We start from the raw sequence: 57,671 nt of genomic DNA, 5'->3' as shown, positions 1-57,671 counted from the left end.
AGCGGCGACCCCACCGCCCCCTGCGCCCGCAGGTGCAGCGTCCAACGGCCCTCCCGCAGCGGCACCTCCCCGGCCAACGACGGCAACGCGGCCAGCGGCAGCGCACAGTGGAACCGCCCACTGTCGTGGACGGCCGGGAAGACCACCTCGGTGGCGTGCGCGGTGTGCTTGAGGACCAGCTCCGGGGCGGGCGGCGCGGCATCCGGCAGCGCCCCCGCCAGCAGCAGCGTCCCGTCCGTCCGCCACACCACCCGGTCCAGGTACGCCTGCGGGACCCGGTCCTGCAGCACCAGCTCCCCGGCCGGCGACGCCGTCGCCACCACCTCCCGGCCGTGCGGCAGCGGATGGGCCACCGGCGCCGTCCCCGGCGGGCAGACGACCGGGTCGGTGCCGCCGCCGGGCCGCACCAGCTCCGGCAGCCAGCTCTCGGTGTGCGGCGGCGGGACCGCGGCCGGCTCACCGTCCCGCGCAGGCCGGGCCGCGGCCAGCACGTCCAACCGCACCCGGACCACACACCGCGCGCCACCGGCCACGACGAGCCCGGCCCCGCGCCCGCTCTCGTGCCCGCTCTCCTGCTCGTACTCGGTCGCCTTCTCGTGCCCGTCCGGGCCCGCGTCGCCCACTGCGCCCGCGTCGCCCACTGCGCCCGCGCCGGCCGCACCCTCCGCACCCTCCGTGCCCTCCGGGACCACCCGGTCCACCCGGTCCACCCGGTCCACCGGGACCGACCCGCCGTCCCCGTCCGCCGCCCCCTCCACCGGGAACGACACCACCGTCCCCGTCCCCCGGTGCGTCAACCGCAGTGCCACCGGCGCCGGCCCGGGCGCCGTCACCGCCAACTCCAGCGCACCACCCACCACCCGCGGCGGCACCGCCAACCGCCGCACCCCACGGGACACCACGATCCGCAGCCGCCCGTCCACATACCGCGGCGTCACCCGCACCCCGTCCACGCCCTCGTACGCACCCGGCGCCGCCCCCGACCCACCGTCCGGCGCCGCCAACCCCCCGGACCGCACCACCCCCGCCGACGCCAGCAGCACCTCCACCCGCCACTCGCCGTCCGCCAACCGCCCGCCCCGGCGCAGCCGCGCCGGATCCAGCCGCAGCTCGAACCCCGACCAGTCGTAACAGTGCAGCTCCTGCCCGGACGCCGCGGTCGCCTCCGGCATCGCCACCGTCCGCAGCGGCAACACGATCCGCCGCCGCCCACACGACAGCACCACCGTCCGCAGCACACCGTGCCGCGACCTGGCCGGCAGATTCCGCACATAGGCCCACCCCCGCAGCAGCAGCACCCCGCCCCGCCACACCGCCTCCCGGACCTCCGCCCGCACCGGGAAGTCCGCCCGCTCCAGCCGCACCACCCCCGCCGGCAACGCGACCGGCGGCGCCAACGGCAGTACCGCCCGCCGCCGCAGCGGCGGCCCGACCACCGCGAAACCCCCCGGACTGCGCGCCTCGTGCGCCAACAGCGTCCCCAAATCCACCAACCGCCCGGCCCGCACCAGATACCAGCGCATCCGCAACTCCACCGGCAACGCCCGCAAAAGCCGCGGATCGGTCCGCGCCAAGAAGTCCCGCGCACAATCCAGGAACGCCGTCCGCACCTCCGGCGCCGCCCCCGGCACCGCCGCCACCAGGTCCACCAACCCCACGGTCAACTGCGCCCGGTCGTAGTCCGCCCGCAGCCGCCCACCCATCGGGCGCACCGGATCGGCCAGCAGCGCCCGCATCCGCGCCACCGCCGCGAACCGGTCCCGCACCCCCTGCGCACTCGGCCACCGGTGCCGCCCCGCACCCTCCGGCAGCCGCCAGTAACAGACGTGCTCATGCAGCACGTCCACCGCCTCCGCCAGGACGTGCGCGGGCAACGCCACCGCCGCACCGTCGCACCACTCCCCCTCGGGGAAGACGAAGTGGTGCCGGTCCCAGAAGGAGCGACGGAACACCTTGTTCCGCACGAAGTGGTCGCCGAGCAGCGCCGGATCCTCCCCGACGTGGGTGCGCAGCACCGTCTCCCGGGCCGCCGGATGGTCCGCCGACTGGCTCCGCCCCGCCGCCCCCAACCGGTAGACGTTCCCGGTCGCCAGGTCCGCCCCCGACTTGTCCAACAGCCCGATCAGATCCTCGTACGCCCGCGGCAGCAGCACGTCGTCCGGCGCCAGGAACGCCACATACTCCGTATGCGGAAAGACATGCCGGGCACCGGCGTTCCACCCCCCGCCCCGGCCCCCGCCACCCTGGTGCACCACCCGGAACCGCGGATCCCGCTCCACCCACCGCCGCCACCGACCCGGCGGCGCCCCCTCCGCCGGCCCGTCATCCACCAGCACCACATCCAGTTCCGCCAGCGTCTGGGCCGCCACCGACTCCAGACACTCCTCCACATGGCGCGCGGACCCCGCACCACGTGGGACCGGGACGACGACGGTGAGCCGAGGCTTCATGGGCTTGACGAGCCTTTCCGGACTGGCGGACCACGGGACCAACCCCGGGGCACACACAGGACAATGCGGCCAACTCGTCCCTCAACTCGTCCATCGGCGACCCGGTCACCGGCGCTGCGCTGAAAGGGTGAGGCGAAGGTGCGGCGGATCGGCCCGGACCGCGCGATGGCGTAGACCGTGGGACAGCGTGCCCGGCGCCCCACGCACCGGACACCGGCAACCGTCCGCCGCCCAGGAAGGTGACCGCCCGCGATGCCCGGCCGAACCGACAGCTCCGCCGCCACCGACCGCCCCGACACCGCGGCCCCCGCCCCCGACACCCCCGCCGCCCGCGCCCCGCACCCCGCCGGCACCGCCCCGGCCGCCTCCACCGTCCGCCTCCCCGCCCTCCACGAACGCGGCGGCCTGGCCCGGCTGCTGCCCGCCCGCCCCCCGTTCGCCCGGCAACTGCGCCGGATCGGCCCCGGCCGCGTCCTGGAGATCGGCTGCGGCGACGGCGAAACCCTCGCCGCCTGCGCCCCCGGCAGCGTCGGCATCGACCACGACCCGCGGTCCGTCGCCCACTGCCGCACCCGCGGCCTCACCGCCTACACCGCCGACGCCTTCCTGGCCGGCCCGCACGCCCGCCCCGGCGCCTTCGACGCGCTCATCACCGCCCACGTCCTGGAACACCTCGACGACCAACAGGTCGAGGACCTGCTGCACGCCTACGTCCCCTACGTCCGGCCCGGCGGCGGCGTCCTGCTGATCACCGCCCAGGAGGCCGGCCACCGCGCCGGCCCCGAACCCGTCCGCTTCACCGACTTCACCCTGCTGCGGGCCTTCGCCGAAGCCGCCGGACTCGCCGTCCGACGCACCTACTCCCACCCGCTGCCCCGGACCGCCGGACGGGTCCTGCGCGCGAACTCCTTCGTCCTGGTCGGCCAGGTGCCCCGGGGCTGAACCGGACGGGCCCGGCACACCCCGCCGACCGACCCGCCCGACAGATCAGTCCCCCAGCTACCGCTGGGAGGTGCCCCCACCCCCCGACCGCCCCCGCGCCCGCACGAGCGCCCGGGTCACGATCGGCGGCAGAACATCCCGCGCGACCCGCCGCAGCACACCCCGCGGCGGCCGCGACACCGGACCCGCGGCGGCCGGCCGGGCCACCCCCGCCGCCTTCACCGCCGCCCGCACCGCCGGCCGCTCCGGCGCCTCGTGGCGGGACACCGGATGCGCCGGCTCCTTCGCCCCCTTGGCACTCAACCGCACCAGCGGCGCCCCGTTGACCTCCTGCACCTCGTGCCACACGTCACCGCGGCCGGCCAGCCACCCCAGCAGCGCGGTCCGGTACGGCTCCGGGTCCCCCCACGTGCCGTAGAACTTGGTGCCGCTGACACAGATCGGCCGCAGCCCGTGGTCCGTCACCGCCTGCCACGTGGCGGCGGCCACCCCCGGGCAGTGCTCGGCCCGGTAGTCGTCCATCACCACCACCCCCCGGTCGGTCAACAGCTCCCGCACCGCCAGGATGTCGCCGTGCACGTGCTCGTACAGATGCGACGCGTCGATGTGCGCGAACCGCACGCTGCCCGCCGCGACGTGCTCGCTCACCGAGGAGCTCAGCCCCTGCACGATGACCGGCAACTCCTCATGGAACGAAAGGTAGTTGGCCTCGAACGCGCGCCGCGTCAAGGTCGCGTACGACTTCGCCATCTCCCGGGAGTTCGAGGCGTCCTCGGCCGGCGAGTCGAACAGGTCGCAGACCGTGAAGCGCTCCTCCGGACGCAGCCGCGCACCCAGGAAGATCGCGCTCTTCCCCAGGTACGCGCCCAGCTCCAGCAGGTCACCCGCCACCGCACCGTCCTGCTGATGCCGCAGGAACCAGTCGAAGAGCAGCTGATCGGCGGTGAAGAACCACCCCTTGACCTCGGACAACCGGGTCGGGCGCGGCAGGTGGTCGGCACTCTGGTCTGCGGTCACGGCAGTCATGTGCGGTGCGTCTCCAGACGGTCGGGAATCGAGGGCGATGTACGACACGGGGGCGCGGCGCGGCACCGGAATCCGGCCGCTCGCGCGCAGGACCCCGGTCGCACCATGCGTTTCACGGAGCGGCGCCATCGTGGGGCAGCAACATGAACGGAAGGTGAGCGACGCCCCCGGCTCCGGTCATCTCCGCCACCCGACCGCGGACGGCCGCGGGGACGGCCGCGGCGGTCACCCCCGACCACAGCGGACACGCCCGACCACGGCGGACACGCCCGACCACGGCGACCACGGCGGTCACGGCGGGCGCGGTGCTCACTTCACCGCGCCCGCCATCACCCCCGACACGAACTGCCGCTGGAAGGCGAAGAACACGATCAACGGCACCACCATCGACAGGAACGCCCCCGGCGCCAACACATCGATGTTGTTGCCGAACTGCCGCACCTCCTGCTGCAACGCCACCGTGATCGGCGGATGCCCACTGTCCGCGAAGATCAACGCGATCAGCATGTCGTTCCACACCCACAAGAACTGGAAGATCCCCAACGACGCGATCGCCGGCCCGCCCAACGGCATCACCACCCGCGTGAACAACCGCAGCTCACCCGCCCCGTCCAGGCGCGCCGCCTCCAGCAACTCCCGCGGAATCTCCGCGAAGAAGTTCCGCAACAGGAACACCGCGAACGGCAACCCGAACGCCGTGTGGAACAGCACCACCCCGGCCGTCGTCTCGAACAACCCCACCGCACCGAACAGCTTCGCCACCGGAATCAGCGCCACCTGCACCGGCACCACCAACAGCCCCACCACCACCATGAACCAGGCATCCCGCCCCGGGAACTCCAACCACGCGAAGGCATAACCCGCCAGCGACCCGATCACCACCACCAACACCGTCGCCGGCACCGTGATCGCCGCCGTCGTCACCAGCGACCCCATCACCTTCCCGTTCGACAACAACTGGCTGTAGTTGTCGAACGTCAACTGCGCGGGCCGGGTGAACACCTGCCACCACCCCGACTCGGCGATCTGCGCCGGACTGCGCAACGACGACAGCAGCAAACCCACCGACGGCATCAACCAGAACAACGCCACCAACACCAGGAACACCCGCACCGCACCACCCCCGGTGCGCGCCGCGAACCGCGCGACCACCGACGGCCCACCACCAGCCCGCCGCCCCCGCGCACGGACCCCACGACCGGCCGGCCCCGCGGCCCCGTCCACGGCCGACATCGACGACGTCATCGACGGCGCTCCTTCCGTATCCGGCGCAGATTCACGTACATCACCGGCGCCACCAGCACCAGCAAGAACACCGCAATCGCACTGCCCAGCCCCTCGTCCACATCCGTCCCGAACGACGACTGGAACAACTGCAACGCCAACACATTCGCCGACCGCAGACTGGAGCCCGGCGCGATGATGTACACCAGGTCGAAGATCTTCAGCACATTGATCATCAGCGTGACCAGCACCACCACCAGCACCGGCGCCAACAACGGCACCGTGATCCGACGGAACACCTGCCACTCACCGGCCCCGTCCACCCGCGCCGCCTCCAACAACTCCCGCGGCACCCCCGCCAACCCCGCCGCGATCAACACCATCGCGAAACCAGCCCACATCCACACATAACTGCCGATGATCGCCGGCGTCACCAACGCCGGACCCAGCCAGTCCACCCCGTGGTACGCCGCCGCGAAATTCGCCGCCGGCAACCGCAACCGCGCCCCGACCGCCTCCGCCGCCGGCAACGCATACGTCCCGTCCGCCGCCGTCACCGCCGACGCCACCACCCGGCCGCCCTTCACCGCCTCCACCGTCAGACCGGCCAGCGCCTTCTCACCCGGATCGATGACGTTCGGCCGCCCCCCACCCCCACGGGTGAAATCCAGCCACGCCGTACCCGTCACCTGCCCCGGCCGCGACCGCGCCACCACCGCCGACCTCGCACCCCGCAGGTCCGACGACTGCACCGCAACCAACGGCAGATCCACCGGCGACCCCGCCCGCACCACCGACCGCGTGGTGAACGCCCCACCCCCCGACGGCCGAAGCTCCGCGTTCGGCCGCGGCTTGGCCCCCGGGAACGGCGCCGGCTCCGCGAACGTGTCATGCACCGACACCCACACCGCATTGGCCACCCCACGCTGCGGATCCTGGTCGTAGACCAACCGGAAAATGATCCCGGCCGCCAGCATCGAAATCGCCATCGGCATGAAGACGACCAACTTGAACGCTGTACCCCAACGCACCCGCTCGGTCAGCACCGCGAAGATCAACCCCAGCGCGGTGGACACCGTCGGGGCCACCACCACCCACACCACATTGTTCTTCAACGCCGTCCGGATGCCCTCGTCCGAGAACATCGCCCCGTAATTCCCCAACCCCACAAAACCGTTGCCGGACGCATCAAAAAAACTCCGGTACACCGAGAACCCGATGGGATACACCACCAACGCCCCCAACAGCACCAACGCCGGCAACAGAAACACCGCCGCGACCCACCACCGCGTCCCCGCCACCGCACGCCGCCGCCGCGCCCCGCCCCCCGCCGGCGGGCCCACCTCCGCCGCGACCACCGCCGCGTCCGCCCCTGCACCCGTGCCCGCATCGCTCATCGTCGACGAACCCCCGCTCCCGATCGAGGTACTTCACGCATCGAGGTGGCACACATACGGAGCCGGCTCACGTAACGGAGGCGACCCACGGGGGGAGGCGACCCACGGAGGGAGGCGACCCACTGAGGGAGGCGGCGCGCACCGCTCCACTGGCGCCCGCCCGCGCCCCGTCCCCGCGCCTCAGTGCCCGAACGACTTGGTCGCGTCCTGCTCCAACCGCTGCTGGGTACCCGCCACGTCCTTGGGGTTCTTCAGGAAGTCCTGCAAGTCCTTCCACTCGCCCTGCCCCGGCTTGCCACCGAACGAAGCGGGCGCCTGGTCGGACATGTCGAACCGGAAGCCGTCACCCGCCGCGATCAACGCCTTGGAGATCTTCCGCATCACGTCATCCCCGTACGCCGCCTGATCCAGCTCCTTGTTGGGCGAGAGGAAACCGCCCGCCCGCGCCCAGATCCCGGCCGCGTCCGTCGACGCCAGGAACGTCAGCAACGCCTGCGCCGCCTTGCCGTCCTTGAGCGCCACCGCCACGTCCCCACCGGTCACCACCGGCGACTTGGCACCCACCGCCGGGAACGGGAACACCTTCGCATCCGTCCCGATCTTCGCCTTCGTCTGCGCGATGTTCGCCGCCGCGAAATCCGCCGACGACACCATCGCCGCCTTCGGCGCGTCACCACCGGTGAACGTCTGCGTCACCGACGTCGGAAAGTCCGTCTGCAACGCCCCCGCATTGCCCCCCGACAACAACTCCTTACGACCGAACAACTGCCCCAACGTGGTCAGCGCCTGCTTGACCGAGGGGTCGGTCCACTTCAGGTCGTGCTTCGCCAACCGGTCGTACTTCTCCGGCCCGGCCTGCGAGAGATAGACGTTCTCGAACCAGTCGGTCAGCGTCCAACCGTCCGACCCACCCACCGACACCGGCTCCACACCCGACTCGGAAACCGTCTGCGCCACCTTCAAGAACTCCGGCCACGTCTTCGGCTCGGAAACCCCGGCATTCTCGAAAACCTTGGCGTTGTACCACACCAACGACTTGTTACTGGCCTTGAAATACACCCCGTACTCGGTGCCCTTGTGAGCCCCCAGATCCCGCCAGCCCTTGCCGAAGTTCTTCGCCAACTGCGCCTTGGCATCCGCCCCGAGCGGCTTGAGCCACCCCTTCTCCGCGAACTCGTTCAACACCCCGACCTGTTGGAGCAGCGCCACGTCCGGCGGCCCACCACCCGCGATCTTGGACCCGATGAAACCGGCCATGTCATCGCCGCTGGGCACGAAGTCGACCTTCGCCCCGGTGCGCTTCTCGAACTCCGCCAACACCTTGGTGAAGTTGTCCCGCTCGGCCCCCGTCCAGACCGCCGTCACCTGAAGCCGCTGCCCACTCAGCTTGGGCAACGCCACCGTAGGCGCCGCACCCCCACCCCCTTTCCCCGCCCCCTTCCCACCACTCCCACTCCCACTTCCACACCCAGCCACCCCAAGCGCCAACACCGCCACGGCCGCCACCACCCGCACAGCCCGCCCCCGCACCCCGCGCCCCCCAGCGTCAACACCACCCCGTCCTTCCCCCCGCCCACCCACCATCCGGCCGCTCGCCTTCCCACCGGTCACCATCCGGCCGCCCACCTTCTGGCCGCTCGCCGTCTCGCCGGCCGCCACCTGGCCGCTCGCCTTCCCACTGCTCGCCGTCTGGCCGCTCCCGGTGCCCGTCCCCGTACGGTCGACTCGTCTGCGCATCCCCGTAGCCTCTCCGTAGCCCCTTGACCCAGCGCCCGCGAACGGCCCCGCCCAGTGCAGTCGGGCCCCGCACGCTCACGCCGGCGCCGTGCCGCCGAACCGTTCCGCCTACGCCAGTGCCGTGATCACCGTGCCGTCGCGCCGTACCATCCAGCTGCGTGCTGCGTGCTGCGTGCTGCGTGCTGCGTGCTGCGTGCTGCCGCGCCGTCTGGGCGAGCGCCCGTGGTGCTGTGGTGCCGTGGTGCTGAGGCGCCGTGGTTGAGGCGCCGATGCAGTCGTACTGTGCGCGCTGCCGCTCCGTACGTGGCGCCTCACCGTGGCTTGCCGCTCGCTACCGCCCTTGTTGCCCTACCGGCCTTACCAGCTCTACCGGCTCTACCGCCCCGACCAGAGCCTGCCGGTCCCGCCGGAGTCGCATCCGCCCCACTCGCACCGGCGCTCACCCCAGCCGCGTCCGTGCTCACCCTGAGACTGAGACCGAGGCACGTGCGACAGTCCTACGCCCCCGCCACCGGCTCCGCAATACCGCCACCCACGCCAACTCCCCTTTCGTGATGGGCCTGTTACGGGCCATACCCTCCCGCCGACTCCGCCACCACCCAGCCCTCACCACCGGCTCGGGAACCACGCTTCGGCCCGTCTCCCGACCCCGCCACCACCCCACGGCCCCGCCCACCCGCCCGCGCAACAGCCCCACAACCCACGGCCCCCTCAGCCCACCGCAAGGCACACCGGCCACTGCGGCGCACACCGCCCGCCATGAAGCACACACCCGCAGTGGCGCCGTCACCGCAGGAACATCCGGCCCCCGGCCCCGAAGCGACCTCCAGCCTTGAACTGGCCCCAGCCTCGAACCGCTCCCCGGCATCGAACCGCCCCCGAAGCCGCCCCCCGAAGCCGCCCCCCGAAGCCGAACTGACCCCCGAAGAAGCCGAGCTGGCCCCCCAGCCCCGAACCGCCCCCCGAAGCCCTCCCACATCAGCCCGCAGCAGATCCCACACCGACGACCACCCAGGCCGCTAACCCCCACTGGCCCACCGAGGCCCCCTGGCCACCGAGGCCCCCTGGCCACCGAGGCCGCCCCAGCATCAATCGAATCGCCCTCAACGCCCCTCAGGAACGCCCCGACAGCCCGCAAGCACCCACAACGGCCTCAAGCTGCAACAACCGCCTTCAAGCACCCTCCGCCGCCCTCAAGCGCTCGCAATCGCCCTTAAGTGCCCACAGCCGCCCTCAAGTGCCCGCAACCGTCGTCAAACCAACGACCGCCCCGACGGCGCGCCCTAGGACTGTGCGGCCCGCTGCAGCGCGCTGGCCAGCAGGGCCAGGTCCGTCGGGCCGTTGCCCAGTTCCCGGAGCGGGCGCCGAGCCGGCGGGTCACCCATCCGCTGCCATTCCAAGGGCACGACGGTCGGCCGCAGCGTGGACGTACGGGGTATCCGCCCGGTCACCCGCCCCGCCTGGAACGGCGTGGACGTGCCGTCCGCCGCACGGTGCAGCCGCCCGCGGCCGGGCGGTACCGGCTCGGAGCCGGGTGGCGTCGGCTCGGACGGGTCGGTGGCGCCGCCCAACTGGATCAGCAGGGCGGCCCGTTCGGCGGTCGCGGTGCCTTCCGTGCGGTCCGGGTGGCCGGTGGCGGCTATCAGGTGCACGCCCAGTGCCGCGCCGTCCCGGGCCACCGCCTCCAGGGCGCGCACCACGGAACCGGCGGCCGGGCGGCCCGTACTGCCCAGCGCCGGGGAGACCAAAGCGTCGAAGTCGTCGACCAGGATGAAGAGCCGGGGCATGGGAGCGGCCGGTGGGGCGGCCGACTGAGCTGCCGCCTGCGATGCCGTCCGGCCAGGAGTGGCCGAGGCTGCCGAGGCTGCGGACGCCGCCGTGCCGGCCGCGCCTGCCAGGCCCGGCGCGCCGGTCGAGCCTGCGCTGCCCATCGGGCCCGCGGCGCCGGACATCCGATGGGTCGGCGCATCGCCGAGGGCGCCGGAGGGGCCGGGGGAACCGTGGTGGTTCGGGTGGTCGGGGTCCTGGCCCGGGGTGCCGGGGCGGGTGCGGAGGCGAAGGGTGCCTGTACGGGAGGGGTCCGCGGGGTCGGCCGGGGCGCCGCTGCGGTCTTCCTTGTTTCGGCAACGATTACGGAGAGTGATTTGTTCCTGGGATTCGTTACTCGTTGTGAATGCGAGGGGTGGGGTGGAGGGGGCGGGGGTGGCAGGTGAATCGGGTGAGGCGGGCGAGCCAGGTGTGGCAGGCGAGCCGGATGAGTTGGACGAGCCGGGCGAGCCGAATGGTCCCGATGAGGTGTGAGGGGCGGGAGGGGTGTGACGGGCCGGCGTGGCCGCGGAAGCGCCGGCAGTCGAACCACTCGCCGTGGAGGCGTTGGCCGCGGAGGCGTTTGCCACCGGGGCGCTCGATGTGCGGGCGCTCGATGTGCGGGTGGTCGAAGTACGGGCGCTCGTTGTGGCGGGGTTGGGAGTGAAGGTGCCGGGTGTGGAGGCGCTTTCGGTGGAGCGGCGAGGGGCGATGATGCGGGGGGCCGGGAGGTGCTTGGCGCGCCACTCGGAGAAGGGGGTGCCGGCCAGTATTTCGGCGCGCCGCTTCAGTTCGGAGGAGAGCGCCTGGGCGAACTCCCGCATCCGCACCGGGTCCGAGGCGGCCAGGTGCGTCGTGACGTGCGGCAGTTCCGTACAGACCCGCAGGCCCTCGCCGCGTTCGGTGCCGGCGCCGTCCACCAGTACCAGCGACAGTCGGTCCGGGCGGTCCGCGGCGGCCAGCGACGCGGCGAGGGACCGCAGCAGCTCGGTCTTGCCGGTGGCCGCCGCGCCCTCGACGAGCAGATGCGCGCCGTCGGCCGCGAGGTCGGCGACCACGGGGCCGTGCGGCCCGGCGCCCAGCACCGCGGCGGCGCTGGGCCGGTCGGTGTCCTGGGCCGCCGCCCAACGGGCCATCAGGGACGCGGGGGTGGCGCGGGCCAGGCCCAGCTCGTCCAGCAGGCGTGCCGAATCCGGCAGCGGTACCGCGGCGCGCGGCGCGGTCGGTCCGCCCGGGCCGCCGCCCGCTTCGGCCTCGCGCAGCGGCGCCAGCGCCCGGGCGAACCGCTCCGCCCAGGCGACCGAGACCGCGTCCACGGTCGCGACCGTGCCGTTCGGTCCCGAGCCCGGCTGGACCACCCGCAGGGCCGTCGCGACGTCGCCGCTGAGCACCGCCACCGCCCCGCACTCGCCGAACGCGGGTGACGCGTCGCGCGCCGCCTCGTACGTCGCGGCCAGCGGGAAGGCGGGGGAGGCGGCCGGGGTCTCGGCCAGGCACAGCACGTGGATGCCGGCCGCCGGGCCGCCGGCGGCCAGTCGTGCGGTGGTTTCGCGCAGCGTCGACGAGCCGGGGTCGCCGTCCACGATCAGCAGGGTGTACGGCCCCTGGTGGCGGGCGGCGGCGGAGGCCACCTCGGCGCGGTCGGCGCTGGGCCAGCCGGGGCCCAGTGGGCCGTCGTCCAGCCGGCGCACCAGTTCGGCGGTGCGGGCCGCGGCCTGCTCCTTGTCGTAGGCGAGCAGCAGGCGGCAGTCCTGGCCGCGGGCCGGGCGGACGTGCGGCAACCAGCCCAGCCAGGACCAGTCGGCCACCCGCTCCTCGACGGCGTGTGCCCGGTCGGTGCTGATCAGGACGATCTCCAGCGCCCCGGGGGAGTGCAGCGCGGCCAGCTGCGCGGCGGCGGACCGGGCCAGGCCGACGAGCCGTCCCCGCGGCCCGGCCAGCCCGAGGGCGCCGGCCCGGCGCAGTTCGACGGTGACGGGTGTGACGGTGCGGCCGCCGTCCCGCTCGGCCGTCCCCAGGCGGACGGTGAGTGCGTCCGGGTGTTCCGGGCCGCGCTCCCAGAGCCGGGGGCCGGGGCCGAGCGCGGTGAGCAGGACGGCGGCGGCGTCCGGCCAGCGTTCGTGGGCGGCCGGGCCGGCGGGGGCGGGGGTGCTGCCGGCGGCCGTGCGGGACGGCTCGTCGGTGGGTGCCGGCCCGTCGCCGTACGCCGTCTCGGGGGCCGGGTCGTGCGGCTCCTCCACTACGGGGCGTCCGCCGGCGAGTCGGCGTGCCCAGGCGCCGATGCCGCCGCGTCGGCCGGCCTTGCGGGTCACCGGGTCGGCCGGGACCAGGGATTGCTGTCCGCCGTGGGTCTGCCCGCCCGTGGGCGCGGCGCCGTGGCCGGCCACCGCCTCGTGGCCGGTGGGCGCCCCGTATTCCGCCGCGGGATGGCCCGGGCCGTTCCCGTAGGCGGCGTGCGTCGGGGCGTGGGGTGCGTCCGGTGCCCGTTCGGGGCCCGGTGCCGCGGAGCCGGGCGCCGTGGGGTCGTGCGGGCCCGGCCCGTATGCGGCGGGGTCGGGGGTGGGCTCCTGGTGGGGCGTGGCGGGTGCGGCGGGCGGGAACAGGCCGCCCTCCGCCGAGCCGCCCGGCCCCGGGGCGTGGGCCCCGGTCGCACCGAGGGGCCCGTCGGTGCCGAACGGGGCCCGGGCCGCCGGGGCGGGAACGCCGCGCAGCGGGGTGTCCCGGCGCCCGGATCCGGCGGCGGGCCAGTCCTCGGGGGTGAGGGTCGGCGGGGCGGTCATCGGTGGGGTGGCGCCGGCCGGGGTGGCGTGCTCGTGGCCGGGGGCTACCGGGCCGTTGCCACTGGCGTCGGCCCCCGGGTGGGCAGCGGCGCCCGTGGTGGTGCCGTACGGGTCGGCTGGGGCGGTGCGGGTGCCGTGCGCGCCGCCGTGCGTCGAGGGGTGGCCGGGGTGGGCGTACAAGGCGCCCGACGTGGTTGCTCCGGTGGCCGTCGCGCCGGGGCTCACCCGGCCGGGGGCGACCCGGAGGTGGCCCTCGCCGTCGGGAGTGGCGTTCAGGGCCGGGTCCGGGGTGTGGGGCGGGGACTGGAGGCGGAGCGCCGATTCGCCGATGCGGAGCAGGGCGCCGGGCGGCAGGGGGACGGCGAGGTCGTGGAGTTCGGTGCCGTCGACGGCGGTGCCGTTGGTGGAGCGCAGGTCGGCGACGTACACCGCGCCGTCGGGCTCGACCGTGACGGCGCAGTGCAGACGGGAGACGTCCGGGTCGTCCAGGGGGACGTCGGCGTCGGCGGAGCGGCCGATGCGGATCTGGCCGCCGTGCAGGAGGTGGACGCCGCCGGCGTCGGGGCCGGAGACGACGCGGAGTCGGGCGGAGCCGTGCGGCAGGCCGTGTGCGGGGGCGGGGCCGGGGCCCTGGAGGGAGAGCACCGCGCCGTCGATCAGGGGTGGCTCGCCGAGGGCGGCGCGCTGCGGGTCGAGCCGCTCGGCGCCGGCGTAGAGGACGACCGGGGCGCCGCTGCTGGTGCTGCCGACGTCCGCGCCGGTGCCCGCCACGGCCGCCGCGAGGGAGCCGGCCACCGTCGCCAGGGCGGTCCCGGCGGGGGCCGTCACGAGGACGTCGCAGGCCCGCGTGGTGTGGCCGCTGCGCGGCCCGAGGACGGTCAGCCGGATCTGCATCGCCGTCAACGGTCCCTTCTGCCGGGAATCCGGCAGGGGCTCCGCTCGCTCCCCCACCGCACCCCGGGCACGTCGGCACGGACATGTCCCATGCACGTCGCGACAGTGACCGCGCGCCCCCACCGCGTGCGTGCTGGGATGCATCCTCGCACCTGCCGCTGACAACACGCCCGCCGACCGCCCATTAATGATCTTGATTGGTCGGCGGCCGGCGGAAAACTGCCTGCTTACGCGCATCGAACCGGCCGATTTCGATCATCGGTTGCCAGGGAAGCGGTCGGTGGCGGACGGCACCCGGAGCGCTGAAGCGGGTTCCGGCCGTGTTGACGCGGACCCGGGAACACCGCGTACCGGCCGGGCCGGGAGGCGTTCCGAATCCGGGCAACCAACGACCCGGAACCGGCGTCTTCCCGAGGAGCCCTGCCCTGTCCGGCGCGCCGAAATCTTTGTGCGACGGCACTACAGTGGGGCGGACGGGCCGCGAGCTGACCCAGCGGGCCAGGCAAGGATCCCCACCACGACCAGGGAGCGCATGACGTGCGGCCGGTAGGCAGCAAGTACCTGCTTGAGGAGCCGCTGGGACGCGGCGCCACGGGCACCGTCTGGCGTGCCCGCCAGAGGGAGGCGGCGGGTGCCGAGGCCGCCGTCCCGGGGGAGCCCGGCGAAACGGTCGCGATCAAGGTCCTCAAGGAGGAGCTGGCGTCCGACGCCGACGTGGTGATGCGCTTTCTACGGGAGCGCTCGGTCCTGCTGCGGCTCACCCACCCCAACATCGTCCGGACCCGCGACCTGGTCGTCGAGGGCGACCTGCTGGCGCTCGTCATGGACCTGGTCGACGGCCCCGACCTGCACCGCTATCTGCGCGACAACGGCCCGTTCAGCCCGGTGGCGGCCGCCCTGCTCACCGCGCAGATCGCCGACGCACTGGCCGCCAGCCACGCCGACGGCGTCGTCCACCGCGACCTCAAGCCCGCCAACGTCCTGCTCGCCGGCTCGGACGGCAGCGGCGAGATGCACCCGATGCTGACCGACTTCGGCATCGCCCGGCTGGCCGATTCCCCGGGGCTGACCCGTACGCACGAGTTCGTCGGCACCCCCGCCTACGTGGCGCCGGAGTCCGCCGAGGGCCGCCCGCAGACCTCCGCCGTGGACATCTACGGCGCCGGCATCCTGCTCTACGAACTGCTCACCGGCCGTCCGCCGTTCGCCGGGGCGACCGCCCTGGAGGTGCTGCACAAGCACCTCGCCGAGGAGCCGCAGCGCCCCGCCTCGCTCCCCGAGCCGATGTGGACGCTCATCGAGCGCTGCCTGCGCAAGCGGCCCGAGGAGCGCCCCAGCGCCGAGAACCTGGCGCGCGGACTGCGCACCGTCGCGGCCGGCATCGGCGCGCAGGCCACCCCGGAGCAGGCCCAGGCGGCGCTGGGCGTCGCCGCACTGCTCGCCCCCGACCCGGACCCGGCCACGGTCCCCGGCACCGGTGACGGCTCCCAGGGGGCGGACGCCGCCGCGCCGACCCAGGTGCTGCCGACCAACGCGTCCTCCTACGACCCGGGCGCACCGACCAGCGTGCTGCCGTCCACCGGCGGCCTCGGTGGTCCCGGGGGGCAGGGCCCGGCGCCGACGCGTGCGATGCCGCCGGTGCCCCCGATGCCGGTGGGCGCGCCCGCCGCCGGTCCGCCGGAGCCCGAGGGCCCGCACCCGTGGGAGTCCCAGCTGCGGGCCGCCCGCGACCGCAACGACCAGACCCAGGTGCAGTACCTGGATCCGCAGGACGACCCGCTGCGCCGCCGTCCGCAACGCCGCTCGGCACCGCAGCAGCCGCCCCAGTACGGCGGGCAGCAGGCCGGGTACGCCCAGCAGCAGCAGCGGCCGCCGGCCCCGCAGCGGCGTCAGGAGCCGCCGCCGCAGCGCTACGAGCCGGCTCCGCCGCCCGCCCGGGAGCCGCGGCCCCGGCGCGAGCCGCGGCCGCGCAGCGCCAACCCGATGCGGATCCCCGGTCTGGGCTGTCTGAAGGGCTGCCTGTTCACGGTGCTGCTGTTGTTCGTGGCGGCCTGGCTGATCTGGGAGTTCACCCCGCTCCAGGAGTGGATCGGGACGACCAAGGGCTTCTTCCAGCAGCTCGGCGACATCTTCACCAGCGTGCGGGACTTCGTACAGAAAATCGGTGGCTGACGGCCCGTACGGACGGAGCGGCGGCGGCATCGTCTCTTTGTCGACTTCCGGCCGATGAATTCCCGGACAGAAGTGACGGTTGCCGCCATTGGGGGCACTGAACCCTCTGGCGCCCGCGTAGCTTTGACGCCAACCTCAGCCCCCGCAGGACGCTCGGGGGCCCGACACGTCGGAGCAGTCTTGGCACGGAAGATCGGCAGCCGGTACACCGCCCACCAGATCCTGGGGCGCGGCAGTGCGGGCACGGTATGGCTGGGCGAGGGTCCCGAAGGGGCCGTGGCCATCAAGCTGTTGCGTGAGGATCTCGCCTCCGACCAGGAGCTCGTCGGCCGCTTCGTGCAGGAGCGGGCGGCGCTGCTGAGCCTGGAACACCCGCGTGTCGTCGGCGTCCGCGACCTCGTCGTCGACGGCGCCGACCTCGCGCTCGTCATGGACCTCGTCCGCGGGACCGACCTGCGCACCCGCCTGGAGCGCGAGCGGCGGCTGGCCCCGGAGGCCGCCGTGGCCATCGTCGCCGACGTCGCCGACGGCCTCGCCGCCGCGCACGCCGCCCGGATCGTGCACCGCGACGTCAAACCGGAGAACGTCCTACTGGACATGCAAGGGCCGCTCGGCCCCGGTGGCGCGCACCCCGCGCTGCTCACCGACTTCGGCATCGCGCGCCTGGTCGACTCCCCGCGCAGGACCCTCCCCCAGCCTCCGACCGGGGGGACCACCCTCCCGCTCCGCTCGACCAAGGTCATCGGCACCCCCGACTACCTCGCTCCGGAGATCATCGAGGGGCTGCCGCCGCGCGCCTCGGTGGACGTCTACGCGCTGGCCACCGTCCTGTACGAGATGCTCGCCGGCTTCACGCCCTTCGGGGGCGGCCACTCCGGCGCGGTGCTGCGCCGCCACGTCACCGAGAGCGTCGCCCCGCTGCCCGGCATCCCGGACGAACTGTGGCAACTGCTGCTCCAGTGCCTGGCCAAAGCGCCCGCCTCCCGGCTGCGGGCCCCGGAACTCGCCGCCCGACTGCGGGAGATCCTGCCCGGTCTGGCCGGCATCCCGCCGCTGGACATCGACGAGCCCGGTGACGAGCAGCCGGCGGACGACCCGGAGGGCGTTCCCGCCGGCTCCCGCCAGGAGGCCCACTACTCGACGGCGGCGCCCGAAGGGCCGCCGCGCGGCGCGGTCCCCCTCGTCCAGGGGGCGAAACCGGACTCCAACCGGGAGACGCACACCAGCATGCGAGTCCCCGAGCCGGACGAACTGGCCGGCGGCGCGCACGGCACCGCCCGCGCCCCGCGGGCCGCGGGGGAGCGTCGGGCGGGCTCGGCCCGGCACCGTTCGTCGCCGGAGGCGGTGCGGCGCCGGCGGATCAAGGTGGGCGTGGCGGCCGCCCTGGTCGTCGTGGCGGCCGTGGTCGGCGGTCTGCTGGCCTCGGGCGGCGACGAGGGGGGCGACGCCACGCCTGGTGTGCACCAGCCGCACCGGGCCCGGTGACCTGGGGCCGACGCCGCCGGGGCGCCGGCGCGGGAACCGCGTGCGAGGCGGGCGGTGGGCCCGCGCGCCCCGGTCCGGCCCCGGCCGGGTAGCCGGGGCCGGGGCACATTGTCGGTGGCAGCCGTTAGGCTGGGTGCGTGGCAGTCGTCGATGTATCCGAAGAGCTGAAGTCCCTCTCCTCGACCATGGAGTCGATCGAGGCCGTCCTGGACCTCGACAAGATGAGGGCCGATGTCGCCGTGCTCGAGGAGCAGGCAGCGGCGCCGTCCCTGTGGGACGACCCGGCGAACGCGCAGAAGATCACCAGCCAGCTGTCCTACCTCCAGGGCCAGCTGCGCCGGGCCGAGGAGCTGCGCGGCCGCGTCGACGACCTTGAGGTGCTCTTCGAGCTCGCCGAGGCCGAGGGCGACGAGGAGACCCGCGCCGAGGCCGAGCGCGAGCTGATCGACGTCCGCAAGGCGGTGGACGAGCTGGAGGTCCGCACGCTGCTGTCCGGCGAGTACGACGCCCGCGAGGCCGTGGTGAGCATCCGCGCCGAGGCCGGCGGGGTGGACGCCGCGGACTTCGCCGAGAAGCTCCAGCGGATGTACCTGCGCTGGGCCGAGCGCCACGGCTACAAGACCGAGCTGTACGAGACCTCGTACGCCGAAGAGGCCGGCATCAAGTCGACCACCTTCGCCGTCCAGGTGCCCTACGCCTACGGCACGCTCTCCGTGGAGCAGGGCACGCACCGCCTGGTGCGGATCTCGCCGTTCGACAACCAGGGCCGCCGCCAGACCTCCTTCGCGGGCGTCGAGGTGCTGCCGGTCGTCGAGCAGACCGACCACATCGAGATCGACGAGAGCGATCTGCGGGTGGACGTCTACCGCTCCTCCGGCCCCGGCGGCCAGGGCGTCAACACCACGGACTCCGCGGTCCGGCTGACGCACATCCCCACCGGCATCGTCGTCTCCTGCCAGAACGAGCGCTCGCAGATCCAGAACAAGGCCACCGCCATGAACGTCCTCCAGGCGAAGCTGCTGGAGCGGCGCCGCCAGGAGGAGCGGGCCAAGATGGACGCCCTCAAGGGCGACGGCGGCAACTCCTGGGGAAACCAGATGCGTTCGTACGTCCTGCACCCGTACCAGATGGTCAAGGACCTGCGGACGGAGTGCGAGGTCGGTAACCCGCAGGGCGTGCTGGACGGCGACATCGACGGCTTCCTGGAGGCCGGCATCCGCTGGCGCAAGCAGCAGGAGCAGCAGGCGAAGTAACCGCAGACGCAAGCGGACAAAAGCCCGCGGAACGTCCCGACAACTGCCTCCCTGAGGGGGGCAGTTGTTTTTTGCGGTGGCGGTTAGGTCACAGTCGTACGTCCATGTATCGCCCACCTCCGGGCAATTCGGGCATCAAGCCTTTATTCGGCCTTGACGATGTTCCGAGAACTGGGAAGGCTGAGCGCGGCATGCGTGTGTCATGGGGCGCGTGCAAGAACGGGGAGGCGAATGGCCCGCAGTCAATGCGAGGTCGTGGCGTGCGTACCCCCATCGGTCGTTGCCCCGTGAGGCGGTGCTCCAATGACGAGTTCAGCTACTGGGGGTAGCAGTACATGACGAAGAAGACGCGGCTGCGCGTTGCGCGCATTGCGGCCGGTGCGGTGATCGCGGCCGGTGCGTCGCTCACCGCGGCCGGCGCGGCATCGGCAGCCGAGACGGGCCAGGGCCAGGGCGGCGGCACAGTCTGCAAGCCGTGGGACGTGCTCAGGCTGTTCTGCCACGAGACGGGCGGCGGTAGCTCCACCGGCGGCGAGTCCACGGGTGGCGAGTCCACCGGTGGTAGCTCCTCCGGCGGCGAGATCGGCAGCCAGGACTCCGGCGGTCAGACCACGGGTGGCGAGTCCACCGGTGGCCAGAACTCCGGCGGTCAGACCACCGGTGGCGAGACCACGGGTGGCGAGACCACCGGCGGCCAGACCACTGGCGGTCAGACCACGGGCGGCGAGACCACGGGCGGTGAGACGACCGGCGGCGAGACCACCGGTGGCCAGACCTCCGGCGGTCAGACCACGGGTGGCGAGACGACCGGCGGCCAGACCACCGGTGGCCAGACCTCCGGCGGCGAGACCACCGGTGGCCACACCGGCGGTCAGACCTCCGGCGGCCAGACCGGCGGCAGCAGCACCGGTGGTCACTCCGGTGGCAGCAGCACCGGTGGCGGCAGCACGGGTGGCAGCCACTCCGGTGGTAGCAGCACCGGCGGCAGCAGCACCGGCGGCGACAGCACCGGTACCGGCACCGACAACGAGGGCTCCAAGCCGATCGAGCAGCCCGGTCAGGGCAAGGAGCAGGTCGTCGACACCCCCGGCCAGGCCAAGCAGCAGGCCAAGGGTGGTCAGCAGCTGGCGGAAACCGGTTCGTCCGGCACCACCTTCCTGCTGATCGGTGCGGCCACGATGATCGCCGGCGGTGTGGGCTTCCGGGTCCTGCCCCGTCTGATCAACAAGAACGGCGGCGGCGCGGCGGCTGCCTGACGCTGACGCGGCACACGACGAGGGGCCCGGGACGCTGTGCGTCCCGGGCCCCTCGGGCGTATCTGGATGAGGCGGAGCACTCTTCGGACACGCTGCGCGGCGGCACCTTCACCCTGCGGCACCGCGGTCGGGTGCGGGCCCTTAGACGGCCTGGCGGAGCAGCACCGCGACCGCGATCACGGCGATCAGCAGGGCAGCCAGCACCACGGGATTGAGCTGGCCGAAAATGCCTGCTTGCTGCTGGAGTCGTTCCCTGTTGGCCCGGCACACGGGGCAGCGGCCCTCGCTCACAGGGGCCGCGCAATTGGCGCACACCAATCGGTCGTACGTCATGCGACCTCCTTACTCACTGCACCAACGCACCGGGAGGCGCGTCGGTTCCCTTACCACTGTGCCAGCTCCGTCGCCGTACGGCGCGCCCCGCGGATCTCTCCCTACCGCCCGCACGGGTCTCTCCCTCCCCCGCGCACGGGTCTCACCCGCCCGCCCGCACGGCTTTCTCCTGCCCATCCGCGCAGCCTTCTCCCACCCATCCGTGCGGCTCTCTCCCGCCCGCCGCACAGCTTCCTCCCGCCCGCCGTCCGGAATTGTGCGCCTTTTGTCCCATAGGTGTCGTGAAGAAACCCACCAACCCCCCACGACGACTTCGCCCCCACTCGAGGTTCGCGTAGGGTCACGCTCACCGACGGGAGCCTCGACCGGCAACCCGTGCCCCTACCCAGGTCGACCGTGGTGCATCTGTGATCCGATTCGACAACGTCTCCAAGACCTACCCGAAGCAGAACCGCCCCGCCCTCAGGGACGTCTCCCTGGAGATCGAGCGCGGCGAGTTCGTCTTCCTGGTGGGCTCCTCGGGCTCCGGTAAGTCCACCTTCCTGCGACTGCTCCTGCGCGAGGAGCGCGCCAGCCATGGCGCCGTCCACGTACTGGGGAAGGATCTGGCCAAGCTCTCCAACTGGAAGGTGCCGCAGATGCGCCGCCAGGTGGGCACGGTCTTCCAGGACTTCCGGCTGCTCCCCAACAAGACGGTGGGACAGAACGTCGCCTTCGCCCTGGAAGTGATCGGCAAACCGCGCGGACAGATCCGCAAGACGGTGCCCGAAGTCCTCGAACTCGTCGGCCTCGGCGGCAAGGAGGACCGCATGCCGGGTGAGCTGTCCGGCGGTGAGCAGCAGCGCGTCGCCATCGCGCGGGCCTTCGTCAACCGCCCGTTGCTGCTCATCGCCGACGAGCCCACCGGCAACCTCGACCCGCAGACCTCCGTCGGCATCATGAAGCTGCTGGACCGGATCAACCGCACCGGGACGACGGTGGTCATGGCCACCCACGACCAGCAGATCGTCGACCAGATGCGCAAGCGGGTCATGGAACTCGAGAAGGGCCGGCTCGTACGCGACCAGTCGCGCGGCGTGTACGGCTACCAGCACTGAAAGGACGCCATGCGCGCCCAGTTCGTCCTGTCGGAGATTGGCGTCGGTCTCCGCCGAAATCTCACGATGACCTTCGCCGTCATCGTCTCCGTAGCCCTCTCGCTCGGCCTGTTCGGCGCCTCGCTGCTGATGCGCGACCAGGTCAGCACGATGAAGGGCTACTGGTACGACAAGGTCAACGTCTCCATCTTCTTCTGCAACAAGAACGACGCCGAGACGGCCGCCAACTGCGCCAAGGGCGCGGCGACCGAGCAGCAGAAGAACGACATCCTGGCCGAGCTGCACCGGCTGCCGCTGGTGCAGAACGTGGAGCACGAGACCAGCGACCAGGCGTACACGCACTACAAGGAGCAGTTCGGCGACACGCCCGTGGCCGGGCTGGTGACGCCCGACCAACTGCCCGAGTCCTTCCGGGTCAAGCTCAAGGACCCGACGAAGTTCGACGTCATCAAGTCGGCGTTCTCCGAACGGCCCGGCGTCGAGCAGGTGCAGGACCAACGGGACACCGTCGAGCCGCTGTTCCGCCTCCTGGACGGCATGCGGTACGCGGCCCTGGGCGTCATGGGTCTGATGCTGGTGGTGGCGCTGATGCTGATCGTCAACACCGTGCGGGTGTCGGCGTTCAGTCGCCGCCGGGAGACCGGCATCATGCGGCTGGTCGGCGCGTCCAGCTTCTACATCCAGATGCCGTTCATCATGGAGGCCGCGATCGCCGGCCTCATCGGCGCCGTGTTCGCCTGCGTCCTGCTCGTCGGCGGCAAGTACTTCATGATCAACCAGTGGTTGGCCAAGCAGATCCAGGTGGTCAACTTCATCGGCTGGGACTCCGTCCTGGCGGTGCTCCCGCTGGTCCTCCTCATCGGCCTGCTGATGCCCGCGCTCGCCGCGTTCTTCGCGCTGCGCAAGTACCTCAAGGTGTGAGCTTCGCCAAGGGCGCCGTACGGTCAACTCACCGTACGGCGCCCTTTCGTCGCCTAGACTCACCGGCATGTCGGGCCCGTGTTCGTACGACCGGCCCCGCCGCATCCGCCGCGGGGCGGCCCTGACGTTGTTCCTCACCGGGGTGCTCGCCGCGGGCGCGGCCACCGGCACCTGGGACGACGCCGCGGACGTCGCCGAGCCCGCCGCCCGCAGCCGCCCCGCCGACGGCACGGTCGCCGACCGGGCATCCGTCGGATGGGCGGCGCGGGCCGCACGGGCCGCGGCGCAGGCCGCCGCGGACGGCAAGTCCGGTGCGCAGGCCGCCGACGACGTCGTCAGCCGCAGCGGCGACCGCTGGTCGACGGTCTACACCCCCGGCGAATTCGAGGACTTCCAGGCCCAGTTGGGCGGCACTTACGTGGGCGTCGGACTGTGGGTGCGGCAGCAGGAAGGTGGCCGGATCACGGTGTCCCGGGTCCAGCCCGGCGGCCCCGCGGCGCGCGCGGGCATCGCCGTCGGCGACCGCCTCGACGCCGTCGACGGCAGCCCCGCCCAGGGCCGGCCGGTCACCGAGACCGTCGCCCGGCTGCGCGGCGACGGCCCCGAGGGTTCCGGCGCCGCCGCCGGTACGCCCGTCCGGCTGGACCTCCGGCGCGCTGCCCGCCAGTGGAGCGTGACCCTGCACCGCACCCGCCTGCACACCCAGAACGTCACCGTGGACCGCCCGGTCGGCGCCGACGGCCCGACCCGCATCAAGATCACCGCGTTCGCCAAGGGCACCGGGACCGCCGTCCGCCGTGCGGTGCGCACCGCCGATCCGCGCGAGGGCCTGCTGCTGGACCTGCGCGGCAACACCGGCGGCCTGGTCGGCGAGGCCGTCGCCACCGCCTCGGTCTTCCTCGACGGCGGCCTGGTCGCCACCTACGACGTGCACGGCAGCCAACGCGCCCTGTACGCCGCGGGCACCGGCGACACCCGGACCCCCCTGGTCGTGCTGGTGGACGGCGGCACGATGAGCGCCGCCGAGCTGCTGTCCGGAGCCCTCCAGGACCGCGGTCGGGCGGTCGTGGTGGGCTCCCCGACGTTCGGCAAGGGCTCGATCCAGATGCCGAGCGAGCTCCCGGACGGTTCGGTCGCGGAGCTGACCGTCGGCCATTACCGGACCCCGGCCGGCCGGGCGGTGGACGGCGCCGGCATCACCCCGGACCTGATCGTCGAGGATCATGCCGAGAAACGGGCCCGCACAGTATTGAGTGGCCTCGGCACCGGTACGTAGTGCGAAAATGGCCGCACTATGGCTACCAAGGGCAAAGAGAAGAACGACGGGCGCAAGCTCGTCGCGCAGCACAAGAAGGCGCGGCACGACTACCACATTCTGGACACCTATGAGTGTGGTCTGGTGCTGACCGGCACCGAGGTGAAGTCGCTGCGTCAGGGCCGGGCGTCGCTCGTGGACGGATTTGTCCAGATCGACAGCGGCGAAGCCTGGCTGCACAACGTACATATCCCGGAATACGCGCAGGGCACCTGGACGAATCACAGTGCCCGGCGGAAGCGGAAGCTGCTGATGCACCGCGCCGAGATCGACAAGCTGGAGGTCAAGGCCCAGGACTCGGGCCACACGATCGTGCCGCTGTCCCTGTATTTCAAGGACGGCCGGGCCAAGGTCGAGATCGCACTGGCCAAGGGCAAGAAGGAGTACGACAAGCGGCAGACGCTGCGCGAGCAGCAGGACCGTCGCGAGACGGACCGGGCGATCTCGGCGGTCCGGCGCCGGCAGCGGGCCTGATGTTCCCGGCGGCCGGACCGGGTCCGCAGCGGTCGCCGGGAATATGCTGGCACCCTCGTGCGTTGGTCACGTACGATGGGGGCACACCCCGCGAGGGTGTGGCACCACCTTGAAAAGAAAACATGGGGATGATCGGTTTCGACAGCGGATGTCGAAGCAGGGGAAGCGAGTCGAGGAAGCGGCAATGATCTCGTAAACCATATGTCGCAACCAATAATCGCCAACACCAAGCGCGATTCCTTCGCCCTCGCTGCCTAAGTAGCGACTTGCGAAGTGTCAGCCCGGGGCTGTTCCCGACCCGGATCCTGGCATCAGCTAGGGGACTTCACTTCTGAACCCGGTCACGGGGTGCAGTAAGGACAACTAACAGTGACTGAGCCCGTCGGAGACTTGTCTGCGTGATCTCCGGGGCTGAGAAAATCGCAGCAGACTGCACTCGGAGAAGCCCTGATTCTGCACCGTTGGACGCGGGTTCGATTCCCGCCATCTCCACAATTCCCATGTGAATGAGAGCCCCGCTGTTCCGGAACGGAACGGCGGGGCTTTCGTTTGCCCGCCCGGCCCCGGCCCGTTCGGTGCCGGGCCGGATGCCCGTCCGCTGGCCATCAGGACCGCCGGGCCGGGGCCCCCGCGGCCGTCGCGGTGATCGCCAGGGCCAGGGCCGCCGCCGCGGTCGGTACGGCGTACCCGGCGGTGGGCGACGGGAGGTGGTCCGCGGCCCAGCCGGCGGCCGCGGAGCCGGTCGCGATGCCGGTCAGCAGTGCGGTCACCGCCAGCGTCATCCCCTCGTTCAGCCGGCCCGCCGGGGTGCGGGACTGGACCAGGCCCATGCCGGTGACCATGGTCGGGGCGGTGGCCGTCCCGGCCGTCAGCAGGGCGGCCGCGAGCAGCGCCGGCGCGCCCGTGGAGGCGGCCAGCAGCGGCAGGGTCAGCAGCGCGGCCATCGCGGCGACGCAGCCCAGGAAGCGCCGGGCGGGTCGGGCCGCCGGTGGCAGCAGGCCGAGCAGCAGTCCGGTCGCGCCGGAACCGGCCGCCTGGAGGGCGAGCAGTGCGCCGGCCGCCGGGCGGAAGCCGTGTGCGTCCGCGTAGGCGATCGTGGCCACTTCCAGGGAGCCGAAGACCGCGCCGGTGGCCAGGAAGGTGAGCAGTAGTGGTGGCAGGCCGCGGGTGCGGAGTGGGGTGGGGGTCCCCCCGAGGGTGCGGCCGGGCGGGCGCGGGACGGCGGGCGGTTCGGTGCGGCGTTGGGCCGCGAAGAGCAGGACGCCGGTGAGCAGCAGGGCGGCCGCGACGGCGGTGCCGGCCTCCGGGGCGACGGTGGTGCACAGCAGTGTGGCGAGGACCGGGCCGAGCAGGAAGCACAGTTCGTCGGCGGCCTGCTCGAAGGAGTTGGCGGTGTGCCGGGCGGCCGGGTCGTCGCGGAAGAGGTGTGCCCAGCGGGCGCGGGACATGCCGCCTGTGTTGGGGGTGGTGGCGGTGGCGGCGTAGGAGGCGAAGAGGGTCCAGTCCGGGGCGCCGGCGCGGACGCACAGGAGCAGGGAGAGCGAGCCGAGGGCGGCGACGGCGGTGGCCGGGACGGCGATCCGGGCCTGGCCGTGGCGGTCGACGAGCCGGGCGGTCCAGGGGCCGACCAGTGCGGTGGCGGCCAGGCCGGTGGCGGTGACCGCCCCGGCGAGGGCGTAGGAGCCGCGGCTGCCGGCGATCATCAGGACCGCGCTGACGCTGAGCATCCCCATCGGCAGTCGGGCGAGGAGGCCCGCGGCGGTGAAGGCGCGGGTGCCGGGGACGGTGAAGAGCCGGGCGTAGGGGGAGCGTCGGCGGGCGGGGCGGGGGCGTACGGTCCGGGGTGCCACGGGGCGGGCGGCCAGGAAGAGGATCATGTCTGCAACGGTCGCGGTGGGACCCGGTGATCGTCCAACACCTGGCCGGGGCGATTGACGCAGTTGTGTTGTGAGTGTCCGGGTGGGGGCGTCTGAGGTGCGGGAACTCGGTGTGCGGGGCCGGTGTCCGGTGTGAGGATGGGGCGGTGCCGTACGACATCGACCCCCGGCTGCTGCGGGCGTTCATCGCCGTCGCCGAAGAGTTGCACTTCACCCGGGCCGCCGCCCGGCTCTACGTCGCCCAGCAGGCGCTCAGCCGCGATGTCCGGCGGCTGGAGCGGGAGTTGGCGGCCCAGCTGTTCGTCCGGAGCACCCGGCAGGTGACGCTGACCGCGGAGGGCGAGCGGCTGTTGCCGTACGCGCGGCGGGTGTTGGCGGCCCACGAGGAGTTGGCGGCGGCCTTCCGGGCGGAGACCGCGCGGCCGTTGGTGGTGGACGTGGGGGCGCCGGTCGGGACCGCGTACCGGGTGTTGGCGGAGGCCCGGCGGCGGGTGCCGGACAGTTGCGAACTGGTCGCGCGGTTCCACGGCGGGCTGACCGGTGCCGCCGCGGCGTTGGCGGCCGGGCGGCTGGACGTCTCCTTCGGGCGGTTCGCGGGACTGTCGGCCCCGGCCCGGGCCGGGCTCGGCCACCAGCCGGTCCGGTTGGAGCCGATGGCGGTGCTGCTGCGCGCGGACCATCCGCTGGCCGGTGCCGCCGCCGTACCGTTGGGCCGGCTGGCCGGTGAGACGCTCTACGCGGCTGCCGGGAACCCGCACACCGTGGAGTGGACGGATCTGGCGGCGCGGCTCTTCGCGGGGCGGGGGATCGCGATGGCGGAGCCGTTCCCGGAGATCGAGGGGGCGGAGGAGTCCGTCCGGGTGGTGCGCAAGCACGGCTGGTCGGTGCTGGCGAGTACGGAGTTCATCGAGGTGCCGGGGATGGTGCTGCGGCCGGTGGTGGATCCGGTGCCACTGTCGCCGGTGGGGATGGTGTGGCGGCGGGGGTTGCGGCATCCCGGGCTGGACGCGCTGCGTGCCACGGCCCGGGAACTGGGCGCCCGGGAGGGTTGGTTGACGCTCCCCGGCGACGACTGGTGGCTGCCGGCGGCGGATGCCACGGCGATGGGGGTGGCCGCGGCGGGAGTCGAGGGGCCGTAGGATCCCGCCGGGCGCCCCGGTGACGGGGAGCGCGCGACCGCGACGTGATCGATGTCTCTTTACGGGATGCGTATCCGTCCCCGCGCGCAGGCAACCAACCGCACCGAAATTCCTTCCTTACGGAAGGAAATCGCGTGCGAACGATGTGTGTGAACAGGACAAACGGATGGAACAAGGGGGAGTCGTGCAGCGACGTTCCGTGCTCGCGACGGCGGTGGCCGCACTCGCCTTGACCGTTACCGCCGGGCTGGGTCTGACCGGTTGCGGCTCGGGGCGGATGGCGGCACTGCACGCCAACTGCAAGACCAAGGGCCTGAGCTGGAAGGTCACCGTCCTCAAGGAGACGCCGCACAGCACCCATCGGGAGGCCCGGCTCTCGGGCGTGAACAAGGGCTCGCAGCCGTGCGTCTTCGACGGCTTCCCCACGTTCGCGGTCCACGTCGGCAAGGGGCCGGAGTCGGACGGCAAGGGGCAGGGCCGCACCATGCCGATAGACCTCGGGCGCGGTGGCACGGTGACGACCAGCCTGCGCTACAAGGACCACGGGCCCGGTATGACGCCCGCCGACTGCCTGGTCAGCAATGACGAGGCGGTGGTGGGCGCGCCCCGCGACCACCACCAGAAGTCGATAAAGGTCCGGGACGAAAAGGGCAAGAAGACCCGGATGAACATCTGCGACCAGACGATCTGGATGGGTCCGCCCGTCGAACTGACCGGCTGAGAACGATCGGCTGGAACTGACCGCCGAGCCGGCCGCCCGGCGGACTTCCAGCGGGCGCGGTTCAGCCGCCCTCGCCGGTCGGGGCGGGCAGCCGGGCGGTGGGTGCCGGGACGGCGTCGCAGGCCGGCGGGGTCGGGCGGCTCCGTAACCAGAACTCGGCGGCCAGGGTCGGGTCCAGCGGCCGCAGCGCAGCGGTGTCCGGTTGCAGGGACGTCAGGACCGGACGCAGTGCCTCCGGGCGGATCAGGCCCAGCGCCGCCAGCCGGGAGTCCGCACACAGCGCGGCCAGCGCCCGGCGGTTCCGGCGCAGCCCGGCGTGCAGCTCCGCGCTGTGTGCGCGCCGGCCGCCGCGGCCCAGGACCGGGCCGGGCACGGTGCCGCGCATCGCCGCGACCAGCACGGGTTTGCCGCCGTCGCCCGGCACCCGGTCCGCGAGCCGGACCGCCAACGCCGCCTCGATCACCGCGTCGTCCAGGAACGGCGCCTCGTACGCCACGCCGTGCGCCGAGGTCAGCGCGTCGACGCCGCGCACCCGCTCGCCGGCCCGGACCGCGGCGGCGGCCAGTTCGTGCTGGGCGCGCAGCGGGTCGAACGGCTCCGGTGCCGCGGCGGCGGCCGCGCGCAGCAGCCGGCGGACCGTGGCGACCGCGTCCGGATGCGCCCAGGGCGGCATCGCCGGGAGCTCCTCCCAGTCCGCCCCGTCGGGCCGGTGACGGGCGCCGGGGGCGATCCGGTCGGCGCCGGCGGCCAGCCACCGGGGGTAGCAGCGGCCGCCGAGCAGGGTGCGCACGGTGGCCGGCAGCGTCCAGGGGGCGAGCCGCCGGGCCCGGCGGGCCAGCCGGAGGGCTTCGCGGAGGTCGCCGCGGGCCAGGGAGTTGAGCGCCACCGGCCGGAGCGCGAACAACTCGTCGCCGCCGACGCCGGCCAGGTGCATCCGGGAGCCGAACTTCGCGACCAGCCGCGCCTGGTGGACCAGCCGGGCGGCCTCCCGGACGGCGGCCAGCGGCCCGGCGGGGTCGGTGTGCGCGGGCTGGGCGGGCGGGGTGTACCAGGTGGGGGCGTCGGTGTACGGGAGGGGGAGGTGGCGGCCCTCGCGGCGGACCTGGCTGAGGCGGTAGGCGCTGTGGGCGCTCCACAGGGGGTCGTCGTCGGCCGGGTCGCGGCCCTCCCAGGCGGTGGTGATCAGCTCGGTCCCGTCGCGGGCGGCCAGGAAGCACAGGCTGGTGGAGTCCAGGCCGCCGGAGAGGTCGGCGCTGAGGGTGGCCCGGTGCGTCCGGGCGTGCACGGCGGCGCTGAGGGCCTCCCGTACGGCCTCGGCGGCGTCCGGAAGCGGGAGGTCCGGCTCCGGCGGGTGCCACCAGCGGTCCTCGCGGTAGCGGCCGGCCGGGTCGTGGGTGGCGCAGTGGCCGGGTGGTACGGCGTGCACCGCGCGCCAGGGGGTGCGCAGCGCGAGCGGCAGCGGGGTGCCGGGCGCGAGCAGGCGGGTGGCCAGGGCCTCCTCGTCGACCGTGCCGGTCCGCGGGGCGCCGGGCAGGCCGGCGGCGGCCGCCGCGTCGGCCAGCGCGGCCAGGTCCTGCGGGCGGCTGCCCAGGACGGTGAGGCCGGCGAGGTCGGTGCGGTGCAGTTGGCGGACCGCGGAGAGGCTGCCCTGGGCGCGGACCTCGGCGCCCATGCAGGCCAACAGGAAGAAGCTGCCGGGGAGTTCGTGGCGGAGCCCGGCGAGGTCGCCGAGGCCGCGCAGTCGGCGCAGCAGCCGGGCCAGCGCGTCCGGGGTGGCCGAGGTCGTGCCGAGCAGCACCGCGCAGCGCGGGCCGACCCGTGCGGTGACCACTTCCTCGCGCCGCCAGTGGCCGACGATCCAGGGGCGGCCGGAGAGGTGGGTGACGGTGTGGGTGGCCGGGGTCCGGGGCAGGCGGGCGGCGAGCCGGTCGGCGACGGGGTGGTCGGGGAACACCAGGAAGTCCACGGGGGTACCGCTCCTTGGCCTCGGGGCGAGACGGCGGGTGGCGCCGGGTAGCGGCGTCGTTGAGGGGATCGGGGTCTCCCCTGCGCGTGGGGGTCCCCCCTGCTCGAACGAAGTTGAGAGCTCGGGGGAGGAGTCGAGAGCTCGGGGAAGGGCGGGGCCCGGGGCGGTCCGGTCGCGACCTGCCGGACCGGCCCTCGGTGGTGCCGGGGCGGGGAGGTGCCCCGGCGGGGGGATCGCGCGGCGGCCGGGGGGTGTCAGGAGCCGTACCGTCCGCCGGTGATCCGCTGCGGTGATCGGTGCATCGCATCCCTTTCCTTCCGGTGTCCGAGGGTGCCCGGCATCCCTGCGGGGGTGGGTGTGGCGCCCTGGCAGGGGGGAACGGCCGCCGCCGGACGGGAGGCGCCTCCGCGTCGGCGACGGAGTGTGGTGGGCTGGTCACTCCGTGCGTCGGAGGAAAAGGCTGGCAGTGTCCGCGGCACGTGCCATTACCCCGTTCGGGTGAACGCGGGGGCGCGTGGTGCACGGTGGCGCACCGCCCGGGCTCCGTACGCCGCGGGTGTGCCGCGGTGGCTCACCGCATGCATCCGCACCGCGTGAGCGCAAGGTTTCGCGCTGGTCACGTGCTGCCACAGGGCGGTAACCCGTCGTCCCTAGCGTCGGGGACGGACCCGGTCCGCGGACCGAACCGACCCTTGGGAGGCGCGATGACGGCCGAGAGCGCGACGGAGACCGCCGGCACCCGGACTGCGGGTGGCCGGCCCAGGAAGGGGCGGCGCTGGATCGAGCGCTGGGACCCCGAGGACGAGGTGTTCTGGCGGGAGTCCGGGGAGCGGATCGCCCGGCGCAATCTGGTCTTCTCGGTGCTGACCGAGCACATCGGCTTCTCGGTGTGGAGCCTGTGGTCGGTGCTGGTGCTGTTCATGGGCCCGGAGTACGGGATCGACCCGGCCGCGAAGTTCTTCCTGGTGGCCGTGCCGACGCTGGTGGGGGCGGTGCTGCGGGTGCCGTACACCTTCGCCGTGGCGCGGTTCGGCGGGCGCAACTGGACGGTCTTCAGCGCGCTGCTGCTGGTGCTGCCGGCGATCGCGGCGGCGGTGGTGATGCGGCCGGGGACGTCGTACGGGGTGTTCCTGGCGGTGGCCGCGCTGGCCGGGGTCGGCGGTGGGAACTTCGCCTCGTCCATGACCAACATCAACTCCTTCTACCCGCTGCGGAAGAAGGGCTGGGCGCTGGGGCTGAACGCCGGCGGCGGCAACCTCGGGGTGCCGGTGGTGCAACTGCTGGGGCTGCTGGTCATCGGGACGGTGGGGGCCGCGCAGCCGCGGCTCGTGCTGGCCGTGTACCTGCCGCTGATCGTGCTCGCGGCGGTACTGGCCGCGCTGCGCATGGACAACCTCGCGACGGTGACCAACGACACCGGCGCGGTCGTCGAGGCGGCCCGGGACCGGCACACCTGGGTGATGGCGCTGCTCTACGTCGGGACCTTCGGGTCGTTCATCGGCTACAGCTTCGCCTTCGGGCTCGTCCTGCAGACCCAGTTCGCGCGTACGCCCCTCCAGGCGGCGTCGCTGACCTTCATCGGGCCGCTGCTGGGGTCGCTGGCCCGACCGGCCGGCGGATGGCTGGCGGACCGGTACGGCGGCGCGCGGATCGCCCTGGGGAACTTCGCGGCGATGGGCCTGGCCACCGGGGTGGTGCTGATCGCCTCGGCGATGCGCTCGCTGCCGCTCTTCCTCGTCGGTTTCACCGCGCTGTTCCTGCTGACCGGCCTGGGCAACGGCGCCACGTACAAGATGATCCCGGGCATCTTCCTGGCCCGGGCGCACCGCCGTGGGCTGACCGGCGAGGCGGCCGCGGCGTCCGGGCGGCGGCTCTCGGGGGCCGCGATGGGGCTGATCGGGGCGGTGGGCGCGCTCGGCGGGCTGGGCATCAACCTCGCCTTCCGGGAGGCGTTCGCCGCCACCGGCTCCGGGGTGCCGGCGTGCGCCGCGTTCCTGGCGTACTACGCGGTGTGCGGGGTGGTCACCTGGGCGGTGTACCTGCGCCGCCCGGAGCGCGGGCCGGCCGTCGCGGACGCGGACGGGGCGGCGCGCCGTCCCGCGTACGCCGACGTCTGAAAACCGCGCCCCAAGAGGCGCGGCCGTAACAGGAGGGAAATACTGACGCACCGGGCCTGTCATGTGCCGTTGGCAGGCTCGACACCTTGCGAGGGTGTGCCGGAGCCGCGGCGACACCCGGGCGTACGACGGACGGGAGCGCCCCGCGACACCGGGACGTACGGCGCAGCAGACCACTTGGGCGGAGCGGGACGGACGGACCGATGCACGATCAGCAGGAGGCAGCCGGGCAGGAGCCCGCCGGGCCGGAGCGGGCGGTGCGCCCGCTGGACGGCTTCACCGTCGGGGTGACCGCGGCCCGCCGGGCGGAGGAGTTGGGCGCGCTGCTGGAGCGCCGCGGCGCCCAGGTGGTGCACGCCCCGGCGCTGCGCATCGTGCCGCTGCCGGACGACGCCGAACTGCTCGCCGTCACCCGCGCGCTGGCCGACGATCCACCGGACGTGGTGGTGGCGACCACCGCCATCGGGTTCCGCGGCTGGATCGAGGCGGCGGAGGGCTGGGGCCTGGGCGAGGCGCTGTTGGGCCGGCTGGCCGGGGTGGAGCTGTTGGCCCGCGGCCCGAAGGTGCGCGGCGCGATCCGGGCCGCCGGGCTGACCGAGAAGTGGTCGCCGGCCTCGGAGTCGATGGCCGAGGTGCTCGACCGGTTGCTGGCGGAGGGCGTCGCCGGGCGGCGGATCGCCCTCCAACTGCACGGGGAGCCGCTGCCGGGGTTCGTCGAGGCGCTGCGGGCCGGCGGTGCGGAGGTGGTCGCGGTGCCGGTGTACCGGTGGATGCCGCCGGCCGACCTCGGGCCGGTGGACCGGCTGCTGGACGCGGTCCTGGTGCGCGGTGTGGACGCGGTGACCTTCACCAGCGCCCCGGCCGCCGCCTCGCTGCTGCGCCGGGCCGCCGACCGCGGCATCCAGCCGGAGCTGCTGGCCGCGCTGCGACAGGACGTGCTGGTGGCGTGCGTGGGGCCGGTGACCGCGCTTCCGCTGGAGGCGCTGGACGTGCCCACCCGGCAGCCGGAGCGGTTCCGGCTGGGGCCGCTGGTGCAGTTGCTGTGCCGGGAACTCCCGGGTCGGGTACCGCCGTTGCCGGTCGCCGGGCGGCGGCTGGAGATCCGCGGCCGAGCCGCCGTAGTGGACGGCGCGTTGCGCCCGGTGCCGCCCGCCGGGATGGCGCTGCTGCGCGCCCTGGTCCGCCGCCCCGGCTGGGTGGTGGCCCGCGCCGAACTGCTGCGGGTGCTGCCGGGCGCCGGCCGGGACGAGCACGCGGTGGAGACCGCGATGGCGCGCCTGCGGACGGCCCTGGGGGAGCCGCGGCTGATCCAGACGGTGGTCAAACGCGGCTACCGGCTGGCGCTGGACGCACCGGTGGACACCGACAAGTACGGCGCTCACTAGGGCCGGCCCGGTGGATCAGGAGTCGGCCCCGGCCGTGATCCGCCGGACCGGCCCCGTCCGGCGTCCTCAGGTCGGGTTGCTCACCCGGATCTTGGACTGGCCGTGCGGCCGGGACTCCCAGTCCTCCATGAACCGCGCCTCCAGCCCGTGCTTGCGGGCCAGCCGCAGCAGGGTCTCGGTCCGGTAGTAGAAGTCCTCCCGCAGTACCTGGTGTTCGGCGCCCTCGGTGCGGTCGAAGGTGAAGTCGAAGAACCCGCCCGGGGCCAGGATCCGGCCGACGTGTGCCAGGCACTCGTCGATGACGTTGATCGGCGAGTGCGAGAAGACGCTGTGCGCGTGGACGACGTCGAAGTGCGCGGACGGCAGGAACTCCAGCTTCAGGTCCTGGGTGATCGTCAGGTGCGGGAGTTTGTCCTGGAGCTCGTAGGACGTCAGGGTCCGCTTGGCGGCTATCAGGATGTCCGGCGAGATGTCGATGCCGTAGTAGTTGCCGGCGTCCAGGTGGGCGATGAAGCGCCAGCCGGCGCGCAGGTTGCCGCAGCCGATGTCCAACATCCGGTGCTCGGGCCGCAGTCCGTGCTCCGTCAGGTAGGCGAACTGCATCTCGCCCAGCGCCAGCCAGCGTTCGTGGCTGCGGCTGCCGACCGCGGCCTCCGGGTTGCGGCCGGTGTCCGAGGCCATCACCGCGCGGTAGTACGCGACGTGGTCGGGGTGCTTGAGGCGCAGCCAGGTGTCGCGGGCGGTGCGCTTGACGTAGGGGGCGATCCGGGCCGGGTTGCGGACCGCGTAGCCGAGCTTGTGGGTCAGGCTGGCGCGGTTCTTGAGCAGCGGGGAGGACATGTCGCCGGACTATACAACACATGTATACGCAGTGTGTCTACATAGAGGGTCTACATAGAGGGTCTACATGGAGGGTCTACACGGGCTGTCTACATGGGTTGTCCAGAAGATGTTCGGAGGGGTGTCCGGAGGGGTGCCGGGAGGAGGCGTCCGGTGCGGCCTGCCCGCGGGGTTCCGGCGGGCGGCGCGGGCGGGCACCCTGGGAACGCTCCCGTACGCCCCCTCCGCCCCCTTCCCTGCGTCCCACTGCCCCTTTCGCCTCCCGCTCCCGCTCCGTTCCTGCGCCCGTTCCCGTTACCGTCCCCGTTCCCCGTGCCCGTTCCCGAGGAGTGACAGGCAGATGGCAGCCCCCTACGGCCTCCGGTTCGACTGCGGGCGGATCTGCCTGGACCTGATGGCCACCGCCGGCGGCGCCCCGATCGCCGTCGAACGGCTCACCGGCCCCGCGCCGCTGGCCGCCTGGCTGGCCGGCGCGGGCGTGGTGCCGCCCGGCGCCCCGCTCGACGCCGTCGACGCCCGCTGGGTCGCCCGCTTCCGGGCGCTGCGCGACCTGCTGGCCCGGATCGTCCGCGCCGAACTGCTCGGCCGGGCCGCCGCATCCGACCTCGCGCTGCTGAACGCCGCGGCCGGGTCCGCCCCACCGCCCGCCGTACGGGCCGTCCGCGGCCCGGACGGTGCGCTGGCCGGCGTCCTGCCCGATCCGCCCGACTGCGCCGCGCTGCTGGCGGCGGTGGCCCGGGACGCCGTCGCGCTGCTCACCGACCCCGCGGTGCGCGGCCAGTTGCGCCAATGCGCCGGCGACGGCTGTGCCCTGGTCTACCTGGACGCCTCGCGCGGCCGGCGCCGCCGCTGGTGCTCCAGCGAGGTCTGCGGCAACCGCGCCCGGGTGGCCCGGCACCGGCGGCGGACCGCACGGACCCTGTGATCGGACCTCATGACCGGACCCCGCGACTTGACCCCGCGACTTGACCCCGTGACCGCTCCCCAAACCCGGCCCGCATGGCCGTACCTACGTGACGACGTGCCCGAACCGCGTCCTGAGGCAACATCCGACCGACAACGTCCGGCTTTGTCCGTACCTCCAGGTGCGCACCGTGCCGGGTTCGCGTACGGTTGACGGCTGCCCTACGCACAGCAGAAGGGGGCCTGGGTGGCCGCGCACAACGCCACGCACGCACCGGACCACGCACCGGACCACGCACCGGATTCCGTTCGGGACCGCGAGATCGAGGCCGAGCAGACACATCTCGACCGCGTCTACCGACGCCTTGAGGAGAAGATCCACGAGGCCGAATTCCTGATGGACGACGCCGCCAAGCGCGGCCAGGTCGGCACGCCCGGCGCGCTCGCTGAACGCGACGCCCAGGTGTTCCAGGCCGGTGTCCACCTCCACCGGCTCAACTCCGAGTACGAGGACTTCCTCTTCGGCCGGATCGACCTGCTCCTGGGCGAGGACGGGAAGAAGGGGCCGGACGGCGCGTACACCTCCGTGGAGCCCGCCGACGGCGCGATCCGGGACGGCCGCGCCGCCATCGCCGAGACGCTGCACATCGGCCGCCTCGGGGTCCTGGACGCGGACTACTCGCCGCTGGTCATCGACTGGCGGGCGCCGGCCGCCGCGCCCTTCTACCGGGCCACGCCGGTCGCCCCCGGCCGGGTCGTCCGCCGCCGGGTGATCCGCTCCAAGGGCCGCAAGGTGCTGGGCGTCGAGGACGACCTGATGCGCCCGGAGGTCACCGCGACGTTGGACGGCGCGGAGCTGCCGGCGGTCGGCGACGGCGCGCTGATGGCCGCGCTGGGCAGGGCCCGCAGCCACACCATGCGGGACATCGTCGCCTCCATCCAGGCCGAGCAGGACATGGTGATCCGGGCCCCCGCCGCCTCCGTCACCGAGGTCGAGGGCGGGCCGGGCACCGGCAAGACCGCGGTCGCCCTGCACCGCGCCGCCTACCTCCTCTACCAGGACCGCCGCCGCTACTCCGGCGGCATCCTGATCGTCTCCCCGACCCCGCTGCTGGTCGCCTACACCGAGGGCGTACTGCCGTCGCTCGGCGAGGAGGGGCAGGTCGCCATCCGGGCGCTCGGCTCGCTCGTCGACGGCGCCGAGGCGACCGCCTACGACCCGCCGGCGATCTCCCGGGTCAAGGGCTCGGCGCGGATGCTGAAGCTGCTGCGCAGAGCGGCCCGCGGGGCGCTGGAGGGAGCGGTCCCGCCCGCGCCGCGGCGCGCCCGCGCCGCACAGGACGCCCAGCTGTCCCTGGAGGACCTCGCCGCGGGGACGGACGCCCCGGCCCCGCCGACCCGCCTCCGGGTCGTCGCGTTCGGCGCCCGGCTCGAACTCGACGAGGCCGAGCTGCGCGCCATCCGGCAGTCCGCCCTGGGCGGCACCGCCCCGGTCAACCTGCTGCGCCCGCGCGCCCGCCGGCTGATCCTGGACGCCCTGTGGACCAAGTCCGGCGCCGCCCGCCGCTTCCCGGACCCGGAGCTGGCCGCCGAGGCCCGCCAGGGCTTCGACGAGGACCTCACCACCGAGCCCGGGTTCCAGGAGTTCCTGGACGCCTGGTGGCCCGAGCTCACCCCGCGCGGCGTACTCGCCGCGATGGCCGACGAGCGCCGCCTCGGCCGCTGGGGACGCCGCCTCCTCAACCCCCGAGAGGTCCGTCAACTCGCCCGCTCGCTGCGCCGGTTGGGCGACGACGGCCGGGGCCCGCTGTCGGTGCACGACATCGCGCTGCTGGACGAGCTCCAGCAGATCCTGGGCGCCCCGGCCCGGCCGGCCCGCCCGCGCGAGGCCGACCCGCTGGACCAGCTGACCGGCCTGGACGAGCTGACCACGTACGCGGACCGGTTCTCGGCCGGCCGCAGCCGCCGGGAGCGGCTGGAGGAGGAGCGCACCGACTACGCCCACGTCATCGTCGACGAGGCCCAGGACCTGACGCCGATGCAGTGGCGGATGGTCGGCCGCCGCGGGCGGCACGCCACCTGGACCGTGGTCGGCGACCCGGCGCAGTCCTCCTGGTCGGACCCGGACGAGGCCGCCGAGGCCCGCGACGAGGCACTCGGCACCCGCCCCCGCCGCCGCTTCACGCTCACCGTGAACTACCGCAACCCGGCCGAGATCGCGGAGCTGGCGTCCAAGGTGCTGGCCCTGGCCATGCCCGGCGCCCCGGCACCGAGGGCGGTCCGCTCGACCGGCCTGGAACCACGCTTCGCCGTCGTGGACGGCACGGGTGGCGCCAAGAGGGCCGCTGACGAGGCGCTGGCCCGGGCCACCGTCGCCGAGGCCGAGCGACTGCTGGCCGAGGTCGAGGGCACGGTCGGCGTCGTGGTGGCGATGCACCGCCGCGCGCAGGCCCGCACCTGGCTGGCCGGGCTCGGCGACCGCGTGGTGGCGCTGGGCTCCCTGGAGGCCAAGGGCCTGGAGTACGACGCCACCCTGGTGGTCTCGCCCGCCGAGATCGCCGACGAGTCCCCGGCCGGGCTGCGGGTGCTCTACGTCGCCCTGACCCGTGCCACCCAGCAGCTGACCGTGCTCTCAGCCGCCCCGGACGACCCGGACGGGGACGGCGTGCCGGACCTGCTGCGCGACTAGGGCCGCCGGTCCGGTCTCCCAGGGCGGACAGGCCCTGGGAGCCGGCCGCGGTGCGCCCCGTGCGCGGGCGCACCGCGGTACGGGCGGTGGTGCTGCCATCCGAGGGGTTGTGAAATCAGCCGCGCGGGACGGGATTCGCTTGCCGGGATGGTTTGTTAGCCTTGGTGGCGGCACCGGCTCGATCCAAGCCCCCGGGCCCAACCATCGTCGCTACGAGCGACCACTTGCCGCGAGGCGAGCATGGCGGGTCGGTGTCATAAGCCACAAAGGCGCGGGCGTCTCTCCTTCGGGAGGGGCGCCCGCGGTCGTTTCCGGCCCGCGCCGGTGCGGGGGCGCGCCGTGGCTGGTTCGCGTTGCCGAGGGGGGTTCCGCTCGACGGGCCAACTCTCGTATGGTGGAAGAGTCTTTCCGAAACTTGTAGCTGGTTACCGTGTACCGGCTGGTAGGTGGGACGATCGAACAACGCGCTCCGGCTCGGGCACCCCTGAGTCCCGGAGCCGCTTAGAGCCAAACCAGGGAAAGCAGAGGAAGTCGGCCATGGCAACGGCGCCTAGCGTCTCGTATTCGATGACGGTGCGACTGGAAGTTCCCGCAAGCGGCACCGCCGTCAGCCAGCTCACCACGGCCGTGGAGTCCTCCGGCGGGTCGGTCACCGGCCTTGACGTGACCGCATCCGGCCACGAAAAGCTCCGGATCGACGTCACGATCGCCGCGACCTCCACCGCGCACGCCCAGGAGATCGTCTCCAAGCTGCGCACCATCGAGGGCGTCTCGCTCGGCAGGGTCTCCGACCGGACCTTCCTGATGCACCTCGGCGGCAAGATCGAGATGTCGTCCAAGCACCCCATCCGGAACCGCGACGACCTGTCCATGATCTACACCCCCGGCGTGGCCCGGGTCTGTCAGGCGATCGCCGACAACCCCGAGGACGCCCGCCGGCTCACCATCAAGCGCAACAGCGTCGCGGTGGTCACCGACGGCTCCGCGGTCCTCGGCCTGGGCAACATCGGCCCCAAGGCCGCGCTGCCCGTCATGGAGGGCAAGGCGGCCCTCTTCAAGCGCTTCGCCGGCATCGACGCCTGGCCGATCTGCCTGGACACCCAGGACAGCGATGCGATCGTCGAGATCGTCAAGGCCATCGCCCCCGGCTTCGCGGGCATCAACCTGGAGGACATCTCCGCGCCCCGCTGCTTCGAGATCGAGGCCCGGCTGCGCGAGGCCCTGGACATCCCGGTCTTCCACGACGACCAGCACGGCACCGCCATCGTGGTGCTCGCCGCGCTCACCAACGCGCTGCGGGTGGTCGGCAAGAAGATCGAGGACGTCCGGGTCGTGATGTCCGGCGCCGGCGCGGCCGGTACCGCCATCCTCAAGCTGCTGCTGGCCGCCGGCGTCCACCACGCCGTGGTCGCCGACATCCACGGCGTGGTCCACGCCGGCCGCCCCGACCTGGTCGACGCCGACCCCGACTCGGCGCTGCGCTGGATCGCCGACAACACCAACCCCGAGGGCGTCACCGGCACCCTCAAGGAGGCCGTGGTCGGCGCCGACGTCTTCATCGGCGTCTCGGCCCCCAACGTCCTCGACGGCGACGACGTGGCCCAGATGGCCGACGGCGCGATCGTGTTCGCACTCGCCAACCCGGACCCCGAGGTCGACCCGGCCATCGCCCGGCAGACCGCCGCCGTGGTCGCCACCGGCCGCTCCGACTTCCCCAACCAGATCAACAACGTCCTGGTGTTCCCCGGCGTCTTCCGCGGCCTGCTCGACGCCGCCTCGCGTACGGTGAACACCGAGATGATGCTGGCCGCCGCCGGCGCTCTCGCCGCCGTCGTGCTGGACGACGAGCTCAACGCGAACTACATCATCCCCAGCGTCTTCAACGAGAAGGTCGCGGGAGCGGTGGCCGGCGCGGTGCGCGACGCGGCGAAGGCCGCGGGCGACGCTGTGACGACTGCCACGGAGATCTGAGACGGCGCGTCGCAGGACCCGCCCTCAGCAGGCCCCCCATAGGGTGTCGAGTGACCCTCCAGGGTGCCGGATTGGCTTTACCGCCGCAGGTGGGGGCAGGATGCTCTCCCAAGGACAATGTCCAGGGGGACCTCAGGCGCGAGGGAGCTGGAGGACGGACCCGGTTCGGTGGGCCGTCCGAGGGCCCTGGCAGCATCGGCTTCGATCTCACGCCGCATTGGCAAGAAGAACACGGGAGTACATACATGAACCGCAGTGAGCTGGTGGCCGCTCTGGCCGATCGCGCCGAGGTGACCCGCAAGGACGCCGACGCCGTTCTGGCCGCGCTCGCCGAGACCGTCGGCGAGGTCGTCGCCAAGGGTGACGAGAAGGTCACCATCCCCGGCTTCCTGACCTTCGAGCGCACCCACCGTGCCGCTCGCACCGCCCGGAACCCGCAGACCGGTGAGCCGATCCAGATCGCGGCCGGCTACAGCGTGAAGGTCTCCGCGGGCTCCAAGCTCAAGGAAGCCGCCAAGGGCAAGTAAGGCCCTTCCGACGGCACCGAAGGCGGCCACCCCTCCCGGGGGTGGCCGCCTTCGCGTATGCCCGCGTACGCGGGGCTCAGGGGCCTTGGAGGGGGTCGGCCGGGCCGGGGTGCCGTCCCCGGATCCTCCCGGCGTCGTTGCTGCTCGGCCCCTCGGTGGCCCCTGGCGGCTCCCTGGTGGCCCTCGGTGGGGCAATGGCAAAGGCGCCGCACGGTCGTCGCAGTCGCGACCGTGCGGCGCCTTTGGGGGCCTTGGGCGGGGGCGTCAGCCCTGTAGGGCGCCGTTCGGCAGCTCCACCTTCGCGCCCAGTTCCACGAGCTTCTCCATGAAGTTCTCGTAGCCGCGGTTGATCAGGTCGATGCCGTGCACCCGGGAGGTGCCCTGCGCCGCCAGCGCCGCGATCAGGTACGAGAAGCCGCCGCGCAGGTCGGGGATGACCAGGTCGGCGCCCTGGAGCTTGGTGGGGCCGGAGACGACCGCGGAGTGCAGGAAGTTGCGCTGGCCGAAGCGGCAGGCGGAGCCGCCCAGGCACTCGCGGTAGAGCTGGATGTGCGCGCCCATCTGGTTGAGCGCCTCGGTGAAGCCCAGCCGGGACTCGTAGACCGTCTCGTGCACGATCGACAGGCCCGACGCCTGGGTCAGCGCGACCACCAGGGGCTGCTGCCAGTCGGTCTGGAAACCGGGGTGGACGTCGGTCTCCAGGGCGATGGCGTCGAGCGAGCCGCCCGGGTGCCAGAAGCGGATGCCCTCGTCGTCGATCTCGAAGGCGCCGCCGACCTTACGGAAGGTGTTCAGGAACGTCATCATCGAGCGCTGGTGCGCGCCCCGGACGTAGATGTTGCCCTCGGTGGCCAGCGCCGCGGACGCCCAGGAGGCGGCCTCCAGGCGGTCCGGGAGGGCGCGGTGGGTGTAGCCGTCGAGCTTGTCGACACCGGTGATCCGGATCGTCCGGTCGGTGTCCATGGAGATGATCGCGCCCATTTTCTGCAGGACGCAGATCAGGTCCTCGATCTCGGGCTCCACGGCGGCGTTCGACAGCTCGGTGACGCCCTCGGCCAGGACGGCCGTCAGCAGCACCTGCTCGGTCGAGCCGACCGACGGGTACGGCAGCCGGATCTTGCAGCCGCGCAGCCGCTGCGGGGCCTCCAGGTACTGCCCGTCCGCGCGCTTCTCGATCTTGGCGCCGAACTGGCGCAGCACGTCGAAGTGGAAGTCGACCGGCCGGCCGCCGATGTCGCAGCCGCCCAGGCCCGGGATGAAGGCGTGGCCCAGTCGGTGCAGCAGCGGGCCGCAGAACAGGATCGGGATCCGCGAGGAGCCGGCGTGCGCGTCGATGTCCGCGACGTTGGCGCTCTCCACATGCGACGGGTCGAGGACCAGCTCGCCGGGCTCGTCACCCGGGCGCACCGTGACGCCGTGCAACTGGAGGAGCCCACGCACCACGCGGACGTCCCGGATGTCGGGAACGTTGCGCAGCCGGCTCGGACTGCTGCCCAGCAGGGCGGCGACCATGGCCTTGGGCACAAGGTTCTTCGCACCGCGAACCCGGATCTCGCCCTCCAGCGGGGTGCCGCCGTGGACAAGCAGTACGTCGTCAGTAGAGACGGTCATGGATCTCGCGTTCCTGGAGTCGGTCAGGGCCAGGAGAAATGGTAAGGGCGGCCGAGGGGGTGCCCGAGGCGGTGCCCCTGGTCCTGCCATGTAATGGCTTTGTCACAACACGCTCCGCTACGGTCCGCCTTTGATTCGTAATCACCTTTTGCGCGGAACGCATCGAATGTCGCGAATGGGTCATCCCGGTGCGAAGCGTGTGCGCCGGGGCCTGCCGCCGTACGCCCGCCCTGCTCTCCCAGCGGGTCCGGGCGTTGACTCCCCCTTCCGGCCGGAAGTGCGGGATCATGTGGCCATGACCGAGGTGTCCTCGCTCACAGGGCGGCTGCTCGTCGCCACACCCGCGCTCGCCGACCCGAACTTCGACCGCGCGGTGGTGCTCCTCCTCGACCACGACGAGGAGGGGTCCCTCGGCGTGGTCCTGAACCGCCCCACACCGGTCGGCGTCGCCGACATCCTCGCCCCCTGGGCCGAGCTGGCCGGGGAGCCCGGGGTGGTCTTCCAGGGCGGCCCGGTCTCGTTGGACTCGGCGCTCGGAGTGGCCGTGGTGCCCGGCGGGCAGTCCGGTGAGGGCGCCCCGTCCCCGGGCACCGGTAGCGGCACCCGCACCGGTGGGGCGGTCGGCGGGGCGGCCGGTGCCTCCCCGGGCTCCACGAGCCGGGAGGACTCCCAGGCCACCGACACCGCGGACGACACCGGGCCGGGGGACGAGCCGCTGGGCTGGCGCCGGGTGCACGGCGCGATCGGCCTGGTGGACCTGGAGGCCCCGCCGGAACTCCTCGCCGCGGTCCTCGGCAGCCTGCGGATCTTCGCCGGGTACGCCGGCTGGGGACCCGGTCAGTTGGAGGAAGAGCTGGTGGAGGGGGCCTGGTACGTCGTCGAGTCCGAGCCGGGCGACGTCTCCTCGCCCGATCCGGAGCAGCTGTGGCGGGCCGTGCTGCGCCGGCAGCGCAACGAGCTGGCGATGGTGGCGACCTACCCCGACGACCCGTCGCTGAACTGAGCCGCCGGACCGCTCCGGGCGCCGCCGCGCAGCGCGTGCCGGACCCCGCGCGCCGGGTGGTGCGCCCGGGCGCTCGACGGGGCATTTTGTGACGGCTTCGTCATGGGGGATTGTCGGACCCCGTCGCTATCGTTCGGTGTGGCAAGAACGCTGCGCGGACGCGTCCCCGAACCCTTGAGTCTCGTGCGAGCAGGGGAGCTCGCGACCGCGCCGAACGGACGGGGGAGAGCACCATGCACAGGCCGAGCGTGCCCGAGGACCTGGACCATCCGGAGCAGGTGTGGGCGCGGGCCGCGACCTTGGCGGTGGTGGCCGCCGCCATGAACGACGGGGACGAGTACTCCTGGGGGCCGGACGGCCTGCACTGCTGGAACTGCGGCGGCTCGTACTGGTGGCGGCTGAAGCTGTACGACGGTGGCCGCGCCCTGCTCTGCGGTCAGGACTCCGACGGGAGTTACACGCACAGCGGCGACCGGCAGATCGACTTCCTGGCCGGCGGCCCCGCCTGGCTGCCCTGGGAGCAGCTGCGGGACGACGCCCAGGGCAACCTCCTCGGCTTCGCCTACTGGTACGAGGACGGTGCCTGGGCCCGCGCCCCGTACCCCGCGGCGATGCCGGACGACGGCCTGGAGATGGCGATCGGCTGGGCGGCGCCCGGTGGCGCGGCGGTGGAGGAGATCACCGAGCATCTGGTGGCCCTCACGGAGACCGACGTCCACCCGGCGGCGACGGTCCGTGCGTTCATCGCGGCCGCCGCGGCCCGTCGGGTCGGCGCGGCGGACGTCTCCGCGCTGCTGGACGCGGTCTGCGGCCCGGACTGCTGGTACGAGGTCCGCCCGGAGGCCGCGTTGGCGTTCGCCGCGGAGTTGGGGTTGACGGCCGGGGACCGGGGCGGGGTGCCGGCGGTGGCGTCGTAGCGTCGCTCCGGCGCGCGCCGGAGCGTTCGCGCCGGGCCCACGGGCCGGTCCCTGCGCGCGTCAGGGGCGGTGCTGCCCGCCCAGGGTGAAGAAGCGCTCGGCCAGCGGATCGGAGTCGCGGGCCGGCAGGGCCAGGCGCACGGGCACCGGCGGGGCGTTCTTCAGCCGGACGTAGCGGATCTGGGGGTGCGGATGCCGTTCGGCCACCCCCTCCGGGGCCACCCCGACCCCGTGCCCGGCCGCGACCGCCTCCAGCCACTCGTCGAAGTTGCCCGCGGTGCAGGCGAGTCGGGGGCGCCGGTCGGCGGGCCACAGCTCGGGCCGGGTGGTGCCGGTGACGGTGTTGACCACCAGTGGCAGCTCCGCCAGCTCGGCCCAGTCGAGCACCCGCCGGCGGGCCAGGCTCCCCGGGGCGGCGGCGCGCGGCACGGCGGCGACCCGCGGTTCCCGGAAGAGGAGCGTGGTGCGCAGCCCGGCGTCCCGCGGCACCTCGCCCCGGAGCACCACCACGTCCGACTCCCCGGTCTCCAGCCCGGCCAGCGGGGTGTCCCGGCGGACGAGCCGGACGCCGGCCCCGGTCGTCGCCTTGAACTCCGCGATCAGCGTGCTGCAGGCGGCCGGCAGCAGCGAGGTGAAGCCCAGACGCAGCACCGGCCGCCCGGCGGGGGAGCGCAGCGCGGCGGCGAGCCGGGGGAGCAGGGGGGCGAGGTCGGCGTAGAGGCGGCGGCCGGCGTCGGTGAGGGCGACCCGGCGGGTGGTCCGGTCCAGCAGTCGGACGCCGAGCGTGGTCTCCAGGGCCCGGACGGCGCGGGTCAGCGCGGGCTGGCCGATCCGTAGGCGGTCCGCGGCGTGGGTGAAGCTGCGCTCCTCCGCGACGGCGAGGAAGCCCCGCAGATGGCGTAGTTCGACGCCGTCGAGGGCCGGGTCGGCGAGCGGGTCGGCGTCGTGCGGAGAGGGATCGTGCGGAGGGGAGTCGTCGTGGGCGGGCCCCGTAGTGGCGCCGGCGTCGTCCTGGGTACCGCGGACACCATTCATGCCGCCCCAGCATAAGTGCTGCGTCCGGGCATTTCCGCACCCATCCGGAGACTGCCTACGTTTCCCCGCAGCGGTCCGCCCGGGTCCGGGGACGGTCCCCGGACCGCGGACCACCAGGGGAGTTGAGCGCGATGCGCAAGGTCTGGCTGCTGACGCTGGGGGCGTTCACCCTCGGCCTGGACGCGTATGTGATGGCGGGGCTGCTACCGGTCCTCGCGGCGGACGTCGGCACCCGGGTGTCCCTCGCCGGCCAACTGGTGACCGTCTTCACGCTGGCCTACGCGATCTCCGCGCCGCTGGTCGCCGGGCTGCTCTCCGGGGTGCGGCCGCGGCTGCTGATCCTGGCCGCACTGGCCGTCTTCACCCTCGGCAACGGCCTGACCGCACTGGCCCCGTCGCTGGGAACGCTGCTCGCCGCCCGGATCGTCGCCGGCGCCGGCGCCGGGGTCTACTCCGCGCTGTCCACCGCGGCCGCCGCCGCGCTGGTCCCCGCGGAGAAGCGCGGCCGGGCGCTGGCCCTCGTGATGGGCGGGATGAGCGCGGGCACCGTGCTCGGCGTGCCGATCGGCGTGCTGCTGGCCGAGCACACCGGCTGGCGGGCCACGCTCTGGCTGGTCACCGTGCTGGGCGCGGTCGCACTCGGCGGGCTGGCGGTGCTGCTGCCGCAGGTGCCCGCGGGGCCCGCCGTCCCGGTCCGGGCCCGGCTGGCGGCCATCACCGACCGCGCGGTGGCGCCGGTGGTCGCGGTGTCCTTCCTCGCCGCGGTGGCCAGCCTCGGTCTCTACACCTACCTCGCGCCGGTGCTGGCCGCGGCCGGCGGCGTCCACGAGGTCGCCCCGTACCTGTGGGCCTGGGGCGCCGGCGGCGTGCTGGGGAGCGTGCTGTCCGGGCCGTTGGTGGACCGGACCGGGCGGGTGCGGCTGCTGGCCGGCGGGGTGCTGCTGGTGGTCGCCGTGGCCCAGGCCCTGCTGCCGACCCTGGCGGCGGTGGCGCTGCCCGGTGCGGTGGTCGCCCTGCTGGCCTGGGGCGCGGCCGGCTGGGCGTTCCAGGTGCCGCAGCAGCACCGGCTGCTTCAGGCCAGCGCGCAGCGCGGCACCGTCGCCCTCGCGCTGAACAACTCGGCGCTCTATCTGGGCAGCGCGGTCGGCTCGGCACTCGGCGGGCTGGCCCTGGCGGCGGGGCTGGCGCCGGCCGCGCTGCCCTGGGCGGCGGCCGGCGTGGCGGCCCTGGCACTGGTGGTGCATCTGGTGACGGGCCGACGCACCCGACCCGCGCCGCGCGTGAGTACCCTTGGCAGTTATGAGCACTCTTGAGCCCGAGCGCGGGGCAGGTACGGGGACCCTCGTAGAGCCGACACCGCAGGTGTCGCACGGCGACGGCGACCACGAGCGCTTCGCCCACTACGTCCAGAAGGACAAGATCATGGCGAGCGCGCTCGACGGCACGCCCGTCGTGGCGCTCTGCGGCAAGGTCTGGGTCCCGGGTCGCGACCCGAAGAAGTACCCGGTCTGCCCGCTGTGCAAGGAGATCTTCGAGTCCATGGGCGCCGGTGGCGACAAGGACAAGGACGGCGGCAAGAAGTAACCGTCGGCCGCGGCGCCCGCCCACTGGGCACGGCGCCCCGGCGCACCGCTCCGCGCCCGCGGTCCGCACGGGCCCGCGCCCCCCAGGGGCCCGGGCCCGTCGCCGTGCCCGGGCCGCCCGCCGCGGCCCGGCCCCGGGCGCGGCGGCCTCCCGGTGGCGGCCGGCAACCGCGGGTTTCCCTCCGCGGCGGCGCGGTGAAGACTGACGTCGTGACAGATCTGGAGACCGCTGCCCACACGGGTCTGATCCCGGCGCCGCTGAGCCACGACCTGGGCGACACCGGGGCCCGCCCCCGGACCGTACGGCTCGGCGCGCAGACCGCGCTGGCCGCCGCCCCCGGCACCGAGGCCACCGCCCGCTGGCTGCGCGCCACCCTCGGCGCCGCCTTCGCACTGCCGCTGCCGCCCGGCTCCGCCGAGGCCCCGGACGCCCTGGCGCTCGCCCTTGACCCGGCCCTCCCGGCGGAGGGCTACCGGCTCGACGCCGACGCCCGCTGGGGCGTGCGGCTCACCGGTGGTGGCCCGGCCGGCGTCTTCTGGGGCGCGCAGACGCTCCGTCAGCTCCTCGGCCCTGCCGCCTTCCGGCGCGCCCCACTGGACCCGGAGCGTGTCCCCGGCCTACCGGAGCAGACCATCGAGGACGCCCCCCGCTTCGCCTGGCGCGGCCTGATGCTGGACGTCGCCCGGCACTTCCTGCCCAAGGAGGGCGTGCTGCGCTACCTCGACCTGATGGCCGCCCACAAGCTGAACGTCCTGCACTTCCACCTCACCGACGACCAGGGCTGGCGGATCGAGATCCTCCGCTATCCGGAGCTGACCGCGACCGGGGCCTGGCGCGAGCGCAGCAAACTCGGCCACCGCGACTCGCCACTGTGGGACCCGCGCCCGCACGGCGGTTACTACACCCAGGACGACATCCGCGAGATCGTCGCCTACGCCGCCGAGCGACAGATCACCGTCGTCCCCGAGATCGATATCCCCGGGCACTCGCAGGCCGCCATCGCGGCGTATCCGGAACTCGGCAACACCGACGTCATCGACACCACCTCCTTGAAGGTCTGGGACACATGGGGCGTCAATCCCAACGTACTGGCGCCCACTGACAACACCCTGCGCTTCTACGAAAACGTGCTGGAGGAGGTGCTCGGACTCTTCCCGTCGCGGTTCGTGCACCTCGGCGGCGACGAGTGCCCCAAGGACCAGTGGCGGGCGTCGCCCACCGCCCAGGCCCGGATCGCCGCCCTGTCCCTGGACGACGAGGACGGCCTGCAGAGCTGGTTCATCCGCCACTTCGACCGCTGGCTCACCGACCGCGGCCGGCGGCTCGTCGGCTGGGACGAGATCCTCGAAGGGGGCCTGGCCGAGGGCGCGACGGTCTCCTCCTGGCGCGGGTACGCGGGCGGCATCGCCGCCGCCAAGGCCGGCCACGACGTCGTCATGTGCCCCGAGCAGCAGGTGTATCTGGACCACCGTCAGCACGCCTCCCCCGACGAGCCGGTGCCGATCGGCTACGTGCGGACCCTGGAGGACGTCTACCGCTTCGAGCCGGTGCCACCGGACCTGACGGACGAACAGGCCGAACGGGTCCTCGGCACCCAGGCCAACGCCTGGACCGAGGGCATGGACAGTCAGCAGCGCCTCGACTACCAGGTCTTCCCGAGGCTGGCCGCGCTCGCCGAGGTGGCCTGGTCCCGACTGCCCGCCCCACCGGCACGCGACTACCAGGACTTCACCCGCCGGATGATCCACCACTACGCCCGCCTCGACGCCCTCGGCGTCGGCTACCGCCCGCCCGGTGGCCCGCACCCCTGGCAGAAACGCCCCGGCATCCTCGGACGCCCCTTCGACGGGGCGCCCCCAAACGTGTGAGCCGCCGTGCAAGGGGGGCGCCTGTCCGGCCGGACCCTGGAACGGTGGTGCTCGGTGACCGGAACCTGCGGACGAAACCGGACCAGCACCCTCTTCGAGGACGGAACACCGCTTCGCGGACCCTCACGCGTACCGGGCCCGCGAAGATGTGCCAGAGTTGCCACGTCCGGGCTGTGAGCACGTACCGTACGGCGGAGCGGAACTGCCGGGACACCGGGGAAGGGGCAGCTGGGTTGACCACGCACGCACCGCACGCGTCGCAATCGGTGACGTTGCCGGCCTCGCTCGACGAGGCGGTGGCGGCACTGACCGCCATGCCCGCCGCCGTGCCCGTCGCGGGCGGCACGGACCTCATGGCGGCGGTCAACGCCGGACTCCTCAGACCCGCGGGCCTGGTGGGCCTCGGCCGGATCAGCGAGATCCGCGGCTGGCAGTACATGGACGGCCATGCGCTGCTCGGTGCCGGCCTCACCCTGGCCCGGATGGGGCGCCCCGACTTCGCGGCCCTGATCCCGGGCCTGGCCGCCGCGGCCCGCGCGGCCGGCCCGCCGCAGATCCGCAACGCCGGGACCCTGGGCGGCAACATCGTCAGCTGCGCCCCCACGGGCGACACCCTCCCGGTGCTGGCCGCCCTGGAGGCCACGGTGGTCATCGCCGGCCCCGGGGGCGCCCGCCGCGAGATCCCGGTCAGCCACCTGCTCACCGGCCGCGAGATGCTGCACCCCGGTGAACTCGTCGGCTTCGTACGGGTGCCGCTGCTGCACGCCCCGCAGACCTTCCTCAAGGCCACCGGGCGCACCGGCCCCGGCCGCGCCACCGCCTCCGTCGCGCTCGTCCTGGACCCGGCCCGGCGCTCGGTGCGCTGCGCGGTCGGCGCGGTCGCGGCCATGCCGCTGCGCCCGCTGGAGGCCGAGCAGTGGGTGGCCTCGCTCATCGACTGGGACGGCGAACGCGGCCTGGTCCCCGAGGCGCTGGCCGCCTTCGGCGACTACGTGGCCGCCGCCTGCATCCCCGACCCGGCGCCGCCGCAGGACGGCTCCGACCCGGCGACCCTGCCGCCGGCCGCGCTGCACCTGCGCCGTACGGTGGCAGCCCTGGCCCGCCGCGCACTTGGGAGGGCGCTCTCGTGAGCAACGCAGACCACCGTCACCCGCAGCAGCCGCACCCCGAGCAGGGGTGGCAGCCGCTGCCGCCGGGCGGCGAGTACGAGTCGGAGGCGACCGCCTTCGTCCAGCTGCCGGAAGGCTTCACCACCGGGGCGTACGGCGCCGGTTACGGCACTCCGGGCACGGAGCCGCTGGCCGCCCCCGGCCACGGCTACACCCCGCCGGCCTCGTTCCCCGCGCACCCCGCCGCGCCCCCGGTGCCGGGCCCGGGCACCGACCCGGCGGCCACCGGACAGTGGACGATGCCGTTCGCCGACCCGTCGGCCGGCTACGCCGATCCCGCGGCGGGCTACGCCCCGACGGGGCAGCAGGCTCCCGCACCGCACCAGGACCCGTCCGCGGGCTATCAGGCCAACGCGCCCGAGGGCGCCCAGGCGTGGGGCGCCGAACAGGTGCACTGGCCGGTCGCCGGCAGCCCGGAGGCGGCCAGTGGTGCCTGGACCGTCCCGGCGGTCGACGACACCCTGGAGGAGTCCGGTGAGTACCTGGTCGGCGACGACCGACTGACCGGGCACGGCGGCGCCGCGTCCTACCAGGACGGCGGCTACCCCGGCGCGCCGTACGCCGGCGGCGCCGGCGCGTCCGCCCCTGGCGAGGCCGGTGCCACCGGCCACTGGAACTTCACCGCCGGGCTCAACGCCATGAGCGGGACCGCCGGGACCGTCGACGCGGGCGGTGCCGTCGGCACCGGTCAGGACGGCGCCGCGGGGGAGCCGTTCCCGGCGCCCGCCGCCGACCCGTACGCGCCGGGCACGACCGCGGCCGGTACGGGCGGTGCGACCGGCCACTGGTCGCTGCCCGCCGACGCGCTGGCCCAGTGGCCGCCGGCCGGGCACCCGTCCCACCAGGAGCAGGCGCAGGAGCAGGCGCAGGAGCACTCGGCCGCAGGCCAGGGCGCGGCCGCAGGCCAGAACGCGGCCGCCGGCCAGGACGCCGTCGCCGAGGTGCCCGCCCCGGGAGGCGCCGAGCGGTGGACGGTCCCGGTGGTGGAGAGCGAACAGTTCGACACCACGGGGGAGTTCGTCCTCGGTGCCGGCCACGGTGCGGTCGCCGATCCCGGTGCCGCACCTGGCGCGCCGGTCGAGGAGCACACCGCCGCCGCGCTCGCGACGCCCGTCGAGCACGGTGCGCCCGCGGCCGCCGAGGCCCCTGCCGAGGCGGTGGCCGCCGGCCCGGTGCCGGCGGATCTGCCCGGTGCCCCGGAGGCGCCCGCAGCGGCTGTCCCGGACGCCGCAGCCGGCCACCCGGTGGAGCCCGCCACGGACCCCGGTGCGCCCGCCGAGCCGGCCCCCGTCGAGGCTGCCGCGCCCGCCGGACCGGTCGCCCACGCCGTCGAGGAGATCGCGGCCCACCCCGAGCCCGAGCCGGCCCCCGACGTCGCTGCCGCGCCGGACGCCCCCGACGCCCCCGACGTCACGGCCGTCCTCGACAGCCACGACGAACACCCCTCCGCCTCCTACGTGCTGCGCGTCAACGGCGCCGACCGGCCCGTCACCGACGCCTGGGTCGGCGAGTCGCTGCTCTACGTGCTGCGCGAACGGCTCGGCCTGGCCGGGGCCAAGGACGGCTGCTCCCAAGGGGAGTGCGGGGCCTGCTCGGTCCAGGTGGACGGGCGACTGGTCGCCTCCTGTCTGGTGCCCGCCGCCACCGCGGCCGGCAGCGAGGTCCGCACCGTCGAGGGGCTGGCGCAGCACGGCGTGCCCTCCGACGTCCAGCAGGCGCTCGCCGCCTCCGGGGCGGTGCAGTGCGGCTTCTGCGTACCGGGCATGGCGATGACCGTGCACGACCTCCTGGAGGGCAACCACGCCCCCACGGAACTGGAGACCCGCAAGGCGCTCTGCGGCAACCTCTGCCGCTGCTCGGGGTACCGCGGTGTCCTGGATGCCGTCGCCGAGGTCGTGAAGTCCCGTGCCGAGGCCGCCGAGTCGGCCGCCGGCGCGCAGGCGCCGGCCGAAGCCGCCCGCATCCCCCACCAGGCGGGTCCCGCCGACCCGATGGACGGGGTACCGCACCACCAGGATCCGCAGCCGGGAGGCGCTGGATGAGCGAGCGCAGCATGGGGGTCCCCCCGGCCGGAGGCTGGGGGAGATTCGTCAAGAGGTGCGCGCCTCGCGGATGCGCGGGCGAGCGGAGCGAGGACTCGGCATGAGCGGTACGACCGACGGCGCCGGAGCCGTCACCGCGACGCCCCCCGCGGGCGTCCAGATCCCCGTCGAACCGCCGCTGCACGGGCTGGGCGTCTCTCTGACGCCCGCCGACGCGGCGGCCAAGGCCGAGGGCACCTTCCCGTACGCCGCCGATCTGTGGGCCGAGGGCCTGTTGTGGGCGGCGGTGCTGCGCTCCCCGCACCCCCGGGCGCGGATCCGGTCCGTGGACACCCGGCACGCCACGGAGATGCCGGGCGTGCACGCCGTCGTCACGCACGAGGACGTGCCCGGCGACAAGGGGCACGGCCGGGGCGTCGCCGACCGGCCGGTGTTCGCCAGGGACGAGGTCCGCTACCACGGTGAGCCGATCGCCGCGGTGGCCGCCGACCACCCGGACACGGCCCGGCTGGCCGCCGCCGCCATCGTGGTCGAGTACGAGGTCCTGGAGGCCGTCACCGATCCCCAACTCGCCTTCGAGGCCGAGCCGCTGCACCCCGACGGCAACCTCATCCGGCACATCCCGCTCCGCTTCGGCGACGCCGAGGCGATCGGCGAGGTGATGGTCGAGGGCTTCTACCGGATCGGCCGGCAGGACCCGGCGCCCATCGGGGCCGAGGCCGGCCTCGCGGTGCCGCGCCCGGACGGCGGGGTGGAGATCTACACCGCCTCCACCGACCCGCACACCGACCGTGATCTGGCCGCGGCCTCCTTCGGCCTGCAACCGGAACAGGTCAAGGTCGTGGTGACCGGCGTGCCCGGTGCCACCGCCGACCGCGAGGACCCCAGCATCCAGCTGTCCCTGGGCCTGCTGGCGCTCCGTACGGGATGCCCGGTGAAGCTGGCCGCCACCCGGGAGGAGTCCTTCCTCACGCACGCCCACCGCCACCCCACGCTGCTGCGCTACCGCCATCACGCGGACGGCGACGGCAAGCTGGTGAAGGTGGAGGCGCAGATCCTGATGGACGCTGGGGCCTACGCGGACACCTCCGCCGAGGCGCTGGCCGCCGCGGTCTCGTTCTCCTGCGGCCCGTACGTCGTCCCGCACGCCGTCGTCGAGGGCTGGGCGGTCCGCACCAACAACCCGCCGTCCGGGCACATGCGCGGCGAGGGCGCGCTCCAGGTCTGCGCCGCCTACGAGGGCCAGATGGACAAGCTCGCCGCGCAGTTGGACCTGGAGCCGGACGAGATCCGCCGGCGCAACGTCATGGCCACCGGCGACCTGCTGCCCACCGGGCAGACCGTCACCTGCCCCGCCCCGGTCTCCGAGCTCCTGCGTGCCGTCACCGAGGCGCCGCTGCCCGAGCTGCCCAAGGACACCCCCGAGGCGGAGTGGCTGCTGCCGGGCGGCGCCGAGGGCGCGGGCGAACCGGGCGCGGTCCGGCGCGGGGTCGGCTACGCGCTGGGCATGGTGCACATGTTGGGCGCGGAGGGCGCCGACGAGGTGTCCACCGCGACCGTGAAGGTCAGCGGCTCGGTCGCCACCGTCATCTGTGCCGCGGTGGAGACCGGTTCCGGGTTCGCGACGTTGGCGCGGCAGATCGTCCAGGAGACCCTGGGCGTCGAGGAGGTGCACGTCGCGGGCGTGGACACCGACCAGCCGCCGGCCGGTCGGGCCTGCCACGGCCGGCACACCTGGGTCTCCGGCGGTGCCGTCGAGCGGGCCGCGAAGATGGTCCGCACCCAGCTCCTCCAACCGCTGGCCCACAAGTTCGGGATGTCCACGGAACTGCTCCAGATCGCCGACGGCAAGATCACCTCCTACGACGGGGTGCTCAGCACCACCGTTGCCGAGGCGCTGGACGGCAAGGAACTGTGGGCCACCGCGCAGTGCCGGCCGCACCCCACCGAGCCGCTGGACGAGACCGGTCAGGGCGATGCGTTCGTCGGGCTGGCGTTCTGCGCCATCCGCTGCGTCGCCGACGTGGACATCGAACTGGGCACCGTCCGGGTGGTGGAGATGACCGTGGCGCAGGACGTCGGCAGGGTGCTCAACCCGCGCCAGCTGCGGGCCCGCATCGAGGCCGGGGTCACCCAGGGGCTGGGCGCCGCGCTGATGGAGAACCTCCGCACCACCCGCGGCGAGGTCCGCCACCCCGACCTGACCGGCTATGCGCTGCCGACCGCGTTGGACGCGCCGGACATCCGGATCGTCAAGCTCGTCGAGGAGCGCGATGTGGTCGCGCCGTTCGGCGCCAAGGCGGTCAGCGCGGTGCCGGTCGTGACCTCGCCGGCCGCGGTGGCGTCGGCGGTCCGGGCCGCCACCGGCCGGCCGATCGGCCGACTGCCGATCCGTCCGCAGGCGGCGGTGGCACAGCCGGTGCAGACGTCGCAGATGCCGCAGGCATCGCAGATTCCGCAGTGATGCCGCGGTGATTCCGCAGTGATGCCGTCGCGCTGAGGGCGCGCCGGCGTCACGGGACGCCGTGTGGTGCGGGCCGGACTCCGGCCCGCACGGCAAGCCCGGCGGTACGGCCCCCACTCCACCTCCACACCGGCTCCATTCCACCCCCGCCCCCACGCGATCCACCTGACCTGCGAATTCACTCTCCGTCACGGCCATTGTCGGTGCCGTCACTTACGGTGATTTCCAGCGCATGATTCCGTGCGTGGCGTCGGTCGGCGACCGGCGGACGGTCGAGCGGCGGCGGGCGCTGCCGAGGGAGCGGAGGCGAGGGCAATGCACGGGGGAAACAGGAGAAGCGGGGGAGCCGGCGTGCGGACGCGCCTGAAGGCGGTCCCCACGGTTGTTGGGGCCGCCTTCAGGTGGCTGCGCCGAAGCGCCCGCGCGCTGCCTGCCAAGGCGTCGCGCGTGCAGAGGCCGTGGCGGGAATCGAACCCACGTAACTCGCTTTGCAGGCGAGTCCCTAAACCACTCGGGCACACGGCCGGGGTGCGGTGCTGTCCCGACTGTAGGCCGCGGGGTGGGGGGTCGGACAAGAGCGGCGGGCGGGCTGCCACGAGGCTGCAACACGCGGTTCACGAACGGGCGGCGGGCGGTGGTCCGAGGGCCTCAGGAGGCCCGGAGGAACTCCTCCACCAGCGGGCGGAACAGCTCCGGCTCGTCCACCCAGGGGTAGTGCCCCACGAGGTGAAGCGGGCGCACCCGGGCGTGGGGGAAGGCGGCGGCCACGAGTTCGCCCGCGCGCATCCCGGCCACCGCGTCCCGGTCGCCGGTGACCACCAGGGTCGGGCAGTCGACCTGCCGCAGCCCCGCCAGCAGCGCCTCCCGGGTCGGCTCGTCCACGCCCTGCCAGAAGCCGGCCCGCGGTACGGGCCGCAACTGCGCGCCCTCGGTGGCCGCGTGGGCCCGCTGCGGCTCGTCCCACCGCCCGTAGGCCAGCGGCGCCGCGGCGTACAGCAGAGCGCGGACCGCGGTCAGGTCGGACGCCTCGGTCAGTTCCTGCACCGCCACCGCGGCCTGCGGCCACCACTCCTCGTGCATCCGGGACGCGAAGATCTCCCGTGCGTCGTCGGGGAGTTCGCCCTGGAGGCGGGAGCCGGGGCAGACCAGCACCAGGCGGGTCAGCCGCTCCGGGTGGGCCGCCGCGTACGCCTGCGCCACCGTGGCCCCCGCGCTGTGGCCGAGCAGGGCGAAGCGTTCGAGGCCGAGGTGGGCGCGGAGTGCCTCGACGTCCTCGGCGAGGTGCGGGAAGGCGTACCGGCCGGGGTCGGCGGCGGCCGGGGAGGCGCCGGTGCCGCGGCTGTCCGGGACGATCAGCTGCCGGTGCCCGGCCAGGCCGCCCAGATCCCCCAGGTACGCGGCGTCCCGCCCGGGGCCGCCGGCCAGGCATACCAGGGGCGGCAGCGGGGAGTCGGCGGGCCCGAGCACGCGGTAGTGCAGCTCGGCGTCGTCGTAGGTGCGGAAGTGCGGCATGCGGACAGCTTGCCGGGCGGTCCGGGGCGGACCGGCGGGCGGGACGCTGCCGCGGAGCCGGGGGCCGACGTGCGGCGTAGGACCGACGGCGGAGGGAATCCCCGACTCCGGACAGGGGTGCAACCCCCCTACGGCCCTTACTCTGGCTCGATGACCGCTGACCCTTCGAGGCCCGCAGACGCGGCCGCCCCCGCCGCGACGGGCAGTGCCGCCGCACCCGCCGCCCGTGCCGCCACCCCGCCCCCGGACGGCTCCGGGGGCGTCCTCGGCCGGGAGCACCGCGCGCTGACCCTCGGCATCATCTCCGTCGTTTCCCTCATCGCCTTCGAGGCGAGCGCGGTGAACACCGCCATGCCGGTGGCGGCCCGCGCCCTCGACGGCATCGGGCTCTATGCCTTCGCCTTCTCGGCCTTCTTCACGGCCAGCCTGTTCGCCATGGCGCTCTCCGGCGTGTGGAGCGACCGGCGCGGCCCGCTGGCGCCGCTGTTCAGCGGGATCGCCGCGTTCGGCGCGGGGCTGCTGATCGCCGGCGGGGCGCAGGGCATGGGGATGTTCGTCGCCGGGCGCGGTGTCCAGGGCCTGGGCGGTGGCCTGGCGGTGGTGTCGCTGTACGTCGTGGTCGGCCGCGGCTATCCCGAGCGGCTGCGGCCGTCGGTCATGGCGTCGTTCTCGGCGGCCTGGGTGGTGCCGGTGATCGTCGGACCGCTGGTCGCCGGGACGGTCACCGAACAGTTCGGCTGGCGCTGGGTGTTCCTCTCCATACCCGTGCTGATACTCCTGCCGCTCGCGGTGATGCTGCCGGCGCTGCGCAAGCTGCCGCGCACCGCCCCGGCCCCGGACGGCGGCCTTCGGCACATCCTCGGCAGTCGTCGCTGCCTGCTGGCCCTGGCGGTCGCGGCGGGTGCGTCGCTGGTGCAGTACGCGGGCCAGCACCCGAGCTGGTTCGCGCTGTTGCCGACCGCCGTCGGGTTGGCGCTGCTGGCCCCGGCCATCGTGCGACTGCTGCCCCGCGGCACGTTCCGGGCGGGGCGTGGGCTGCCGGCGGTGGTGCTGATGCGCGGCCTGGCCGCCGGGGCGCTGGTCGCGGCCGAGAGCTTCATCCCGCTGCTGCTGGTCACCCAGCGCGGGCTGTCCGCCACCCTGGCCGGGCTCTCGCTCACCGGCGGCGGCCTGACCTGGGCGCTCGGCTCGTACGTCCAGAGCCGCCCGCGCCTGGACCCGCACCGTGAGCGGCTGATGGGCCTGGGTATGGCGCTGCTGGCGGCGGCGATCCTGATGGTGCCGCTGGTGCTGATCGACGCGGTGCCGGTCTGGACGGTGGCCGCGGCGTGGACGATCGGCGGATTCGGCATGGGCCTGAACATCTCCAGTGGCGGCGTGCTGCTGCTGAAGCTGTCCCGCCCGGAGGAGGCGGGCAGTAACTCCTCGTCCCTCCAGATGTCCGATGCGCTGGGCAATGTGACCTTCGTCGGCGTCAGCGGGGTGCTGTTCGTGGGCTTCGGCGGCGGTTCGATCGCCGCGGCCGGCGCCGCGTCGGCCACCGCCGGGGGCGCCGCCCCGGTGAGCCACCCCGCGGCGTTCCTGGCGGTCTTCGCGGCGATGGCGGTGGTGGCGGCCGCCGGCGTGGTGGTGTCCACCCGGCTGCGCCCGAAGGCCGTCAGCGGGCCGAACCAGCCCTAGATGAATGAGTCCGATGTTTTCAGTGGTCGTAGGCGATCAGGGATCGTTTGATCTTGGCGCCGGTGCTCCAGTTGTGCCAGATGCCGGCT

Annotated in this window: 39 protein-coding genes, 1 tRNA gene and 1 other RNA gene (1 of these 41 running past the window's edge); 27 read left to right on the top strand and 14 right to left on the bottom strand. The window is 73.9% G+C overall.

Features of this window, described 5'->3' with window-relative positions:
* On the bottom strand, positions 1-2,450 hold the 5' portion of the coding sequence (locus ACFVT2_RS30650; protein ID WP_390023048.1) for a CDP-glycerol glycerophosphotransferase family protein. The gene continues 1,285 nt to the left of window position 1, outside the view; 2,450 of the gene's 3,735 nt are visible here — the first part of the coding sequence; its start codon is at positions 2,448-2,450; the stop codon falls past the left edge of the window.
* A 252-nt stretch (positions 2,451-2,702) separates the two neighbouring features.
* Between ACFVT2_RS30650 and ACFVT2_RS30645 the strand changes: the two genes are divergently transcribed.
* Complete coding sequence (locus ACFVT2_RS30645; RefSeq protein ID WP_390023046.1) at positions 2,703-3,392, top strand: class I SAM-dependent methyltransferase; 690 nt, start codon at positions 2,703-2,705, stop codon at positions 3,390-3,392.
* A gap of 57 nt (positions 3,393-3,449) precedes the next feature.
* Here ACFVT2_RS30645 and ACFVT2_RS30640 read toward each other — a convergent pair whose 3' ends face one another.
* The 5 genes from ACFVT2_RS30640 to ACFVT2_RS30620 form a co-directional block, all read right to left on the bottom strand.
* The gene (locus ACFVT2_RS30640; protein WP_390023044.1) at positions 3,450-4,418 is read right to left on the bottom strand and encodes a class I SAM-dependent methyltransferase; all 969 of its coding nucleotides are present in this window, start codon (positions 4,416-4,418) and stop codon (positions 3,450-3,452) included.
* 309 nt (positions 4,419-4,727) lie between these two features.
* A complete protein-coding gene (locus ACFVT2_RS30635; protein WP_390023043.1) occupies positions 4,728-5,663 on the bottom strand; it encodes a carbohydrate ABC transporter permease in 936 nt (311 codons plus the stop codon).
* Positions 5,660-7,039: a carbohydrate ABC transporter permease gene (locus ACFVT2_RS30630; protein ID WP_390023041.1), complete on the bottom strand. Its 1,380-nt coding sequence runs from the start codon at positions 7,037-7,039 to the stop codon at positions 5,660-5,662. The genes ACFVT2_RS30635 and ACFVT2_RS30630 overlap by 4 nt, the downstream gene beginning before the upstream one ends.
* Positions 7,040-7,219: 180 nt before the next feature.
* Positions 7,220-8,548, bottom strand: coding sequence for an ABC transporter substrate-binding protein (locus ACFVT2_RS30625; protein ID WP_390023064.1), 1,329 nt, complete (start codon positions 8,546-8,548; stop codon positions 7,220-7,222).
* A 1,511-nt stretch (positions 8,549-10,059) separates the two neighbouring features.
* Complete coding sequence (locus ACFVT2_RS30620; RefSeq protein ID WP_390023063.1) at positions 10,060-14,256, bottom strand: FtsK/SpoIIIE domain-containing protein; 4,197 nt, start codon at positions 14,254-14,256, stop codon at positions 10,060-10,062.
* A gap of 537 nt (positions 14,257-14,793) precedes the next feature.
* Here ACFVT2_RS30620 and ACFVT2_RS30615 point away from each other — a divergent pair.
* The 4 genes from ACFVT2_RS30615 (at position 14,794) to ACFVT2_RS30600 (ending at position 20,422) form a co-directional block, all read left to right on the top strand.
* A complete protein-coding gene (locus ACFVT2_RS30615) occupies positions 14,794-16,428 on the top strand; it encodes a serine/threonine-protein kinase (RefSeq protein ID WP_390023039.1) in 1,635 nt (544 codons plus the stop codon).
* A gap of 180 nt (positions 16,429-16,608) precedes the next feature.
* On the top strand, positions 16,609-17,913 hold the full coding sequence (locus ACFVT2_RS30610; RefSeq protein ID WP_390023037.1) for a serine/threonine-protein kinase: 1,305 nt from the start codon (positions 16,609-16,611) through the stop codon (positions 17,911-17,913).
* Positions 17,914-18,050: 137 nt separating this feature from the next.
* The gene (gene prfB, locus ACFVT2_RS30605; protein ID WP_390023036.1) at positions 18,051-19,166 is read left to right on the top strand and encodes a peptide chain release factor 2; all 1,116 of its coding nucleotides are present in this window, start codon (positions 18,051-18,053) and stop codon (positions 19,164-19,166) included.
* Between the two features lie 335 nt (positions 19,167-19,501).
* Positions 19,502-20,422, top strand: coding sequence for an LPXTG cell wall anchor domain-containing protein (locus tag ACFVT2_RS30600; RefSeq protein WP_390023034.1), 921 nt, complete (start codon positions 19,502-19,504; stop codon positions 20,420-20,422).
* Between the two features lie 141 nt (positions 20,423-20,563).
* On the opposite strand, the gene ACFVT2_RS30595 is transcribed toward ACFVT2_RS30600, so the two are convergent.
* Positions 20,564-20,755: a hypothetical protein gene (locus ACFVT2_RS30595; RefSeq protein ID WP_390023032.1), complete on the bottom strand. Its 192-nt coding sequence runs from the start codon at positions 20,753-20,755 to the stop codon at positions 20,564-20,566.
* A 407-nt stretch (positions 20,756-21,162) separates the two neighbouring features.
* On the opposite strand from ACFVT2_RS30595, the gene ftsE reads away from it, so the two are divergent.
* The 5 genes from ftsE to ssrA all read left to right on the top strand — a co-directional run bounded on the left by ftsE (position 21,163) and on the right by ssrA (position 25,057).
* Complete coding sequence (gene ftsE / locus ACFVT2_RS30590; protein ID WP_100604605.1) at positions 21,163-21,852, top strand: cell division ATP-binding protein FtsE; 690 nt, start codon at positions 21,163-21,165, stop codon at positions 21,850-21,852.
* A 9-nt stretch (positions 21,853-21,861) separates the two neighbouring features.
* Positions 21,862-22,773, top strand: a complete 912-nt coding sequence (gene ftsX, locus ACFVT2_RS30585) for a permease-like cell division protein FtsX (protein ID WP_390023030.1) — start codon at positions 21,862-21,864, stop codon at positions 22,771-22,773.
* A gap of 67 nt (positions 22,774-22,840) precedes the next feature.
* A complete protein-coding gene (locus ACFVT2_RS30580) occupies positions 22,841-24,049 on the top strand; it encodes a S41 family peptidase (RefSeq protein ID WP_390023029.1) in 1,209 nt (402 codons plus the stop codon).
* Positions 24,050-24,067: 18 nt separating this feature from the next.
* Positions 24,068-24,562, top strand: coding sequence for an SsrA-binding protein SmpB (smpB, locus tag ACFVT2_RS30575; RefSeq protein ID WP_390023027.1), 495 nt, complete (start codon positions 24,068-24,070; stop codon positions 24,560-24,562).
* 124 nt (positions 24,563-24,686) lie between these two features.
* Positions 24,687-25,057: a transfer-messenger RNA gene (ssrA, locus tag ACFVT2_RS30570) on the top strand.
* A gap of 110 nt (positions 25,058-25,167) precedes the next feature.
* Here ssrA and ACFVT2_RS30565 read toward each other — a convergent pair.
* Positions 25,168-26,439, bottom strand: a complete 1,272-nt coding sequence (locus ACFVT2_RS30565; protein ID WP_390023026.1) for an MFS transporter — start codon at positions 26,437-26,439, stop codon at positions 25,168-25,170.
* A gap of 146 nt (positions 26,440-26,585) precedes the next feature.
* On the opposite strand from ACFVT2_RS30565, the gene ACFVT2_RS30560 reads away from it, so the two are divergent.
* Positions 26,586-27,578 carry a LysR family transcriptional regulator gene (locus ACFVT2_RS30560; protein WP_390023024.1) on the top strand — a complete coding sequence of 331 codons (993 nt, stop codon included), beginning with the start codon at positions 26,586-26,588 and terminating at the stop codon, positions 27,576-27,578.
* A gap of 184 nt (positions 27,579-27,762) precedes the next feature.
* The gene (locus ACFVT2_RS30555) at positions 27,763-28,299 is read left to right on the top strand and encodes a DUF4232 domain-containing protein (protein ID WP_390023022.1); all 537 of its coding nucleotides are present in this window, start codon (positions 27,763-27,765) and stop codon (positions 28,297-28,299) included.
* Positions 28,300-28,360: 61 nt separating this feature from the next.
* Here ACFVT2_RS30555 and ACFVT2_RS30550 read toward each other — a convergent pair whose 3' ends face one another.
* A complete protein-coding gene (locus ACFVT2_RS30550; protein WP_390023020.1) occupies positions 28,361-30,265 on the bottom strand; it encodes an asparagine synthase-related protein in 1,905 nt (634 codons plus the stop codon).
* Between the two features lie 704 nt (positions 30,266-30,969).
* Here ACFVT2_RS30550 and ACFVT2_RS30545 point away from each other — a divergent pair.
* Both ACFVT2_RS30545 and ACFVT2_RS30540 read left to right on the top strand, forming a co-directional pair.
* The gene (locus ACFVT2_RS30545; RefSeq protein WP_390023018.1) at positions 30,970-32,382 is read left to right on the top strand and encodes a nitrate/nitrite transporter; all 1,413 of its coding nucleotides are present in this window, start codon (positions 30,970-30,972) and stop codon (positions 32,380-32,382) included.
* Between the two features lie 203 nt (positions 32,383-32,585).
* Entirely contained in the window at positions 32,586-33,767 is a 1,182-nt protein-coding gene (locus tag ACFVT2_RS30540) for a uroporphyrinogen-III synthase (protein WP_390023017.1), read from the top strand.
* A 66-nt stretch (positions 33,768-33,833) separates the two neighbouring features.
* On the opposite strand, the gene ACFVT2_RS30535 is transcribed toward ACFVT2_RS30540, so the two are convergent.
* Positions 33,834-34,607, bottom strand: coding sequence for a class I SAM-dependent methyltransferase (locus tag ACFVT2_RS30535; RefSeq protein ID WP_390023015.1), 774 nt, complete (start codon positions 34,605-34,607; stop codon positions 33,834-33,836).
* A 340-nt stretch (positions 34,608-34,947) separates the two neighbouring features.
* Between ACFVT2_RS30535 and ACFVT2_RS30530 the strand changes: the two genes are divergently transcribed.
* The 4 genes from ACFVT2_RS30530 to ACFVT2_RS30515 all read left to right on the top strand — a co-directional run bounded on the left by ACFVT2_RS30530 (position 34,948) and on the right by ACFVT2_RS30515 (position 40,697).
* The gene (locus ACFVT2_RS30530) at positions 34,948-35,532 is read left to right on the top strand and encodes a CGNR zinc finger domain-containing protein (RefSeq protein ID WP_390023013.1); all 585 of its coding nucleotides are present in this window, start codon (positions 34,948-34,950) and stop codon (positions 35,530-35,532) included.
* 225 nt (positions 35,533-35,757) lie between these two features.
* A complete protein-coding gene (locus ACFVT2_RS30525; protein WP_390023012.1) occupies positions 35,758-38,199 on the top strand; it encodes a HelD family protein in 2,442 nt (813 codons plus the stop codon).
* 537 nt (positions 38,200-38,736) lie between these two features.
* The gene (locus ACFVT2_RS30520) at positions 38,737-40,170 is read left to right on the top strand and encodes an NAD-dependent malic enzyme (protein WP_390023010.1); all 1,434 of its coding nucleotides are present in this window, start codon (positions 38,737-38,739) and stop codon (positions 40,168-40,170) included.
* A gap of 245 nt (positions 40,171-40,415) precedes the next feature.
* Positions 40,416-40,697, top strand: coding sequence for an HU family DNA-binding protein (locus ACFVT2_RS30515; protein WP_004951951.1), 282 nt, complete (start codon positions 40,416-40,418; stop codon positions 40,695-40,697).
* A gap of 264 nt (positions 40,698-40,961) precedes the next feature.
* On the opposite strand, the gene murA is transcribed toward ACFVT2_RS30515, so the two are convergent.
* Positions 40,962-42,308: a UDP-N-acetylglucosamine 1-carboxyvinyltransferase gene (gene murA / locus ACFVT2_RS30510; RefSeq protein ID WP_390023008.1), complete on the bottom strand. Its 1,347-nt coding sequence runs from the start codon at positions 42,306-42,308 to the stop codon at positions 40,962-40,964.
* 295 nt (positions 42,309-42,603) lie between these two features.
* Here murA and ACFVT2_RS30505 point away from each other — a divergent pair, with 295 nt between their 5' ends.
* Positions 42,604-43,311 (top strand): YqgE/AlgH family protein, encoded by a 708-nt coding sequence (locus ACFVT2_RS30505; protein ID WP_390023007.1) that lies wholly within the window; start codon positions 42,604-42,606, stop codon positions 43,309-43,311.
* 233 nt (positions 43,312-43,544) lie between these two features.
* Positions 43,545-44,228 (top strand): hypothetical protein, encoded by a 684-nt coding sequence (locus tag ACFVT2_RS30500; protein WP_390023006.1) that lies wholly within the window; start codon positions 43,545-43,547, stop codon positions 44,226-44,228.
* A 60-nt stretch (positions 44,229-44,288) separates the two neighbouring features.
* Here ACFVT2_RS30500 and ACFVT2_RS30495 read toward each other — a convergent pair whose 3' ends face one another.
* Positions 44,289-45,263, bottom strand: coding sequence for a LysR family transcriptional regulator (locus tag ACFVT2_RS30495; RefSeq protein WP_390023005.1), 975 nt, complete (start codon positions 45,261-45,263; stop codon positions 44,289-44,291).
* Positions 45,264-45,394: 131 nt separating this feature from the next.
* On the opposite strand from ACFVT2_RS30495, the gene ACFVT2_RS30490 reads away from it, so the two are divergent.
* The 6 genes from ACFVT2_RS30490 (at position 45,395) to ACFVT2_RS30465 (ending at position 54,390) form a co-directional block, all read left to right on the top strand.
* Positions 45,395-46,576 (top strand): MFS transporter, encoded by a 1,182-nt coding sequence (locus ACFVT2_RS30490; protein WP_390023003.1) that lies wholly within the window; start codon positions 45,395-45,397, stop codon positions 46,574-46,576.
* Positions 46,563-46,847 carry a DUF3039 domain-containing protein gene (locus ACFVT2_RS30485; RefSeq protein ID WP_026247947.1) on the top strand — a complete coding sequence of 95 codons (285 nt, stop codon included), beginning with the start codon at positions 46,563-46,565 and terminating at the stop codon, positions 46,845-46,847. The genes ACFVT2_RS30490 and ACFVT2_RS30485 overlap by 14 nt, the downstream gene beginning before the upstream one ends.
* A gap of 209 nt (positions 46,848-47,056) precedes the next feature.
* A complete protein-coding gene (locus tag ACFVT2_RS30480) occupies positions 47,057-48,715 on the top strand; it encodes a beta-N-acetylhexosaminidase (protein WP_390023001.1) in 1,659 nt (552 codons plus the stop codon).
* A 233-nt stretch (positions 48,716-48,948) separates the two neighbouring features.
* The gene (locus tag ACFVT2_RS30475; RefSeq protein WP_390023000.1) at positions 48,949-49,845 is read left to right on the top strand and encodes an FAD binding domain-containing protein; all 897 of its coding nucleotides are present in this window, start codon (positions 48,949-48,951) and stop codon (positions 49,843-49,845) included.
* On the top strand, positions 49,842-51,926 hold the full coding sequence (locus ACFVT2_RS30470; protein WP_390022998.1) for a (2Fe-2S)-binding protein: 2,085 nt from the start codon (positions 49,842-49,844) through the stop codon (positions 51,924-51,926). Before ACFVT2_RS30475 ends, ACFVT2_RS30470 begins: the two co-directional genes overlap by 4 nt.
* Before the next feature lie 100 nt (positions 51,927-52,026).
* The gene (locus ACFVT2_RS30465) at positions 52,027-54,390 is read left to right on the top strand and encodes a xanthine dehydrogenase family protein molybdopterin-binding subunit (RefSeq protein ID WP_390022996.1); all 2,364 of its coding nucleotides are present in this window, start codon (positions 52,027-52,029) and stop codon (positions 54,388-54,390) included.
* A gap of 453 nt (positions 54,391-54,843) precedes the next feature.
* Here the strand turns inward: ACFVT2_RS30465 and ACFVT2_RS30460 are convergent.
* Together ACFVT2_RS30460 and ACFVT2_RS30455 are read right to left on the bottom strand one after the other, a co-directional pair.
* Positions 54,844-54,915 (bottom strand) — tRNA-Cys (locus ACFVT2_RS30460).
* 123 nt (positions 54,916-55,038) lie between these two features.
* The gene (locus ACFVT2_RS30455; RefSeq protein WP_390022995.1) at positions 55,039-55,902 is read right to left on the bottom strand and encodes an alpha/beta fold hydrolase; all 864 of its coding nucleotides are present in this window, start codon (positions 55,900-55,902) and stop codon (positions 55,039-55,041) included.
* A gap of 150 nt (positions 55,903-56,052) precedes the next feature.
* Between ACFVT2_RS30455 and ACFVT2_RS30450 the strand changes: the two genes are divergently transcribed.
* Positions 56,053-57,582 carry an MFS transporter gene (locus ACFVT2_RS30450; protein WP_390022993.1) on the top strand — a complete coding sequence of 510 codons (1,530 nt, stop codon included), beginning with the start codon at positions 56,053-56,055 and terminating at the stop codon, positions 57,580-57,582.
* Positions 57,583-57,671 lie beyond the last annotated feature (89 nt).

Origin of the sequence: Streptomyces sp. NPDC058000 (assembly GCF_042886435.1) — a bacterium.
Classification (GTDB): domain Bacteria; phylum Actinomycetota; class Actinomycetes; order Streptomycetales; family Streptomycetaceae; genus Streptomyces.
The sequence above is the reverse complement of the archived record's forward strand: the minus strand, read 5'-3'. Positions and strand labels throughout refer to the sequence as shown.

What these genes read in the sequence shown, in the direction of transcription:
- ACFVT2_RS30645 (WP_390023046.1), top strand. Translation starts at nt 2,703, where the DNA reads ATGCCCGGCCGAACCGACAGCTCCGCCGCCACCGACCGCCCCGACACC.
- ACFVT2_RS30640 (WP_390023044.1), bottom strand. Translation starts at nt 4,418, where the DNA reads ATGACTGCCGTGACCGCAGACCAGAGTGCCGACCACCTGCCGCGCCCG.
- ACFVT2_RS30635 (WP_390023043.1), bottom strand. Translation starts at nt 5,663, where the DNA reads ATGACGTCGTCGATGTCGGCCGTGGACGGGGCCGCGGGGCCGGCCGGT.
- ACFVT2_RS30630 (WP_390023041.1), bottom strand. Translation starts at nt 7,039, where the DNA reads ATGAGCGATGCGGGCACGGGTGCAGGGGCGGACGCGGCGGTGGTCGCG.
- ACFVT2_RS30620 (WP_390023063.1), bottom strand. Translation starts at nt 14,256, where the DNA reads ATGCAGATCCGGCTGACCGTCCTCGGGCCGCGCAGCGGCCACACCACG.
- ACFVT2_RS30600 (WP_390023034.1), top strand. Translation starts at nt 19,502, where the DNA reads ATGACGAAGAAGACGCGGCTGCGCGTTGCGCGCATTGCGGCCGGTGCG.
- ACFVT2_RS30595 (WP_390023032.1), bottom strand. Translation starts at nt 20,755, where the DNA reads ATGACGTACGACCGATTGGTGTGCGCCAATTGCGCGGCCCCTGTGAGC.
- ftsX (WP_390023030.1), top strand. Translation starts at nt 21,862, where the DNA reads ATGCGCGCCCAGTTCGTCCTGTCGGAGATTGGCGTCGGTCTCCGCCGA.
- ACFVT2_RS30580 (WP_390023029.1), top strand. Translation starts at nt 22,841, where the DNA reads ATGTCGGGCCCGTGTTCGTACGACCGGCCCCGCCGCATCCGCCGCGGG.
- smpB (WP_390023027.1), top strand. Translation starts at nt 24,068, where the DNA reads ATGGCTACCAAGGGCAAAGAGAAGAACGACGGGCGCAAGCTCGTCGCG.
- ACFVT2_RS30565 (WP_390023026.1), bottom strand. Translation starts at nt 26,439, where the DNA reads ATGATCCTCTTCCTGGCCGCCCGCCCCGTGGCACCCCGGACCGTACGC.
- ACFVT2_RS30545 (WP_390023018.1), top strand. Translation starts at nt 30,970, where the DNA reads ATGACGGCCGAGAGCGCGACGGAGACCGCCGGCACCCGGACTGCGGGT.
- ACFVT2_RS30540 (WP_390023017.1), top strand. Translation starts at nt 32,586, where the DNA reads ATGCACGATCAGCAGGAGGCAGCCGGGCAGGAGCCCGCCGGGCCGGAG.
- ACFVT2_RS30535 (WP_390023015.1), bottom strand. Translation starts at nt 34,607, where the DNA reads ATGTCCTCCCCGCTGCTCAAGAACCGCGCCAGCCTGACCCACAAGCTC.
- ACFVT2_RS30530 (WP_390023013.1), top strand. Translation starts at nt 34,948, where the DNA reads ATGGCAGCCCCCTACGGCCTCCGGTTCGACTGCGGGCGGATCTGCCTG.
- ACFVT2_RS30520 (WP_390023010.1), top strand. Translation starts at nt 38,737, where the DNA reads ATGGCAACGGCGCCTAGCGTCTCGTATTCGATGACGGTGCGACTGGAA.
- ACFVT2_RS30515 (WP_004951951.1), top strand. Translation starts at nt 40,416, where the DNA reads ATGAACCGCAGTGAGCTGGTGGCCGCTCTGGCCGATCGCGCCGAGGTG.
- murA (WP_390023008.1), bottom strand. Translation starts at nt 42,308, where the DNA reads ATGACCGTCTCTACTGACGACGTACTGCTTGTCCACGGCGGCACCCCG.
- ACFVT2_RS30505 (WP_390023007.1), top strand. Translation starts at nt 42,604, where the DNA reads ATGACCGAGGTGTCCTCGCTCACAGGGCGGCTGCTCGTCGCCACACCC.
- ACFVT2_RS30500 (WP_390023006.1), top strand. Translation starts at nt 43,545, where the DNA reads ATGCACAGGCCGAGCGTGCCCGAGGACCTGGACCATCCGGAGCAGGTG.
- ACFVT2_RS30495 (WP_390023005.1), bottom strand. Translation starts at nt 45,263, where the DNA reads ATGAATGGTGTCCGCGGTACCCAGGACGACGCCGGCGCCACTACGGGG.
- ACFVT2_RS30490 (WP_390023003.1), top strand. Translation starts at nt 45,395, where the DNA reads ATGCGCAAGGTCTGGCTGCTGACGCTGGGGGCGTTCACCCTCGGCCTG.
- ACFVT2_RS30485 (WP_026247947.1), top strand. Translation starts at nt 46,563, where the DNA reads ATGAGCACTCTTGAGCCCGAGCGCGGGGCAGGTACGGGGACCCTCGTA.
- ACFVT2_RS30465 (WP_390022996.1), top strand. Translation starts at nt 52,027, where the DNA reads ATGAGCGGTACGACCGACGGCGCCGGAGCCGTCACCGCGACGCCCCCC.
- ACFVT2_RS30455 (WP_390022995.1), bottom strand. Translation starts at nt 55,902, where the DNA reads ATGCCGCACTTCCGCACCTACGACGACGCCGAGCTGCACTACCGCGTG.
- ACFVT2_RS30450 (WP_390022993.1), top strand. Translation starts at nt 56,053, where the DNA reads ATGACCGCTGACCCTTCGAGGCCCGCAGACGCGGCCGCCCCCGCCGCG.